The sequence below is a fragment of the Caballeronia sp. LZ035 genome (assembly GCF_031451175.1).
Classification (GTDB): domain Bacteria; phylum Pseudomonadota; class Gammaproteobacteria; order Burkholderiales; family Burkholderiaceae; genus Caballeronia.
Genome location: NZ_JARUXS010000002.1, coordinates 601,951 through 659,621 on the forward strand (window position 1 = coordinate 601,951; position 57,671 = coordinate 659,621).

Sequence of the window (57,671 nt, forward strand, 5' to 3'; positions counted from 1 at the left end):
GATCGGCACGATTGCCGGCTTCGACAAGATCCTGCAATTGTCGGGCGCCGACAGCGCGGAGGTCGCGTTCCTCGGTCACGGCACCACGATGGCGACCAACATGGTCGTCGAGGGCACGGGCGCGAAGACGGCACTCATCACCACGCAGGGCTTCCGCGACATCCTGGAACTCAGACGCGTATCGCGGCATGACCGGGCCGATTTATATGACCTGCTGTTCGACAATCCGCGTCCGCTGGTCGAGCGCCGCTGGCGGCTCGAAGTCGCCGAACGTCTGCGCCATGACGGACGCGTCGAGACGCCGCTCGATCAGGCGCAACTCGAGGCGCTCGCCGCGCAGATTCGCGAGTCGGATATCGAAGCCGTCGCGGTGTGCTTCCTGCATGCGCACGTGAATCCGCAACACGAACGCGAGGCCGTTGCTACGCTGCGCCGTCTGCTGCCGGACCATTTCATTTGCGCATCGCACGAAGTCAATCCGGAAGCGATGGAATATGAGCGCACCAGTTCAACGGTCATCAACGCGATGCTCGGACCCGTGTGCGGACGCTATATCGGGCGGCTCATCAGCGCGCTGGCGCAGCATGGCTTCGCGGGCAAGTTCCTGTTCATGCAGTCGAACGGCGGTCTCGCGAGCCCGGCGATGGTCGCGGACAAACCCATCGTCCTGCTCGAATCGGGTCCGGCGGGCGGCGTGTCCGCGGCCATCCGCAACTGCGAGAAAAGCGCCCTGAAAAACGCGATTCTCGGCGACATGGGCGGCACGACCTTCGATGTATCCTTGATCCGCGACTTCCGGCCGGAGTTGCGCAACAAGAGCCTGCTGCACACCTACACGGTGCGCTCGCCGAGCATCGACATCGATTCGGTGGGCGCGGGCGGCGGTTCGATCGTATGGATCGATGCAGGCGGGGGCGTGCGCATCGGGCCGGAAAGCGCGGGAGCGGATCCCGGCCCGGCCTGCTACGGCCGCGGCGGCACTCGTCCCACCGTGACGGATTGCAATCTGGTGCTCGGCTATATCGATCCCGACAGCTTCCTCGGCGGCGAATTCAAGCTCGATGCGCAGGCGGCGTGGACAGTTGTCGATGAGGTGATCGCGCGACCGCTCGGCGTGTCCGTTCCGGAAGCGGCGCAAGTGGTGCGCTCGGTCGCCAACGCGTTGATGGCGCAGGCCATCCGCATCATGACGGTGGAGCGCGGCTACGATCCGCGCGAGTTCTCGTACATCTGTTACGGCGGCGCGGGCCCGGTTCACGCGGTCGACCTCGCGCATGAAATGGGGATCCGGCGCGTGGTGATTCCACCGCTGCCGGGCCTCTTCAGTGCCTTCGGCATGACGGTCGCCGACCAGCAATACGACTATCAACGCCCGCTCGAACATGATCTCGCGATGATCGACGACGCCGCCCTGCACACCGCGCTCGACGAACTGACTGCGCAAGGCATGGAGGAACTGCGACGCCATGGCGTGGAGGCCCACGAAGTGTCAGTCGTACGCCTCGCCGATTGCCGCTATGCGGGCCAACCCGACGTCATCACCGTCGAAGTGCAGGGTGCGGCAGCGGGGATTCGCGAAGCGCTCGCGCGCGCCTTCGAGGACGCGCATCAGCGGCAATGGAACTTCATCAGCCAGGACAAGCCGGTGGTCATCGCCAACGTCCGGCTTCAGCTGGTCACGACGACGGGCTGGCGAGGCGGCGTCACGAACCGCGCTGACGGCGCACTGCCGCAGCCCACGGGCACGCGGGAAGTGTATGTCGATGGCGGCCTGCGCACCTTGCCGGTATTCGCGCGCACGGCGATCCCGGTCGGCGCGACGATCGAAGGGCCGGCGGTGATCGAAGAGCACAGCAGTTGTGCCGTGCTCAAGGCGTCGCATGTCGCCCGCGTCGATCCCGACCTCAACCTCGTCATCGAACTTCCCGAATCCAACGAAACCAACGCACTGGCAGCCTGAGTCCATGGACATCGTTACTTACGAAATCATCCGCAGCAGTCTCTTTGCGGTCGCGCGCGAAATGAAGATCGCGATGATGCGCACCGCCGGCAGTCCGCTCATGCACGCGAGCGGCGATTCGTCGGCGGCTATCTTCGACGCCGACATGCAACTGGTTGCCCAGGGCAACGACATACCGACGATGCTCGGCTCGGCCGTCATCTCCACACGCGTGTCGGTGGAAGCGGTGGGCCGCGAGAACCTGCGTCCCGGCGATGTCATCGTCAGCAATGACGCTTACGTGGGCGGCGGCAATCATCAGCCGGACGTGCAGTTCACGCGGCCCGTGTTCGCGGCCGGCAAGATCGTCGCCTTCGTGATGACGCGCGGCCACTGGACCGACATCGGCGGACAGTCGCCGGGCAGCTATACGGTCACGACGTGGGACGTATTCGCCGAGGGCATCCGCATCCCGCCGGTGTTTCTCTATCGGAACGACGAGCCGGTGCAGGACATCCTCAATCTGCTGACCCGCAACAGCCGCAATGCGCACGAGTTGCGGCTTGACATTCAGGCGCAATACGCGGGGACCTTCGTGGGCGATCGCCGGATCGGCGAGCTGGTGGCGAAGTATGGCGCCGACGCGTTGCGCGACGTGATGAGCCAGAGCCTCGATCATTCGGAGAAGCTGATACGCGCGGAGATCGCACGCATTCCCGACGGCATTTACGAAGCGCAAGAGTATCTCGATCCGATCGAGGCGCCAGGCTGGAAGCAGGAGCGCCCGCTGCTCAAGGTGAAGATCACCAAGACGGGCGATCAGATCACCTTCGACTACAGCGGCACCGGCGCGCAGGTTCGCGGCGGCATCAATTGCCCGCTGTCGGTGACGTGCAACAGCACGTGGTTCACCGTCAAGGCGCTGACGGATCCCGGCATTCCGATCAACCAGGGTTGCTATCGGCCGGTCACGATCATCGCGCCCGAGGGCAGCGTGCTGAACTGCCGCTATCCGGCCTCGGTGGTATCGGGCAACACGGAGACCTCGCCGCGCGTGATCGACCTGCTGCTGAAGGCGCTTGCGCCGGCGGTGCCGGAGCGCATCACCGGACAGAGCAACTGTGCATCGTGCGCGGGCATCTTCAGCGGCCGCGATACTGATGCGGCACGCATCGCCCGCACCGGCCAGGAGTTCGTGACCATGCACGACGTCCACGCAGGCGGCATGGGCGCGCGTGCCGGCAAGGACGGCGTGAGCGGCGTACGCGTCTACGTGGGCAACGCGGGCAGCCAGTCGATCGAGATGATCGAAGCGAGTTCGCCTCTGCTGGTCGAGGCATGGTCGCTCGTCACCGACAGCGGCGGCGCGGGCCGCCGGCGCGGCGGGCTGACGTCGCGGCGCGTGTATCGGGTCGAGTATGACGAAGCCACCTTTACCGTCTCCGGCGAACGCGGACGTTCGGCGCCGGAAGGCCATTTCGGCGGTCAGGCCGGCACACGGTTTCAATGCATCGTCGAGCGGGCCGACGGCAGCGAGCATCCGGTCGCGGCGAAGGGCGGGCAGACGGTCGTGTATCGCGGCGATCGCGTCACGGTGCAACCCGCGGGCAGCGGCGGCTACGGCGATCCGCGCGAACGCGAGCAAGCGCGTATCGACGCCGACATCGCCGATGACTACATCAGCGCGGAAGCGGCGGCGCGGCTCTACGGCCGGGAGGAGGCGCGCGCCCATGCACCGCACGAGGCGACGGTCGAACAGGCATGAGCGAAACCATGAAGCCCTCGTTGCCGCTCGCGGGCGTGTGCGCGATCGAGATCGGGCATAGTCTCGCCGCGCCGTATGCGGGCATGATCCTCGGTTCGCTGGGTGCGGACGTCATCAAGATCGAGAGTGCCGGGCACGGCGACTATGCGCGCGACTGGGGTCCGCCCTTCGTCGATGGCGCGGCGGCCCTGTTTCATGCGGTGAATCACGGCAAGCAGAGCATCGCGATGTCACTGTCGAATCCCGATGAAGCGCGGGCGTTGCGCGAGCTGATCCAGCGCCGCGCCGATGTCGTGCTGCAGAACCTGAAGGCCGGGGGCACGGAGAAATACGGTCTCGGCGGCGAGGACATGCTGCGCATGAAGCCGTCGCTGGTGTATTGCAACCTGGGCGCGTTCGGTACGACAGGACCATTGCGCGACAAGCCCGGTTATGACCCGCTTGTCCAGGCGCTGTCCGGCTTGATGAGCTTCCTCGGCCAGCCGGGCGAGCCGCTGTCGCGCATTCCGGTGTCGGTGAACGATATGGGCACCGGGCTGTGGGCGGCGATCGGCGTGCTTGCTGCCTTGTTCCGGCGGCAGGCCACGGGGGCGGGCGAGGTGGTGTCCGTGTCGCTGTACGAAACCGCCATCAGCTGGGCGGGGATCCAGATCGCCGACTATCTCGCCTCGGGCGTGCTGCCGGGGCGGTGGGGCTCCGGAACGGCGGCCATCGTGCCGCATCAGGCCTTCGCTTGCGCGGATGGCACTCTCATGGTCGCCGCAGGCAATGACCGGCTGTTCCGGCGCCTGTGCGACGTGCTTTCGGTCCCCGCGCTGGCCGACGACGAGCGCTTCATGACCAACGGTGCGCGCGTCGGCAACCGGGTCGAGCTGATCGATCTGCTGCACGTCGAGTTCGGCAGGCAGGGAACGGCGTATTGGCTCGATGCGCTCGACCAGGCCGGCATTCCGTGCGGACCCATCCAGACCATCGATCAGGTCGTCGAACACGAGCAGACCAAGGCGCTCGATCTGTTGCGCACCACCGACGACGGTGCGGCCACGGTGGTCGGCGTACCGATCTCCTTCGGCGGCGCGCGGCCTGCGCATACGGGCGTCACGCCGAAGCTTGGCGAACACAATCATCTGCTGGCGAGAGCGCCATTGGAGACATCTTGAAACTTGCATCGAAGGAAGTGGGCGCGCTCGACACGCTGACGCTCGAAGAAATCGACGAACAGATCCTCGTCGTCAAGCTGAATCGCCCGGACGTCTCGAATGCGATCAGCACGACGATGGGCGAGGAAATCATCCGGGTGTTCGGCGCACTGGAAGCCGCACCGGCGCTCTATCGCTGCGTGATCCTGACGGGCGCGGGCGAGCGGGCGTTCTGCGGCGGCGCGGACCTGAAACAGCGCGAGGGCATGTCGGATGAGCAATTCGGCGTGCAGCACTACCTCTTCGAGCGCATGAACCGCGCGATCACCTACTGCCCGCTGCCGATCATCTGCGCGGCGAACGGCGCGGCGGTCGCGGGCGGACTGGAACTGCTGCTCGCGTGCGACTTCGCCTATGCGGCCAGCCACGCGGTGTTCGGCTTCACCGAAGTCAAGCGCGGCATCATGCCGGGCGGCGGCGGCACGCAGCAACTGCCGCGCACCATCGGCACCCGGCGCGCGAAGGAGCTGATTCTGCGCGGCGCAAAGTTCACCGCGCAGGAAGCGCTCGCGTGGGGCGTGGTGAACCGGCTGAGCGAGCCGGGGCGCGTGCTTGCCGACGCCATCGACGCGGCGCGCGACATCTGCAGCAGCGCGCCGCTGTCGGTCGCGCAGGCAAAGAAGGCGATCGACCTCGGCATGCAAGGCGACTTGCGCACTGGCTTGTATCTGGAGATCGAGGCGTACAACCGGCTGATTCCGACCGAGGATCGCCTCGAAGGCATCAGCGCCTACAACGAGAAGCGCGTACCGCAATTCAAAGGCCGCTAGACGCCAGACCATAACTTCACCACGGCCCAGACACAACCCGGTCTCACCGGAGGAGACAGACATGACACCCGACATCGGCAGCTTCGACCGGCCATTGGCCGAAGCCACCTACGGCAAGATCACGCGCAGGCTCATCCCGTTCCTGTTCCTGTGCTACGTATTCGCATTTCTCGACCGCATCAACATCGGCATCGCGCAGCTCGACATGAAGCACGACGTGGGCTTCAGCGATCTCACGTACAGCATCGGCGCGGGGATCTTCTTCCTGGGCTATGTGCTGATGGAAGTCCCGAGCAATCTGCTGCTTGCGCGCATCGGCGTGAAGCGCACGTTCTCGCGCATCATGATCCTGTGGGGCCTGATTGCAGCGGCCACGGCGTTCGTTACGCTGCCTTCGCATCTCTACACGGTGCGCTTCTTCCTCGGGCTCGCGGAAGCGGGGCTGTATCCCGGCGTCATCTTCTACCTCACGCGCTGGTATCCGGTTGAACGGCGCGCCAAGGTCATCGCCATCTTCACCTGCGCGACGGGCATTGCGGGCCTGTTTGGCGGACCGCTGTCGGGCGCGCTGATGACCTACTTCAATGGTTCGTTCGGCCTGTATGGCTGGCAATGGATGTTCATCGTGCAAGGCCTGCCCGCGACCGTGCTCGGAGTGATCGCGTTCTTTTTTCTCGATGACGGCCCGCAGCAGGCGAAGTGGCTCACCGAGAGCGAAAAGGCTCTGGTGCTCGACGACATCCGCAAGAGTTCGAGCGTCTCGAGCAAGCACGCGGAGCACACGTTCGGCCGCGCGCTCAGGGACTTTCGCGTCTACGTGATGGGCTTCGTGTGGTTTACGCAGATTGCCGGCGTGTTCGCGATCGGCTTCTGGCTGCCGACGCTCATCAAGAGCGCGGGCGTGTCAGGCGCATTGCAGATCGGCTGCTATTCGGCGATCCCGTATTTCGTGAGCTGGATCGCGCTGATCACGTTGAACCGTCATTCGGACCGCACGATGGAACGGCGCTGGCACTGCGCCTTCGCGATGGTATGCGGCGCGGCCGGTCTGGTGGTGGCGGCGTTCACGACAGGCAACCTGGCGCTGTCGCTGGTGGCGCTGTCCGTCGCGACGGCGGGCATCCTCGCGCCGAATCCGCTGATCTGGGCGATTTCGACCGATTACATCCGCGGCAGCGGCGCGGCAGGCGGCGTTGCGATGATCAACTGCATCGGTTTGCTGGGAGGCTTCGTCAGCCCGATGATCATCGGCTCGATCAAGACCGTGACCCACAGCATGGCGGGCGGTCTCGGCGCGATCGCGGTGCTGATGGTGCTGGGCGCCATCGCCGCAGTCGTGCTCGCGCCGTCAACCTCGACCGTCGCGCCCGCCGCCGGGCGTGCGGAAGACGGCAGCGAGGTCGTCGCGGACGCGACCATCTGAACAGGAGGAAACATGAAGCAACGGGAAGTGAACATTCGCGAAGTGGGCTTGCGCGACGGCTTGCAGATGGTGAGCACGATTCTCAGCACCGAGCAGAAGCTCGGCTGGTGCGCACGTCTGGTGGAGGCGGGCGTGACCGATATCGAAGTGACGTCCTTTGTGCCCCCCAGAATCGTGCCGCAATTCGCCGACGCGGCGGAGGTCGCAACGGGCGCGCTTGCCATCGAGGGACTTCATGCCGCGGCGCTGGTGCCCAATCTCAAGGGCGCCCAGCGTGCATTCGAGGTGGGCATGCGCCGGGTGCATTACGTCTTGTCCGCGAGCAACGCGCACAACCTCAAGAACGTGCGGCGCAGTACGGACGAGTCCGTGGATGACTTCGTGCGCATCGCCGCGGCCCGCGACGAACTCGACCACGACGTCATGCTGGGTGCGGGCGTGGCGACCGCTTTCGGCTGCACGATCGCGGGCAAGGTCGAGGAAGGCATCGTGCTCGGACTGGTGGAAAGGCTGATCAAAGCGGGTGCGCAGGAGATCACCATCGCCGATACCGTGGGTTATGCCCATCCCGCGCAGGTGCGGGCGCTCATGCGCGACGTGCTCGCGCTTGCTGGAACGGTGCCGGTCGCATGCCACTTCCACGATACGCGCGGTCTGGGTCTGGCCAATGTCATGGCCGCCTTCGATGCAGGCGTGCGCGCCTTCGATGCCTCTCTCGGCGGGCTCGGCGGTTGTCCGTTCGCGCCGAATGCCACGGGCAACATCAACACCGAGGACACGGTGTTCATGCTCGAAGCACAAGGCATTGCCACGGGCATCGATATCGGCCGCTTGCTCGCCATCCGCGAGACGGTTGCGGGATGGATGCCGGGCGAGCCGTTTACGGGTGCCATCGCCCGGGCAGGATTGCCTGCGACCTTCGTGCAGTATGAGACTGTCGCCGCGTGACTTTGCTCGCGATTACTGTCTGTCGCGAGGCTCACGCCGCCGTTTCATCTCGCGACGCTGAAGAGGTGGACAAAGCAGGGCGGGTTGCACGTGGCGTAAAAGCAGGAGCCACGGGCGCTGCGCCGAGCGCGTTCACGGACGGTCTGAGCCCGTCCTGATCGCTTACTTCGCCACTGCGAGCCGTTCGAGCAGATCGGCCAGCAACTCGGGCGCGAGCACCATGGCATCGTGGCCGGTGTCGATGCTTTCCCATTGCCAGCCAGATCGCGAACGAGCCCGCTCGCGCACGTTCGCCAGTGTGTCATAGGACGGATTCGCGCAATGCACGTAGGTGCAGGGAAGTCCGTTGCCGAGCGGGTGATCGAGCCGCAACGGCGTGGTGTAGGTCGAGAGCGGATGCGGTGTCAGCCGCCGACGTACCCACGCGGCGCACGGATGATCGTCCGGAATGCCCGTGCCCTTCAGTCCGTTGACCGGCATGCCGAGCGACTGGCCGCTTGCTCTCACCGACTCCATGCGTTCTTCGACTACGCTCGCGGGCAATACGTCGAACGCCGCCTGTCCGTTCTCGACGAGCAGACTATCGAGGAAGATGAGCGAACGCAGCGCATGCGGCATGCGATCCGCGACACCGGACGCAACGAGTCCGCCGTAACTGTGCCCGACCAGCACGACGTCGCTCATTTCTTCCGCTTCGATGACATTGACGATGTCGTCGATATTGACGTCCAGGGAAGTTGCGGACGCAATCAAATGGCGACGCTCGCCGAGGCCGGTCAGGGTCGGCGCAATGGCGCGATGGCCGCGCGCGCTCAGATCATCCGCGACGGTTCTCCAGACCCAGCCGCCGTGCCACGCGCCGTGAATCAGGACGAAGTTGAATGTGCGCGAGGCACCGGACGAGTCGCTGGGTGTGCTGGTTTTCAAGTCGGAATCCTGATGGTCAATGTTCTGCCCGCTGCGATGAAAGATGTCGGACGCACGTCGAATCGTTGCAGAGATGAAGCCGGGATGCAACCCGATCTCAAGCGCTCTCGCCCGAACATGCGTACTGGTTATCACCGATATAACCGCTGCGTCTCACCTGATCTGTACTTTTCATTATCCTCGTTCATCGTTGTTTCTTAGACTGCCAGAGCGGCTGCAAACTGCGTGTGCGCGCCGCAAGGATGCAGAGATGCAGCATTGGTGATTCGAGCAACTGGCCTGTACAACATGGAGACAGCAAGTGAACCCGTCCGTTCTGGAATCCGATCCGGCGTCAGCCGGTTCTCTGCCGCTCGACAAGATAGCCAGCCCGTATGAGCGAGCGCTGTATCTGCGCGTCACGCTGCGCATCGTGCCCTTGCTTTTTGTGTGCTATGTCGTCGCCTTCCTCGACCGCATCAATGTCGGCTTTGCCAAGCTCCAGATGCAGGATGCGCTGGGCTTCAGCGACAGCGTGTACGGCCTGGGCGCGGGCATCTTCTTTCTCTCATACTGCCTGCTGGAAGTGCCGAGCGCGATGCTGTTGAGACGCATGGGCGCCAAGAAGACGATTGCCCGGATCATGATCTGCTGGGGCATTGTCGGCGCATGCTCCGCGTTCGTAACGAACGTCAGCCAGTTCTATATCGCGCGCCTGCTGCTCGGGGTCTTTGAAGCGGGATTTTTTCCGGGCGTGATCTTCTACTTGAGTTCGTGGTTCCCTGAGAAGAGACGGGGCGTGATCATCGCCTGCTTCATGGTGGGATTTCCCGTCGCGGGCCTCGTTGGCGGCCCGGTATCCGGATGGGCAATGACCCGTCTCGCACACGTGGCCAATCTCGCCGGCTGGCAATGGCTTTATATCGTGGAGGCGTTGCCTGCCGTGGTGCTGGGTCTGATTACCTTGCTCCTTCTGGACGACAACATCGATAAAGCCAGGTGGCTCACCGAAGCGGAGAAGGGCGTGCTTCGCCAGGGCTTCGCAGTCGAGACCGAGCGCAAACGCAAGGTAGGGCAACAGGGACATGCGAAGCTCCGTGACGCGCTTTCGGACCCCAAGGTCTATATGCTTGCGTTCATCGACTTCGCTTTTGTCTGCGGCACCTATTCGGTGACGTTCTGGCTGCCCACCGTGCTGAAGGACTCGGGCATCACGAATCTCTCCGTGCTTGGATGGCTATCCGTCATACCCTACGGCATGGGTGCGATCGGCATGATTACGATCAGCCGAAGCTCGGACCGGATGCTCGAGCGCCGCTGGCATGCCGCGACCGCCGGCTTCATCGGAGGGGCCGCCTTGCTGCTGGTATCGCATCCTGGCAATTCCCCCGTTCTGACCGTCGGGCTGTTGACCGTGGCTTGTGTCGGCATCTTTGCCACCAACGTGTTGATCTGGTCGCTCGCCGCGGACTATCTGCACGGATCGCCGGCTGCCGCAACGAGTATTGCGTTCGTGAATTGCATCGGCTTGCTAAGCGGCTTTTGTAGCCCATTCGTCATCGGCTGGCTCAAGACGACGACGGGCACGCTCAACAGCGGCCTCTACTTGATGACGGCCATACTTCTGGCGGGCATTCTCGTCATGCTGATCGGCTTCAGGCGGCATACCGCATCTCATGGGGCATCAGGCGCGAGCTGATGCGCATACTGTCAGCCTCGCTGACCGCGCGAAGGAAAGAGCAACCGCGATAGCTTCAACACGACCAGAAGGACACACCATGCATAACATTGCCATTCTCGACGACTTTCAGAACACCGCGCTTCGCTACGGAGAATGGAACAGCTTGCGCGAACATGCCGCCATCACTGTCTTCACGAACACGCTGAGCGACGAGGAACTGGTCGAACGTCTGCAGCCCTTCGATATCCTCTGTGTGATGCGCGAGCGCACGCGCCTCACGCGAGGCCTGCTGTCCAGGCTGCCGAATCTGAAGCTGTTGGCCAGCACGGGACCATGGAACGCCGCCATCGATATCGAAGCGGCGCACGAACTCGGCATCACGGTATGCGGGACGGCATCGTCACCCACGGCGGCCGCGGAACTCGCCTGGGCGCTCATTCTTGCCGCGACGCGGCATATTCCCAAGGAAGTCACATCGTTCAGGCAGGGCGGCTGGCAGGTCTCGGTCGGCGGCGATCTTCATGGCAAAACCATCGGACTGCTCGGGCTGGGTTATACCGGCGCCGCGACTGCACGAGTGGCTCAGGCTTTCGGGATGCGCACGATCGCCTGGAGCCAGAACATGACGCAAGAGTCGGCCGCCCGGCACGGTGCGCTCTTCGTTCCGAAGGAAGAACTGTTCGCCTCCAGCGATATCCTCTCTATCCACGTTCGGCTGTCGGACCGGACACGCAATCTCATCGGCGCCAGGGAATTGGCCATGATGCCCCGTCACGCGCTGCTCGTGAACACCGCGCGCGGACCGATCGTCAACGAACAGGCACTGATCAACGCATTGCGCGAGCGACAAATCGCGGGAGCCGCGCTCGACGTGTTCGATCAGGAGCCGTTGCCTGCCGCGCACCCGTTACGAGCGCTGGATAATGTCATCGCGACGTCGCACATCGGATACGTGACCGACGACTCTTATCGTATCTACTATGGCGAATCGGTCCAGAACATCCGCGCCTGGATCGAGGGTTCGCCCGTCCGCGTGCTGACGCCTGAGAAGCGGGAGATCAGTTATGTTTCGCAAAGCGCGGGATGAAGGGTTTGCTGGGTTGCGGGGCGCCTGGGGTGCGTGAGCAACTCGTGGTCACTTCGCGTTGGCGGTGGTTATAGGTCGATGAAACAGGGTACGGCGCAAGTCGGGAGAATAATGACCAACTGCGTTGACCGGCCAACACACGTCCCGCCGTCCCCTATCAAACACCGGGCAAACCGTGAGGGCGTCGATGCCGCGCCCGATTGACAGGCGCCGTCGAGCCACGCACGACCAGACGCGGTTCCGATGCGACGCGCATCCGGTTCGCGAGACTCGCGGGCTGCGCAATCAACTCGCGCAGCAGCGAGACGGCCAGGCTTGCCGCTTCGACGGTCGGCACGGCGACGGTCGTCAGCGGCGGCCGCCACTGTTGCGCCAGTTGAATATCGGTGATACCCACGACGGAAAGATTCTGCGGCACGGCGCGGCCGATATCGGCCGCGGCGTCGATGGCGCCGAGCGCCGGAAGATCGTTGGTCGCGAAAATCGCCGATATGCCGGGGTCGCGATCGAGCAGCGCGAGCGCCGCAGCGTACCCGCCCTGCACGGTGTCGGGCGCGTGCAGCACGTTCGCGGCGGCGACTTCGAGACCGGCGCGGCGCATGGCATCGGCGAAACCGTCGTAGCGCGATGCATGAATGCCCATCGGCTTGCTGCCGACGATTGCGCCGATTCGCTCATGTCCCAGTCCGATCAGATGCTCGCCGGCGAGCCTTCCCGCCAGCTCGAAGTCGACGGCGACGCACGGCAGCGCGGGCGGATCGGCGGGCCGCTCCCACATGCACAGTACGACGGGCGTGCCGCCGGCCTGCGTGCGATGCAAGTCGTCGAAATCGAGATTGGCGTTCATCACGAGCACGCCCTCCGACAGCGTTCCCGCGATCTGTTCGAGGTACGCGCGGCCCGTCAGCGGATCTTCGTTGGTATTGCAGATGATCACGAAGTGCCCGCTCTCGCGCGCGGCCCGTTCGACCGCCAACGCGAACTCCGGATAAAACGGATTGGCGATGCTGGAGACCATCAGCGCCAGGGTCGGCGCGCGTCCCTCCGCGAGCGCACGCGCCGCGAGGTGAGGGCGATAGTTCAGCGCGGCGACTGCTTCCAGGACGCGCCGGCGCGTTTCCTCGCCGACGCGCCCGCGGTTGCGCAGCACGTTCGACACCGTCGCGGCCGTGACGCCCGCGTGCTTCGCAACCTGGCTGAGCGTGGACATGATTCGGAAGGCGAGGTCAGTATGTGGGAGACATGTTCAGCATTTGCATCGTTCAGGAAGGCCATGCACTATGCGCAAAACACCAGAACGATTTGACGGAGACAAGCCTTACGTATGCTGCACTTGCAGCAATTTTTTCGTACGCAAGGTTAAGCGCTTAATCTCCGTGTCGACCTGATTAAATCACGGAGTTCATGCAATGGCGAGCGTTTCGTTGCAAGGCGTGCAGAAAGCGTACGGGAATAATCCGCCCGTGATCCGCGATGTCGATCTCGAGATCGGCGAAAGCGAGTTCTGCGTGTTCCTTGGTCCCTCGGGCTGCGGCAAGTCCACCTTGCTGCGCATGATCGCGGGTCTCGAAGACCTGAGCGATGGCGACCTGCTGATCGGCGGACGCGTGGTCAACGACATGCCCGCGGCCGAGCGCGGCGTGGCGATGGTGTTTCAGAGCTACGCGCTGTTCCCGCACATGAGCGTCTACGAGAACATGTCGTTCGGCCTGAAGCTGGCCAAAAAATCGAAAGCCGAAATCGACACGCGCGTGCGCGAGGCCGCGCGTGTGCTCCAGCTGGACGCGCTGCTCGAACGCAAGCCGCGCGAGCTGTCGGGCGGACAACGGCAACGCGTCGCAATCGGCCGCGCCATCGTGCGCGAACCCGGCGTATTTCTGTTCGACGAGCCGCTGTCCAATCTCGACGCCACCTTGCGCGGTCAGACGCGCATCGAGATCGCACGTCTGCACAAGCAGTTCGCCAGTGCGAGCGTGGTCTACGTGACGCACGATCAGACCGAAGCGATGACACTCGCCGACAAGATCGTGCTGCTGCACGCCGGCGCCGACACCGCACGCCACGGCAGCATCGCGCAGGTGGGCGCGCCGCTCGAGCTGTATCACCGGCCCGCGAGCCGTTTCGTCGCGGGCTTCATCGGCTCGCCGCGCATGAACTTCCTCGCTGCGACCGTAAGCGCGATCGACGTGCAAGGCGTCACGGCGACGCTCGTGCAGACGGGCGAAGCGCTGCGTGTCGCCGTCGACGGAACCGGCTTGCAAGAGAACGAGCCGGTGACGGTCGGCGTGCGGCCCGAGCATCTGGAACTGTCCGCAGGCGATGCGCGGGACGCGGGCGGCACGCTCACGCGCACGGTCTCGCTGACCGAGCATCTCGGCGAACACAGCTACGTGCATCTCGAACAGCCCGACCGTGGCGTGCTGATCGCCAAGGTGCCGGGCAATGTGCAGATCGAGCGCGGACAGCGCGTGAGCTTCGTGGCGCGCCCGGACGTCTGCCATCTTTTCACGCAGGATGATTTCTCCGTGAAACCGCTCGCCACCGTCGCCCACACCCTATAAGGAAAACTGATGCGTCTCGGAGTCTGCTATTACCCCGAACACTGGCCGGAAACGATGTGGGAGGATGACGCGCGCCGCATGAAGGCGCTCGGCATCGAACAGGTGCGCATCGCGGAGTTCGCGTGGAGCCGCATGGAGCCTTCGCCGGGCGAATACGACTGGGGCTGGCTGGATCGCGCGATCGACGTGCTCGGCGCGGCGGGATTGAAGGTCGTGATGTGCACGCCGACGGCAACGCCGCCCAAATGGCTGATCGACCGGCATCCGGACGTGCTGCCCGTCGGCGCCGATGGCCGTCCGCGCGCGTTCGGCTCGCGGCGTCATTACGATTTCTCGTCGCCGTCGTACTTCGAGGCGTCGCGCGCGATCTGCACGGCGGTGGCGAAGCGCTATGGCCAGCATCCGTCGGTCGCGTTCTGGCAGACGGACAACGAGTACGGATGCCACAACACCGTGGTCAGCTATTCGCCGGCGGCCGTGCAGCGCTTTCGTCAGTGGCTCAAGGCGCGCTACGGCACCGTCGATGCGCTCAATCGCGCCTGGGGCACCGTGTTCTGGAGCATGGAATATCGCAGCTTCGACGAGATCGATGCGCCCGTCGCCACCGTGACGGAAGCGCATCCGTCGCATCGCCTCGATTATCAGCGCTTCGCCTCCGATGAAGTCGCGCGCTATAACCGCATGCAGGTGGAGATCATCCGCGCGCATTCGCCGGGGCGGCCTGTCGCGCACAACTTCATGCAGCTTTTCACGGAGTTCGATCACTACGACGTCGCGGCCGATCTCGATATCGCCACGTGGGACAGCTATCCGCTCGGCGCGCTGGAAGAGCAGTGGTACGCACCGGAAGTGAAGGCGAAATATCTGCGCACCGGTCATCCAGACTTTGCATCGTTCAATCACGATGTGTATCGCGGCATGTCGAAGCTGCCGTTCTGGGTGATGGAGCAGCAACCCGGCCCGGTCAACTGGGCGCACTGGAATCCGTCGCCGCTGCCGGGCATGGTGCGCCTGTGGTCGTGGGAAGCGTTCGCGCACGGCGCGGGCTGCGTGTCGTACTTCAGATGGCGGCAGGCGCCGTTCGCGCAGGAGCAGATGCACGCGGGGCTGAACACGTCCGATAACCGGCTCGATGTGGGCGGCAGCGAAGCGCATCGCGTCGCGGAGGAAATCGCCCGCGTCGAAGCGCACGCCGATGCCAACGCGCCCGTGCACGGCAAGATCGCCCTCATCTGGGATTACACAGCCAAGTGGCTGTTCGCGATTCACCCCCAAGGCGCGGACTTTTTCTATCCGCGCTTTGCGTTCGAGTATTACTCGGCGCTGCGCTCGCTCGGCTTCGACGTGGACATCGTGTCCGCGCACGCACCGCTCGACGGCTACGCGATGATCGTCGTGCCGCCGCTGCCCATCGTCCCCGATGACTTCGCCGCGCGGCTGAAGGCATCGGGCGCGCATGTCGTGTTCGGGCCGCGCTGCGGATCGAAGACCGAGAGCGTGCAGATTCCGTCCAACCTGCCGCCGGGTTCGCTGTCATCGATACTACCGGTGCGCGTATGGCGCGTCGAATCGATGCGGCCGAACGTGACGGAAGCCGTGGAAGGCGGTTATGCGCGTCATTGGCGCGACTTGATCGAACCCGCGCAAGCGACGGTACACATGCGCTTCGCGGACGAACATCCCGCTTATGTCCAGGCGGACAAGGTGCACTACTTCACGAGCCTTTTCGACGAAGCGCTCACGCAAACGCTCTTCGCCCGCATTGCAAAAGAAGCGGGTCTGGCGCCGACGCCGCTTGCGGACGGCATCCGCGTGAGCCGCCGTGGCGGGCTGACTTACGTCTTCAATTATTCGAACGATCCTTACACCGTCGACGATATTGGCGGCGACCGTTTCATCATCGGTTCGCGTGAAGTGGAACCGCAAGGCGTGGCGATTTATCGAGCTTGACAAGCGAAGGCCGTACAAAAAGCACAACATCATCAGGAGACAGGACATGACAGCAGGCAGACTCAAGACACGCATGCGCATCGCCGCGACGGCGTTCGCGCTGGCGATGGGCGTGACGTCGTTCGCCACGGGCGCGGCGCAGGCCGCGACGATGACGATCAACATCGCGTTCAAGGGCGCGAGTCAGCGCGCGGTATGGCAGGAAGTCGTCGATGCCTTCAAGAAGGCGCATCCCGACGTCGACGTGAAGGTGTCGTTCATCGACGAGGAAGCCTACAAGGTGCAACTGCCCGGCTGGCTGTCGACGGTCGCGCCCGATATCGTCAACTGGCACAACGGTGAGCGCATGGCGTACTACGCGCGGCGCGGCCTGTTCGAAGACCTGAGCGGCGACTGGAAGAAGAACGGCTGGGACGCCATGTATGCATCGACCAAGGAATCGTCGAGCTACAACGGCAAGCAGTATGCCGCGCCCACGGTGTATTACTCGTGGGGTCTGTTCTACCGCAAGGATCTGTTTCAGAAGGCCGGCATCACGGAAGAGCCGAAGACCTGGGACCAGTTGATGGACGCGTGCAAGAAGCTGAAAGCAGCGGGCGTTACGCCGTTCGCCGTCGGCGGGCGCGATGCGTGGACGCTCGCCGGCTGGTTCGATTACCTCGATCTGCGTCTGAACGGCAACGCATTTCATCAGCAGCTGATGGCGGGCAACGTGCCCTACACCGATCCGCGCGTGAAGAAGGTTTATCTCGCGTGGAAGCAGTTGCTCGAAGATAAAGATTTCATCGACAACTCGCTGTCCTACGATCTCGATGCCGCGCAGCCCTTTCTGTTCCAGGGCAAGGCCGCGATGATGCTGATGGGCACGTTCATCACGGGCGGTTTCCCCGCGAACGTGAAGCCGGAGATGGGCTACTTCCAGTTCCCGATCATCGACCCGAAAGTGCCGACCGCCGAAGACGGCCCGGTGGAATCGCTGCACATTCCTGCGAAGGCCAAGAACAAGACCGACGCCCGCGCGTTCCTCGCCTTCGTGGAAACGCCGGAAATGGGCGCAAAACTCGCGCAAGGGCTGGGGTCGCTTTCGGCGAACAGCAAGTCGCCCGAGCCGGACGATCCCATTTCGAAGATCGGCTTCCAGATTCTGTCGAACACGAAGGGCGGCATCGCGCAGTTTTATGATCGCGACATGACCAAGGAAATGGCCGACGAAGGCATGAAGGGCATGCAGCAGTTCGTGTCCGATCCGTCGAAGCTCGACAGTGTTCTGGCCCAGCTCGAACAGACGCGCAAGCGCATCTACAAGAAGTAAGGTCGAAGGCAAGCCGGCGCGCGGCGGCGTGATGCCGCGCGCTGCCGCCGCCGCGAAGAAAGGAGAAGGAGAGCCGTCGTGCCGCATTCCGCCACACGTCAGGACGTCAACGCGCAGCCGCGCGAGCCGGGTGCGTCGCGTTCGCCGCCGCGTTCGCCGCATTCTCGAACGAAGCGGCGCGGACCCTCGCCGACGGCGCGCAGGCAACGCAAGGCAGCAATGCTGTTTCTCGCGCCCGCGTGCATCATGGTCGCCGTCTACGTCATATGGCCGATTCTTTCGTCGATCCGGCTCAGTTTCTACAACTGGGACGGCATGACGGAACCGGCCTTCGTCGGCCTGGACAATTTCATCGAACTGTTTCAGGCGCCGACCTTCTATACCGCGCTGAAGAACAACATCATCTGGCTCGCGCTGTTTCTCCTTGCGCCGCCGATGGGTCTGGCCGTCGCGCTCTATCTGAATCAGGCGGTGGCGGGCATACGCATCGTCAAGTCGCTGTTCTTTGCGCCGTTCGTGCTGTCGGGCGTGGTCGTGGGGCTGATCTTCTCGTGGTTCTACGATCCGACCTTCGGTCTGCTGGCGGTGATACTCGGACACGGCGTGCCGGTGCTCGGCGACCCGCGCTATGCGACGTTCGGCATCGTCTTCGCGGCGCTGTGGCCGCAAACGGCTTACTGCATGATCCTGTATCTGACCGGCCTGACGGCGCTCAACAGCGAGCAACTGGAAGCGGCGCGCATGGAAGGCGCGAAGGGCTGGACGATGCTCTGGCATGTCGTGTTGCCGCAATTGCGCCCCGTGACCTTCATGGCGATCGTCGTGACCGTGATCGGCGCGCTGCGCAGCTTCGATCTGATCTCGGTGATGACGGGCGGCGGTCCGTTCGAAAGCTCGACGGTGCTCGCGTATTACATGTACGACCAGGCCATCAAGTATTACCGGATCGGTTATTCGGCGTCGATTGCGGTGGTGCTGTTCGCGATCATGCTCGTGTATATCGTCTATCACTTGCGGCGCATGCTGCGCAACGAAATCTAAGGAGCGAGCATGTATCCGATGCCCGTGCAGAAGTGGAAGCCGCTCAACCGGCGTCTGTACAAACTCTCGCTTCCCATCGCGCTGCTGATCTGGCTATTGCCCATGATCGCCGTGCTGGTGACGTCGGTGCGTTCGAGCGAGGAACTCAGTCTCGGCAATTACTGGGGCTGGCCGCAGCACATCTCGCTCGTGGCCAACTATCGCGAGGCGCTCACCGCATCGCCGATGCTGCATTACTTCATGAACAGCGTGCTCATTACCGTGCCGGCGGTGCTCGGCGCGATCGCGCTCGCTGCGATGGCGGGCTTCGCGCTCGCGATCTATCGTTTTCCCGGCAACACAGCGCTGTTCGCCACGTTCGTCGCGGGCAATTTCGTGCCCATCCAGATTCTGATGATTCCGGTGCGCGATCTCTCGCTGAGCCTCGGATTGTTCAATACGGTGGGCGCGCTGATCCTGTTCCATCTATCGTTTCAGACGGGATTTTGCACGCTGTTTCTCCGCAATTTCATCAGCCAGTTGCCGTTCGAGTTGATCGAGGCGGCCCGCATTGAAGGCGCGAGCGAATGGACGGTGTTCACACGTATCGTGCTGCCGCTGATTCGTCCGGCGCTCGCGGCGCTGACGGTCCTCGTCTTCACTTTCGTCTGGAACGATTACTTCTGGGCGTTGTGTCTCACCCAAGGCGACGATGCCGCGCCGATCACGGTCGGTGTCGCGGCCTTGAAGGGACAGTGGACGACGGCGTGGAATCTCGTGTCGGCGGGTTCGATCCTGGCCGCGCTGCCGTCGGTGGCGATGTTCTTCGCGATGCAGAAGCATTTCGTCGCTGGGCTGACGTTCGGGGCGACGAAGGGGTGAGCGGGCGCAGCATCGTCAGCCTCATCCTCATCTGATTCGCTACGCTTCTCAATCGGAAGCGGTGCGACGTTCATGATGGCGGGGAATCAAGGGCATCGTCCCGATCGGGTCGGCACCTTTCCGTTCGTCTGCAGGCAGGAAGCGCAGGCGTTTGCCGACGCCCGCGATGCTTTCGTGCTAGCCGGCGACACGATCATGGGAAGCGACGTCTGGATCGGTTCCGAGGAGATGATCATGCCGGGCGTGCACATCGGTTATTGCGTGATGATCGGCAGCCAAGCGCTCGTCACGAAGCATGTCGAGCCTGACAGGATCGTCTGCGGTGACCAGGCGAAGCCGATTCGCAAACGCTTCGCAGACGATGAGAAGGCCATGCTGCTCGAGATGGCAGGGTGGGACTGCCCGCTCGAAGCGATCGTATCAGTGCGATGAAGCTGATTTGCTCGACGGAGTTCGCAGCACTGCATGCGCGCTGGCGCGCATTGTCGTTGCTCGGAGCGCGTTGCTGACGGCTGTGCTTCGGGCGGTGTACGCTGGCGCTGTCCGTTTTATTCGCCGAGTAGCGAGGGCAGACGTTGAGGTGCGTCTTTGGGCTTAGTGCTGCGAGCATTCAACGAGGATGAACGGACCTGGCCATCAACAGCCATTATCGGCCGTTCCCCACCTCTTTCGGTCCGCCATTCAGACGTCCACTACCCTCAGAAAAGCGCCATTCGCTAGCCGATGTGGGGACCCATTGGACGAGTCTTGCAGAACTCACCGATAAACTCGATCCGCCGAAAAGAGAAGGCGTTACAGCATCAAGACTTGTGCGACGTATTGTTTCAGCCAAGGTAAGGCAATCTTCCAACGCCGCTTCTCAAGCGATGACGCGCTCGCGCGGTCGTCTTCAGTCGTCCAGCGGCATACCTGCGATGAGGGCTACACCGTTGGCCACCTGCTTGCCCACGGCTTCAGCTACCTCTTGGATGCTTCGGTATCCCGTTGGCATCCAGTACAGCCAGGTATTCTCTTGCACGTTGAAGCTAGCGTCTCCAACGCTAACGATCCCCGATACCCACTCTGCACCGTCCAGAAAATTGAACACAATCCGTGCCGTGTCAGACTTGGACCGGACACCCGTGATGTGAATCGTAACTGGAACTCCATTCGGATCAATCTGAAGTCCGAGTTGAGCTGCGCGAACAGCGAAGGCAGACATCATTGCGCTGCGAATCCACGGGGTGACCAAGAAACCGTTCGCGTCGATCTTTGGGCTCTGGATGCCTTTGGCGATTTGAACTTTCGTCTGCAGATCGCCAGTGCGCTGCGCCTCGATATTTGGGACAGTGGTCATGCATCCGGACAAGAGGGTCGCTAAAGCAATCGCACTTATTGTTTTCGTTCTAAAGGTCATCGTAATAGCAGGCAATGATCGTTGACCCAATGGATAACGGCCTCGACGACAGAACCTTGAGCATCTTGTCCGAATCTCGGCTGCGGTGATCGCTCATTTGGAAATGCATCGACTTCGGCGAATAGCCGCTTCACTCAACGACCTGCCATTGAGTCTGGGGCGGCTGTAACGGCGGAAGTGCGTCAGTTCCGGGCAACCGCGTCGGCCAGTGACTGGCGAATTTGCGTTGTTCGGAGCGCTCTCGGCCTGGTTCCGGCCGCATCCCTAAGCGGCCACTCACGGATCGACGCCGAACAAAACAAAGCAGATGCCCTCCGCGATGCTGGGGGGCGGGTCACCGCACGCGGATCTGACAAACTCATTCACTCGGCACCGGGAAAACGTCGCCAACGTCGCCGCCGCGACAGGTGTCGCTTATCGTGGCTATGCGACAGACCATCCATCGATAGCGAGGGGATTGAGCGCGCAAGTGCAGTGCGGCGAGTTCGCCGGCTCGCCGTCCCGACTGTGCCCAGCATTCCTGCGCTGGCTCAGCTGACGCGCACGAACTCTCCTTCGGCGAAGAACCATGCCGACATCGTCCGTGCCAGTTCGAGCACGACCTCCGCGTCGGTCCGACCGGAGGACGCGCGCACGTGGAACGAATGATCCGCGTCGTCCACCACATGCAGCGTGGCGCGTGGGCTCAGCGTGTCGACGACAGACCTCAGCAGGTGAAGCTCGGCCAGCTTGTCGCGCGTGCCCTGCAGGAAGAGCATCGGCACCGTGACGTCCGCCAGGTGCTGTGCCCGCTCCACGCCGGGCGCGCCCGCCGGGTGCAGCGGGAACGCAACGAAAGCAAGGCCACGTACGCCGTCGAGCGGGGCGATGGCCTGGGCCTGGGACGTCATGCGGCCACCGAACGACCTGCCACCCGCGAAGAGCGGCAGCGCTGGCAGCCTCCGGCGTGCCTCTGCAACGGCTGCCTGCACGGCAGCATGTGCTACGGCCGGCGAGTCCACCCGTTTGGAGCCGCGCTCCATGTACGGAAACTGGTAGCGCAATGTGGCGACGTTGGCCGCCTGAAGCGCGTCGGCCAATGTCGACATGCCGGCGTGCTGCATGCCCGCCCCGGCGCCGTGCGCGAAGACATACACGGCTCGCGCGTCGTCCGGCACCTGGAGGAGCGCGGAGACACTAGTGCCGTCGGGCAGTGTCAGGGAAAGCGATTCTGGGTCGTCCATGGTTTCAGGTCGGGTCGTTGTGGCCTTGCGCCGATTCTGCATCAACGAGGCATCGGGAGCGTCGATGGCGGCCTCGGGCAAGGCATTGAGCAGGTAGGGTTTGCCGGCCGATCCAGGCAACGCGCGCCCTTCGTGAACGGCGCTGCGGTCGCGATGTGTCGGTAGACGGCCGCAAGCCCGACCTGTGAGCCGCAACGGATATGCGCTTTGAGACATCTGCGCAATAGCACGCGTGAGTCAGGCTTGAGCGGTGCAATGCAACGGCTTGGTCAGTAAGCCGTGAGTCAGCTCGCCGGGCAGTGGACGCGTCTTGTGCTTGAATCAAACTCTAGCCGCAGGAAACCGCACCCCGCAGATTGAGGGTATCTAAAAAAGCAGCAAGTCGACAAATCGTTGCTGCGAGCGTTGTATGTGCTCGCGCACCAGTTGCTCGGCTTCGCAGGCGTCATGGCGCCTCAGCGCGTCAATGACGGCATCATGCTCGTCCTGAACGTCGGCAGTCACGCTGGCGTGGTACATCAGCCGATATAAATGGATGTGCACGTGCAGTTTTGCCAGGACATCGCGCACGAGCATGTTTCCGGCAATGACGAGCAGGGTGTCGTGAAAGGCAGCGTCCGCCTTCGCGGAGCGGCCGTAGTGGCTTCGGGCGTCCAGGCTGGGAATTCGCGTTTCATCGGCTAGCGCGACCAGCGCCGCCAGTTGCTCGTCGTTGACGCGCTTGGCTGCCCGGGAGGCCGCTTGAGGTTCGAGAGTCAACCGCAGATCGTACAGATCGCGAAATTGCGCCTCGCTCAGTTGTGGCGCCGCACGGTATCCCAGCCGGTGCGCATGGACGACCAAGCCTTCTCCCTCCAGCCTGCCCATAGCCTCCTTGATCGGCGTCTGCGACACGCCCAGCTCGCGCGCGAGACTGTCGACCGACATTCGAGCACCCGGCGCAATGCGCAGCGAAATCAGCTGTTCGAGCAGGTTGTCGTAGACCTCCTGAGCCAACGGGAGCGGCCGCAGCAAAGGCACTGCGCCCTCAGGCTCGATATCGGCAGGAAATGAAAAACGGGGCGCCATCTTGGTCGTTTGTAGGCGGAGTGAGATCCGATTTCCGATTTTATCTTACCTGCAAGCTGTCCGAGCACTATTGCCTGGCTGCTGAGGATATGCGGTCACTTTCCGCCTTGACTTCCCGCTCACAGCCCGCCTAGAATCAAATATCCGATCGGATATCGGAAATCAGATTGTGAGTGAGTTTTAACATCAGGAGACAGAATGTCTGTTATCACGCGTATCGAAATCATGAACGTCGATCTGAAGGCCAAGGTGGCCCGGAGCGACGCCATTCAATCGTTCACCAAGCAGGAAACCCCCATTGTCCGGATTCATACGGACGATGGCCTGGACGGAACCGGCTATGCCTATACCATCGGCAACGGAGCGAGCGCGGTCCTGGCGTTGATCCGCGACTGCATGGCGCCGTGGCTGATCGGCCGCGACTCACAGCACATCGAGGAAAACTGGAAGAGCCTGTTTCTGCTGGTGCACGCCAACGCTGTCGGCCCGACGGCCAGTCTGGCGCTGGCCGCGCTGGATACGGCACTCTGGGATCTGCGCTGCAAGCGTGCGAGCCTGCCGTTGCATGTGATGGCAGGCGGCGCGCAGCAGAAGGTGCCCGTCTACAACACGGAAGGAGGCTGGCTCAATTTCACCCCGGACGAACTGGTCGCGCATGCCGCGCAGGCACGCGAGGCCGGCTTCCGCGGTTTCAAGGTCAAGGTCGGACGCCCGCATGTAGCCGAAGACGTGCAGCGTTTGCGCGTGGTGCGCGAAGCGCTGGGCCAGGACATGGAACTCATGGTCGACGCGAATCAGTGCTTCGATGTCCCTGAGGCGATCCGGCGCGCACGTCACTTCGAAGAACTGGACCTCGCGTGGTTTGAAGAGCCCATGCCCGCGGAAGATTTGAACGGTCACATCCGGTTATCGGCGTCCACGTCGATGCCGATCGCGATCGGAGAGTCGCTTTACCATCCGAGCCACTTCCGGGAATACCTGCAGCGCGACGCGTGCTCGATCGTGCAGGTGGACGTAGCGCGTATCGGTGGGATCACGCCATGGCTGAAGGTCGCGCACCTGGCCGAAACATTCAACGTTCCGGTCTGTCCTCACTACCTCATGGAGTTGCATGTCGCGCTGTGCGCCGCCGTGCCGAACGCGACGTGGGTCGAATACATTCCGCAACTCGACGACATCACGCATTCGCGTATCGAGATCGTGGAAGGCTATGCCACGCCATCGGCCACGCCGGGTAATGGCATCGACTGGAACTGGACAGCCATCGAGCGCATGCGTGACGCCCATGTCGTGATTGACGGTCGATAGAACCGCGAGGCTGTAGTTCCCCGCGGCGCGCGGCTCATCGGCGCGCCGACCGGACACCCATATCGGAGACAAAACATGACTGCTTCCGCGACGATCGACGCCGCGCCCCCGAGTGTGGCCGACCGGCTACGGCAAGCCACGTACCGCAAGGTATCGTGGCGCATCGTGCCGCTCCTGATGTTGTGCTACACCGCTTCTTACCTCGACCGCGTGAACATCGGGTTCGCGAAATTGCAGATGTCGAGCGATCTCGGCTTCAGCGACGCCGTATTCGGCCTGGGCGCCGGCATCTTCTTCATCGGCTATGTGCTGTTCGAAGTGCCGAGCAACTTGCTGCTGGCGCGCGTCGGCGCGAAGGTCTGGATCGCGCGGATCATGATTACGTGGGGGCTCATCTCGGGATGTTTCGTCTTCGTGCAGACGCCCACGTCCTTCTACATTCTGCGATTCCTGCTGGGAATGGCCGAAGCCGGCTTCTACCCGGGCGTCATTCTTTACCTGACCTACTGGTACCCGGCCAACCGGCGCGCCCGCATCATCGCCACCTTCACTGCGGCCATTGCGCTGGCGGGAGTGCTCGGCGGACCGCTTTCGGGCTGGCTGCTGGAAGGCCTTCACGGCGCGTGGGGTTGGGCCGGCTGGAAATGGCTATTCCTGGTGGAAGCGTTGCCCTCCGTCATCATGGGCGTGGTCGTGCTCGCCGCACTGGATGACCGCCCGGAAAAGGCCAAGTGGCTCAATGCCGACGAACGGCGACTGCTGCATCACGATATCGAGCAGGATCGCGAAGGCAAGATCGAACACGCGTCGGTCGGCACGCTTCTGACCGACCCGCGTATCTGGCGGCTCAGCGCAATCTACCTTTCCTACACGATGGGGCTGTATGGCCTGGCATTCTGGATGCCGACGCTCGTCCGGGCATCCGGCGTCACGTCCGCGTGGCAAGTGGGCCTGATCACTGCGTTGCCTTATGCGTGTGCCGTCGTGTCGATGCTCACGTTCGGCACAGTGGCGGACCGTTCAGGACGCACGCGCGGTTGTGTGGCACTGGCCCTGGCATTGGGTGCGGTCGGATTGGCCGGCTCGGTTCCGGCGGCGCATCAGGCCGTACCGCTGGTCATCCTGCTGTGCGTCGCAGCCTGCGGCATTCTCTCTGCGCCTCCCGTGTTCTGGAAGCTTCCCACCGGCATGCTGTCGGGTATGTCTGCTGCAGCGGGCATCGCGCTGATCAATGCGATCGGCAACATTGGCGGCTTTGTCAGCCCTTATCTGCTCGGCTGGCTCAGCAGCGTCACCCACAGCACTGCGGCGGGCATGTACTGCCTTGCGGCCGTCATGGCCCTCGGCGCGCTGTGCGCGCTCGGCACGAAAACACGCCAGACCCTCGGCAGGTAAAGAGCGTGACGAAGCGGGTCGCGCGCGCCGGCGGGCCGACCCATGCCGAAGCAAAGCTGTCGAACAAGACTCGGAATGCATGGCTTCTCTGCAAGCTATCCCGGCGCGGACGTCGCCAATCAATGACGCGGCGCGTTTGTGCGCGCCGCGTATCGCGTTGCCTCGCTTAGCCTGTCGTATCGAAGAAGGGCGCCAGCCTGTCGCGTGAACGCGCGATGTGCTTCTTCATTGCGGCGGCCGCCTTGTCTGGATTCCCGTTGACGAGCGCATCGACGATGGCCGCATGTTCCTTGATCGCTTCCTCGGTCACGTGCGAGTGGAAACGTAGCCGGAACAAATGCATGTGCGCGTGGAGGCGGCCCAGCGTATCCGCCGCGAGATCGTTGTCTCCGTGATCGGCAATCCACGAGTGGAAGTCGGCGTCGTGCCGCGCGAACTTGCCGTAGGCGACTTTCGCGTCATCGCTGAAAGGTGCCGCCATTCGGTCCGCTTGGGCCGTGAGTTCCTGACGCTGGACATCCGTCAGCCGGGTCGCGGCTCGTGCGGCCATGTACGGCTCGAGCAACGTCCTCAGATCGTAGATCTCTTCGAAACGTTGGCGGGTTGGCATCGCCGCCGCGCTATAGCCCACGTTGTGCGTCTTGACGACCAGCCCCTCGGATTCCAGCCGAATCAGGGCGGCGCGTATCGGTGTCTGCGACACGCTCAGGTCTCGCACCAGTGCGTCAACCGAGATCCGGCTGCCCGGCGCAATCTTGAGCGAAATGAGCTGGGACAACAGCGTGTCATACACGCGGTCTCCCAGCGAGGGAAGACGAGCCAGGTCGACGGACGTCTCAGTCAAAGGCAATGGGCTGGAACTCACGACGAAATCCCCAAAAAGATTCTTGACGCCATCATACCGCCCGATTAGCATAAATCAAATCGGATATCCGATCGGATCGGATTAAGTTGAGAGAAGGAGGAGACTTGAAAGCGCTTGAATTTGACGAAGCATCCGCTGCATGCATCCAGGCATTGGAACTTGCGGGCGTTCCCACGGAAAACGCCCGAATCCAGACGGATCTGTTTCTTGAGGCAGAGTTGCGAGGTCGTCCCTCGCACGGCGTTCAACGGCTTCCGCGGGTCGTTGAACGGATCCGTAACGGTGTTGCGGACCCTGCGGCAACGGGCAGGGGCACATGGCGGGGCGACAGTTTTCTGGATGTCGATGGACAGCGCGGCCTGGGGCCGGTCGTCGCGTTCGCCGCGCTGGCTCAGATCGCTGCGCGAGCGAAAACCACGGGCATTGCCGTGGCCGCCATTCGCAATTGCAACCACATCGGCATGCTTGCGCTGTATGCGGAACGCATCGCGCAGAAAGGGCAAATCCTCATCGCGCTGACCACGAGCGAAGCCCTCGTGCATCCGTGGGGCGGACGCCGTGCGATGGTCGGAACGAATCCGGTCGCCATCGGCGTCCCGGCGCAGCCACGGCCTTTCGTGCTCGATATGGCGACCAGCCTCGTGTCGATGGGTCAGATCCATGACCATGCGAACCGCCGCGCGCCACTCGTGCCTGGCTGGGCGCTGGACGCAAACGGTGACCCGACGACTGACGCCGCCGCCGCGCGCGACGGTGCGATCGCGCCGTTTGGCGGCCCCAAGGGCTATGCGCTCGGTCTGGCGCTCGAGGTGCTGGTCGCCAGTCTGACCGACTCGGCAATCGGGCGTGACGTGCGGGGCACGCTCGACGCCACACAGATCTGCAACAAGGGCGACGTGTTCATCGTGCTCGAACCCGCGGGCAGCGCCGCCGGCGTGAGTGTCAGTGCCTATCTCGACGCTATCCGCGCGTGTGAACCGGCAGATCCGGGCCGGCCAGTCGTCGTGCCTGGTGATCGCGCGCAGGTTGCCCGCGAACGAAGTCTTGCCGCTGGGCTGTCGATCCCGGATGGGGTATGGCAGGACATCGTCGAACTCGCGAACCCATCAACCACTATCAGCCAGGCTAACCATGAATAATTTCTTTGGCATTACCCGCTCGCCGAACAGCATCATTTTCGGGGAAGGTCAGCGTCGCGCGCTCGGCGGTGTCGCGGCACGTATCGGCCAACGCGCGTTGGTTTGCACCGACAGACGTCTTTCCGAATCGGACGTGATGCAGGAACTTGTCGGCGATCTGCGTGCGAAAGGACTCGCGGTACAGGTCTTCGACGGCACACAGGCGGAGTTGCCGTCCGACGGCATCGATGAGTGCGTGGCCGCATATCGCGATTTCGCTCCTGATGTCGTGATTGGAATTGGCGGCGGCAGCTGCCTCGACATGGCGAAACTGGTGGCATTGGCGCTTTCCCACGGCATGCCTCTGGATCGTTTCTATGGCGAGCTGAAAGTACCCGGCCCGACCTTGCCCGTCATTGCAGTTCCGACGACCGCAGGCACAGGCTCCGAGGTCACGCCCGTTGCAGTGCTGGCCGACAGCGCGCGGGATCTCAAGGTCGGCATCTCGTCGCCCTACCTGATTCCGCACACGGCCATCTGCGATCCTGAACTCACCATCACGTGCCCCCCAGGACTGACGGCGCTATCCGGCGCCGATGCGCTCACCCATGCGATCGAGGCCTACACCGCGGTGCGCAACGCGCCCGACGCGGCACTCTCGCAGCAGCGCGTATTCGTCGGCAAGAACCTGCTGAGCGATCAGCACGCACTCGCGGCAATCAAGGCGATTTTCAACTACTTGCCACGAGCGGTCGAGAACGGTGCCGACCGCGAAGCCCGCAGCATGGTGATGTTCGGCTCACTCGCCGCCGGCCTTGCATTCGGCACGGCCGGCACCGCTGCGGCTCATGCAATCCAGTACCCGGTCGGGGCGTTGACGCACACGGCGCACGGCCTGGGTGTCGCGACGCTGCTTCCGTATGTGATGCGATTCAACGCCGACGCTTGCGCGGCTGACTTCGCCCAGATCGCAGGCGCGATAGGCGGCTCCACGCAGGATCCTGCAGACGCAACCGAGTACGTCATCCGGCGTACGCGAGAACTCTTCGCGAGCATCGGCATTCCGCATACGTTGGCCGACCTCGGCGTGCCGGCCGATCGCCTGGCCTGGATCACTGAACAGTCGATGCTCGCCGCACGGCTGATCAACAACAGCCCGAAGCCGCTTACCGCGGCGGCAGTCGGGTCGTTGGTGGAAGCCGCCTACACCGGTCGCGACTCGTTCAACTACGCATAACCTCAATTCTGGAAAATATCATGGCCGAAGCGCAAAACATCAGCATGACCCATTTGTTCATTGGTGGCGAATGGCAACAAGCGTCGTCTGACAGTCTGATCGATGTCGTCAATCCGTCGACAGAAGAGATCATTGGTCGCGTGGCCAACGCCACCACGGCCGATGCGCAACGCGCCGTGGAGGCAGCGGCTGCGGCAGCGCCCGCGTGGGCAGCGACACCGCCGCGAAAGCGCAGTGAAATCCTCCGGCGATGCTACGAATTGATGGTACGTGACAGCGAAAAGATCGCCGAACTGATCTCGCTTGAAAACGGAAAATCGCTGAACGATGCCCGTGGCGAGACCGCCTATGCCGCGGAATTTTTCCGCTGGTTTGCCGAAGAGGCCGTGCGTATCAACGGCGACATCAGTCGCTCGCCGAGCGGGCTTGCGCGCACGATCGTCCAGTACGAGCCGATCGGCATTTCGCTGCTCGTCACGCCGTGGAATTTCCCCGCAGCGATGGCCACGCGCAAAATCGCTCCGGCGCTCGCGGCGGGGTGCACCTGCATTCTGAAGCCGGCGACGGACACGCCTCTGACGGCCTATTTCGTGGCTCGTCTGCTTGCGGAGGCCGGGGTTCCTGCCGGGGTGGTCAATGTCATCACTACCTCGACGGCTGGCAAAGTCAGCAATGCGATTCTCGATGATTCGCGAGTGCGCAAGCTGTCTTTTACCGGATCGACCGAAGTAGGGCGCGTGCTGCTGCGCAAGGCCGCTGACTCCGTGATCAACTGCTCGATGGAACTCGGTGGAAACGCGCCCTTCCTGGTGTTTGACGATGCAGACATCGAGCTTGCCATTGAAGGTGCGATGGTGGCCAAAATGCGCAACGGAGGTGAAGCATGCACGGCTGCCAACAGGTTCTATGTTCAGCGAGGCATTGCTCCTGAATTTTCAAGGCGACTCGCTGAGAGAATGGGCGCGTTGGTCGTCGATGATGGCGTGAATCCTGGCACTCAGTGCGGTCCGCTCGTCAACGCCGGCGCAGTGGACAAGGTTGCATCGCTCGTCGACGATGCCCGAAAAAAGGGTGCACGCATCCTGGTCGGCGGTGAACGTGTGAAGCGGAAGGGGCACTTCTATCAGCCCACGGTGCTGGTGGACGTATCGCCGGACGCCGACCTGCTGAAGGAGGAAATCTTCGGCCCGGTCGCGCCGATCGTCGTTTTCGATCACGAAGACGAGGCGATCGCACAGGCCAACGATACCGAATACGGGTTGATCGCATACATGTTCACGCGCGACCTCGCGCGAGGCCTGCGCATTTCCGAGCGTCTGGAAAGCGGGATGATCGGTCTGAATCGAGGGGTGGTCTCCGATCCGGCCGCGCCGTTCGGCGGCGTCAAGCAAAGCGGGCTCGGGCGCGAAGGCGCACATCATGGCATCCTTGAATTTCTTGAAGCCAAGTACATCTCCACAAACTGGTGATGAAAGTCAGGCCGGACTTCCGCTGTCGGGGATGTCCGACCTGGCCGTTCGCCATCGGGTGGGCGCTCATCCCGCACAGATGATTTGATTGGCCGCGTGGCGTAGGGTACGCGTGGTTTCATTGGTACGCTCGAGACGTTTATCCCTCGAGCATGAGTCACGACTGGCTCGCTTGCCAACGTCGTGGCGACAGCTCCAATGCTCACGCGACTGGAAAGCGTGTGGTGGCATGAAGGCGATCTTTACGCCAGCGACGTCAAAGGCGCGAATGCGCACCTGCGCGCGGCGACGGCGCGTTACGCCATCGCTTTCCATAACCCGCTACCTTGCATGTGCGCGTCAGGCTCACGCTGCCGTGGTCGACGACGGTCGAGGCGCTCGAGTCTTGTCACGCCGGCGTGGATGAAGTGTTGGCCCAGATTGCAGCGTTCACCCACGCGCGATTGCATGCGCGCCTGAGTTGAGAAATCGAAGCGTGCGAACGCACGGCCTCATGCTCCTTCAACCGTTGCAACCCCCTTCCGCGTGGAGAGCCAGGTTGACAGGCGGTCGAACCAGAGATGCACGACGGGCGTCGTGAAGAGCGTGAGCATCTGCGAGACGATCAATCCGCCTACGATGGAAATGCCCAGCGGCACGCGCAGTTCCGCGCCCGCGCCATGACCGAGCGCAAGCGGCAGCGCGCCGAACAGGGCGGCGAGGGTCGTCATCATGATGGGGCGAAACCGGAGCACGCAGGCCTGGCGAATGGCGTCGCGCGGTGACAGCCCGTGCTCTCGTTCCGCGACGAGCGCGAAGTCGATCATCATGATGGCGTTTTTCTTCACGATGCCGATCAGCAGAATGACACCGATCATTCCCATGATCGACAGGTCCTGCCCGCACAGCATCAGCGCGAGCAGGGCGCCGACACCCGCCGATGGCAGCGTCGATATGATGGTGAGCGGATGAATGGCGCTCTCGTACAGAATGCCGAGCACGAGATAGACCGCGATCAACGCGGCCGCAATCAGATACGGCTCCGACGCGAGCGATGCCTGAAACGCCTGCGCCGTGCCCTGGAAACTCGTCGTGATCGCATCGGGTTTGTGAATGGCCTTCTCGGCTCGATGGATCGCATTCACCGCGTTGCCGAGCGATTCGCCCGATGCGAGATTGAACGAGATCGTCACTGAGGGGAACAGGCCCTGATGATTGATCGAGATCGGCGAAACCGTGTTCTCGATGCGCGCCAGCGTGCTCAGCGGGACGAGCTGGCCGGTGAGGGTAGAGCGCACGTAGAGATGCGCGAGCGCATCCGTCGTCAATTGAAAACGCGGATCGACTTCTTCAATCACGTGATATTGATTCAACTGCGTGAACAGCGTGGCGACCTGACGCTGGCCAAAGGCGTCGTAAAGCGTGTCGTCGATGGCCTGCGCCGTGATGCCGAAACGCGATGCGGTGTTGCGGTCGATCACGAGCGTCGCGCTCGTCGCGGAAGCCTGCTGGTCCGAAGTCACATCGGTCAGTTCGGGCAGTGTGCCGAGTGTCTTCGTCAACACCTGTGCCCAGTGATTCAACTGGGCGATATCGGGGCTTTGCAGCGTGTATTGATACTGCGCCGCGCTGATGCGTCCGCCAACCTGTATATCCTGCCGGACCTGCATCGACAATGAAATTCCCGTCACGTTGGCGACCTGCGGCTTCAGACGCGCGAGCACCTCGCCCGCGCTAGCCGAGCGCGCGCCGAAGGGCTTCAGATTGATCATCATGCGGCCCTGGCTCACGGTCGGATTCGGCCCGATCCAGTAATACACGTTGTCCACGGCGGGATCGCTCTCGACGATCTTGCCGAGTTGCTGCATCTTCGCGGACATCGAGCGTGGCGAGACATCGGGTGCGGCCTGTGCGATCCCCATGATGAGACCGGAATCCGCCTGCGGAAAAAAGCCTTTGGGAATCGCGACGAACAGACATCCGGTTGCTACGATGGTCGCAACGGTCACGGCGAGTATGATCTTCTGATGCCGCAGCACGCGATCCAGTCCGCGCTCATACGCCCGCTCCATCGTGACGAAGCCTCGCTCCAGCCAGCGCTCGACGCCCGCAAGCCGCCCGCGATCGCTGCCGGGCGCGGTAATGAGCCAGCCGCACAGCATCGGCGTGATGGTCAGAGAGACGATCGCCGACATGACAATGGCCGCGCTCACTGTCACCGCGAACTCCCGGAACAGTCGACCGACAATGCCGCCCATCAGCAGAATCGGAATGAAGACGGCGATCAGGGAGATCGTCATCGAAATGATGGTGAAGCGCACTTCGCGTGCGCCAAGCAGCGCGGCGCGCATCTTCGGGACGCCTTCCTCGATATGCCGCATGACGTTCTCGATCACGACGATGGCGTCGTCCACCACGAAGCCCACCGCGATGGTGAGGCCCATCAGCGAAAGATTGTCGAGGCTATAGCCGAGCACATACATCACGCCGAACGTCGCGACCAGCGACAGCGGAATCGTCAGACTCGGAATGACCGTGGCCCATACGTTGCGCAGGAACGAGAAGATCACCATGACGACGAGCGCAATGGTCAGCATCAGCGTGAATTGCACGTCGCGCACGGACGCGTCGATGGTCTGCGTGCGGTCGCCCACGACATGCAGGATCGCCGCCGCAGGCAGCGACGCCTGCAAGGCGGGGATCTTCGCCTTGATCGTGGCGATGGTCTGCACCACGTTGTAGCCCGGTTGCTTGTGAACATCGAGAACAATGGCGCGGTCGTGCTGAAGCCACGCGGCCTGCAAGGTATCCTCGGGCGCGTCCACCACCGTGCCCAGGTCCTGCACGCGCACGGGTGCGCCGTTCTTGTACGCGACCACGAGATCGCGATACGCATCGGGCGTCGTGATCTGGTCCGTCGCGTTGAAGATGACGGAGCGGTCCGGCCCGTTGAGACTGCCTTTCGGCGCGTTGACGGTCTGCACGCCGACAATGGAGCGCACGTCTTCGAGCGTCAGGCCGCGCGCCGTGAGCTTGTCCGGATCGAGCCGGATGCGCACGGCAGGGCGCTGCTGCCCGTGGAAGTCGACGAGACCGACGCCCGGCATCTGCGAAATCTGCTGGGCGATCATGTTTTCCGCGTAGTCGTCGAGCTGCGTCAGCGTGAGCGATGACGAAGTGAGCGCAAGCGAGAGAATCGTGAAGTCGGCGGGATTCACTTTCTCGTAGGTGGGCGGGTTCGGCAGGTTCTTCGGCAACTGGCCGCCCGCCGCATTGATCGCCGTCTGCACATCTTGCGCCGCGCCGTTGATATCGAGCGACAGGTCGAACTGCACTGCGATACTCGTCGTGCCGAGCGAACTCGACGAGGTCATCTGCGTGATCCCCGCGATGTTCGTCAATTGCCGTTCGATGGGCGTCGCAACCGACGTCGCCATCGTTTCCGCGCTTGCGCCGGGCAGCTTGGCGACGATCTGGATCGTCGGGAAATCGACTTGCGGCAGCGGCGCGACCGGCAGCAGAAAGTACGCGACCGCACCCGCGAGCAATACGGCAATCGCAAGAAACGTGGTTGCAATACGCCGTTCGATGAAACGTTCGATCAAACTCACGAGCCACCTCCAGGCGCTTCCGCTGTCGCCGGCACGATGCTCGCCATCACGCGCGTGCCTGGATTCAGGCGGCTCTGGCCGTCGAACACGATCAGTTCCGTCGGACCGACGCCGCTCGTCACTTCGGTCATGCCGTCGACTACGGCGCCTGTCTTGACGGGCTTGAGCTGCACGGTTCCATCCGGCGACACGACGAACACCTGCGCGCCATTCTGCGTATTCACGATTGCCCGGCTCGGCAGCGCGATACGCGCGCGGTCCGTGCGCGTCAGCACGCTTGCATTGACCAGTTCACCGGGCCACAGCGTGCGGTCCTGGTTCGCGAACGACGCTTTCAGCCGGATCTGCCCGGTCGTTGGATCGACCGCGCTATCGATGAACACAAGCTTGCCGTCCGCGAGCGCCTCGCTGCCCGAACGCGTCGTCACGTGCACGGGCAAGGGCGCGCGCTTCTGATTCGCCAGCACCTCGGCGAGCACGTCTTGCGGCACGGAAAAGACAACCGTGATCGGTTCCATCTGCGTGACGGTGACGATGCCGGTCGTATCCGACGGATGCACGATTGCACCGATATCCGCGCTACGCATGCCGACGCGGCCATCGAAGGGCGCATGCAGCGTCGTGAAGCCGAGTTGCAACTGGTCGTTCTGCACTGCTGCTGCATCCGCCGCGACCATCGCCGCGTAGGACGCGACCTGCGCGCTGGCCGTGTCCACGCTTTGCGTCGTCGCCGCGCCGATGCCCACGAGCTTTTGATAACGCGCGAGATCGAGCCGCGCATTGTCGAGACTCGCCTGATCTTTGCGTTGCGCGGCTTGGGCCTGCTGCCATTGCGCGTGCAAAGGACCTTGATCCAGTTGCGCGAGCACCTGTCCCGCCTTCACGTCCTGTCCTTCCGTGAAAGCAATGCGTTGCAGCTGACCGTCGACGCGGACTTTGACATCGACCGTATTCAAGGCAAGCACGGAGCCAGTTGCGCTGACGCGGATGGGAAAGTCCTGCGTCACTGCATGACCCGCATTCACCGGCACGCTTGCGGCAACGGGCGTGACAGCATGCTTCGGCCAGAACCACCCGCCGATGAGCGCCGCCGTGACGATCGACGCGGCCAGCACGGCGTGAAAGCGCCGTTTGTCACGCGGAAGATTTCCGCGCGGAATATCGTCGATTTTCATATGCGATGGATTGAACGTTCAACGTGAAGGATTGCCGGATGCATCGGCGATTTCGATGCCGCCGCCAAACGCGCGGAACAGGCTCACCGATGCCTGCAGACGCGCAAGCCGCGCCTGCACCAGCGTGTCTTCGGCCTGATAGCGCGCGCGTTGCGCATCGAGCACGGTGAGGAAATCGACCGTGCCGGAGCGGTATTGCGCTTCGGCGAGCGTCGCGGCTTTCGCGGCGGCATCGGCGGCGGTCTGGTCGGAGGCTTCCGCGAGCGCTTGCTGGCGCGCGGTCGTCAGCGAGTCTTCGACGTCCTGAAGCGCGGCGATCACCGTCTGCTGGTAGTCCGCGACGCTTCTGGCCTCCGCGCCTTTCGCTGCGCGCAGCTGACCGCGCAACGCGCCGCCGTCGAAAACAGGCGCGGCGAGCGATGCCGCGAGACTCGCAAACGGACTCGCCAGAAAGTTCGACAGCGACTTGCTCTTCAGTCCGCCATCCGCCGTCAGCACGATGTTCGGCATGAACGCCGCGCGCGCCGCGCCGACATCGAAGTTGGCGGATTGCAGCCGTGCTTCCTTCGCTCGAATGTCGGGCCGCGTTTCGAGCAGGCGCGCGGGAAGATCGGGGCGCGGCTGCGGGATCGGAAGATCGGCGAGCGCGATGGGCCGCACGCTGAGTCGTTCAGGAGCGTTGCCAGTCAGCACAGCAAGCCCGTGCTGCGCGATTTCCAGCTGTTGCTGGAGCGCGGGAACGGCGGCTTCGAACGTGGCCAGCGCATTGCGTTGCTGCTGCACCTGAAGCTCGGTGGCCACGCCCGCTTCCTGTTGCGCGAGCAGAAGCTGCAAGACGCGGGCGGCGTCATCGGTGATGCTGTGGGCGAGCGTCAGACGCCGGTTCAGGCTTTGCACGCTGAAGTAGGTATCGACGACGCTTGCAGTCAGCGTGAGCGCCACCGTATCCCGATCGAATTCGGATGCACGCGCCAGCAGTCCCGCCGAATTCGCCGTCGCCGCATTGAAGCCCCAGAAGTCGATCTCATAGCTTGCTTCGGCAAAGAGGCTCTGGCTCCGCGCATTCGAGCCGGCATGTCCGCCCTGGTGCGCGCGATCGAACGTCCCGCCGATACCTAGCGAAGGATATTGCGCGGCGCCGGCCTTCTGCGCGGTGCCGCGCGCCTGCTCGACGGCTGCAATCGCCGATGCCAGCGAGAAGTTATGCGCAAGACTCTGCGCGACGAGTGCATCGAGCGCGGGATCGCGATAACTTCGCCACCATTCGCTACGAACAGGCGCGGTGGAATCCAGCGCGGACGGTGTCGTGCTGAAGGCGCCGGGCATGGGTGGGGCAGGTGACTGAAAAGCCGGCGTCGTCGAACATGCCGCCAGTGAAGCAGCCAGGGCGCACGCGCAGGCCCGTTTGAACCGAATATGAAGCGTCGATGGCACTGTGCTGAAACCCCGTTATCCAAGACCGTTTTCAGGTCAATTTAACGAGGGTTTCCTTAGCAGACGCTTAGCGAATAAGTAATAACCCCTATTCGTCGTCAGAGACGCGCTGGAATCGATGCGGGCGAAGGCCGAGGACTACGACGTGCGCAGTGCATCCACCACGACAGTGAGCGCTCTCGAAAATCCGCGGCGCGCTGGATAGAAAATGTGCAAACCCGGGAACGTCGGGAACCAGTCTTCGAGCACATACTTGAGCCGTCCCGCCGCGACGTGAGGCTGCGCGAGGTCTTCCGGAACAAACGCGAGCCCTGCACCGTCGAGCGCCGCGTTCAGCATCTGATAGGTGCCGTTGAAGGTAAGCTGCCCGTCCACGCGCACCTGGACTTCCTTCTTTCCTTTCTTCAGTTCCCACGCATACAGGCCGCCGCGCGTCGGTAGACGCAGTGTGATGCAGTTGTGGTGAACCAGATCCTTCGGTTGCTTCGGAGCCGGGTAGCGGCTGATGTAGCCCGGCGAACCGACAATGGCCAGTCGCATATCGGGGCCGATGCGGACGGCAATCATGTCCTTCGCCACCTGATCGCCCCAGCGGACACCGATATCGAAGCGGTCCGCGATGATGTCGGACAGGCCATAGTCCATCACGAACTCCACCTTGACGTCGGGATAGTCCGGCAGCATGCGAGCGATGCGCGGCCAGAGAATCGTGTCGATCGCATAGTCGGTGGCGGTGATGCGAATCGTCCCGGCGGGCTTGTCGCGTGTTTCGATCACCGCGGCGAGTTCGCTCTCGATCTCTTCGAGACGTGGCGCAATGGTTTCCAGAAGCCGCTCGCCGGCCGCCGTCGGCGCCACGCTGCGCGTCGTGCGACTGAGAAGCCGCAGGCCCAGACGCGCTTCCAGATCGCGTACGGTATGGCTGAGTGCGCTTTGCGTGACGCCAAGTCGGGCTGCCGCACGGGTGAAACTGCCATCCCGCGCAACGGCAACGAACGCCACGAGATCAGCCAGGTTTTCACGCAACATTGATGAGCCTTGTTCATAAGTCTTAGTGCATTCTAGTCTCTAGTCGGCCGCGCGGGTCGTCGTCAGAATGACACTGACGCATCGTTCGATGCTGCCAACAGGAGAAACAGGATGTCTGAAAAGCCCACGGCTGCGCGTCAATCGTTTGGCGATGTGGCGCCGAGGCTGGCCGAACTCAGCGATGAGGTGTTGTTTGGCGATATCTGGGAGCGTCCGCAACTCGGCAAGCGCGACCGCAGCCTCGTAACCTGCGCTGCGCTCATCGCGCTCGGCAAGACCGAGCAGATGAACTTTCATGTTCCGCGCGCTATCGAGAATGGCGTGACGCAGGAGGAACTCATCGAACTCACGACCCATCTGGCTTTTTACGCGGGCTGGCCGAACGCGATGTCGACCGTGTCGAAGCTCAAGGAGCTGTTCACGGCGACGAAAGCCTGACCACTGCGAGAACCGTATGGAAATCAAAAGACCCGGTTCGCAACCGTCGATCAAGGGACCGGCTGAATGGTTCACCGGCATCGTTCGCATCGACCCGCTGAACGCTCCACCACCGCCTTCGAGGACGTCATGCGCGAGCGTCACCTTCGAGCCAGGCGCGCGCTCGAACTGGCATACCCATCCTCTTGGCCAGACCTTGCTGGTGACGGCAGGCTGTGGCTGGACGCAATGTGAAGGCGGGCCCATCGTGGCGTTTCGTGCGGGCGACGTGATCTGGTGCCCACCGGGTCACAAGCATTGGCACGGTGCGTCGCCGACGACGTCGGTAACGCACATCGCCATTCAGGAGGCGCTCGACGGGAGGAACGTCGAGTGGCTCGAACCGGTGACGGACGAGCAATATCGCGTTGGACCGGCCGGGCAAGCCTGTTGATGCAGGGGAGCGACAAGGGCACGGCCGCCAGCCCCGCACTGCAAAGCCCGCGCCCCTCCCGCGACACGCTTACCCCTCAAGCTAGCCAAGCGACGTCTGCAGCAGTCCGCAGAGATCGGCGGCGATGGACGACATCGACACATGCCGATGCTTCACGATGCCGATAGAACGCTGCACTTCCGGACTCGCGATCGTGATCGCGCGAATGTTCGGCGCGAAGTGCGCCGACACCGCAAGCGACGGCACGATCGCGCAGCCGAGCCCTGCATCGACGAGCGCGACGACGCATGAGATGTGCTCGACTTCGTAGAACCAGCGCAGACTCATCGACTCGTGTCCGAGCAGCAGTTCGAGCAAGAGCCGGTTCCCGCTGTCACGCCCGCCAATGACGAAGCGCGCCTCACGCAGGTTCGGAAGCTCGCGCAGCGACACGCTCTCGCGCGACGCCCATTCGTGTTCGCGATGCACTGCCAGCACGTATCGATCGGCGAGCAACGGCTCGAAGGTGAGATCTTCGTCGTCGCCGGGATCGAGACTGATGCCGAATTCCGCGAGCCCCGCCCGTACCTGCCCGAGCACGAAGTCGTGATTGCCGTCGAAGATCTGCACGCCGATCTGTGGATACTTCAGCGCATAGTGCCGCAACACATCCGGCAGCACGCGACTGACGACCGTCGGTATGCTCGCCAGCCGCACCTTGCCGAAGCGCTTCTCGGCAATCTCCCGAATCGACGACAGCATCGTGCCCAATTGCGAGATTTGCTGACGCGCCATCGGCAGGAACTGGCGGCCGACGCCCGTCAACGCGACACTGCGCGTGGTCCGGTGAAACAGCTCCACGCCGAGCGCCTGCTCCAGCTTCTGAATGCGCCGGGACAAGCCGGGTTGCGTGAGGTGCAGCTTGTCGGCTGCTTTCTGAAAGCTGCCAAGCTCCGCCACCGCGACAAATGCTTCGAGTTCCGAGTTTTCGACTTTCATTACTGTTTCGCATGAATCCTTGAAAAACCGGCATTGGACGCTGCTAATTTGGTAGACGAGCATTGTGACCGAAACAAAAAGTCATCACCAAGCGGGCAGGGCTCATGCATTTTCAATTGATCATTCGAAACGGCGAAGTCATCGACGGCACGGGCAACGCGCGCTTCAGCGCCGATGTCGGCGTGAACGGCGAGCGCATCGATGCGATCGGCGATCTGTCGGCAGCGAGTGCGGACAGGTCCATCGACGCGACGGGAAAGATCGTCGCGCCGGGGTTCATCGACAGCCATACGCACGACGACGCCTTCGTGCTCACCCATCCGGACGTGACGCCCAAGGTCGTGCAGGGTGTGACCACGGTGATCGCCGGCAACTGCGGCATCAGTCTCGCACCCTTGCGCGCCGCTGCCGTTCCCCAGCCCCTCGATCTGCTCGGCGTGCCCGAGCGCTTCGCGTACGACAGCTTCGCCGACTATCTCGATGCACTCGACCGTGCACCCGCTGCCGTGAACGTGGCGGCGCTGATCGGACATTCGACCTTGCGCGTACGTCACATGGACGATCTCGCACGAGATGCCACGGCCGAGGAACGCGCACGCATGGCGGCCGATGTCGAAGCGGCAATGCAAGCCGGTGCGTTCGGCGTGTCGTCGGGAACGTTCTATCCGCCGGCCGCATCGGCAAGCACGCAGGAACTGATCGACGTCTGCGCACCGCTCGCGCATTACCCCGGCGTCTTCGCCACGCACCTGCGCGACGAAACCGCTGACATCGTTCCCTCGATGGAAGAAGCCTTCGCGATTGGCCAGGCGGTCGGCGCGAATCTCGTGCTTTCGCATCACAAGGTCGCGGGCAAGGAGAATCATGGACGGTCGGTCGAAACGCTCGCGCTGATCGATGCGCAAGGCGAGCGCCAGCCGCTCTGCCTCGACTGTCATCCGTATCCGGCGACCTCGACGATGCTGCGGGCGGACCGCATCCGTCAGTCCTCGCGCGTGATGCTCGCCTGGTCGACGAAGCGGCCGGAACTCGCGGGCAGGGACTTCGCCGATATCCTGCCGCTCTACGACGGTTCGATCGAGGCGGCCATCGACGACCTGAAGCCGGCCGGCGCCATCTATTTCGTCATGGATGAAGCGGACGTGCAGCGCATCTTCCGTCATGAAAAGACGATGGTCGGTTCCGACGGGCTGCCCAACGACAGCGCGCCGCATCCGCGTCTGTGGGGCACGTTCCCGCGCGTGCTCGGCCACTATTCGCGCGAACTGAAGCTGTTTCCGCTCGAAACGGCCGTGCGCAAGATGACGGGCCTCACGGCCGAGCAATTCGGCATCGAGGGACGCGGGCATGTCGCCGTAGGCAGCTACGCCGATCTCGTCGTATTCGATCCCGCCGAAGTCATCGACCGCGCCACGTTCGAAGCACCGAAGCTCGCGCCGAAAGGCATCGAGCATGTGATCGTGAACGGCGCGCCCGTCATCGCTCACGGTGAGCCGACCGGTGCGAGACCCGGCCGCGCGCTGCGCAAGAACCGCCGATAAACAAGAGACCGATATGGCCACTCCCCATCAGACAAGCTCACACGCCGCCGCGCCGCTCGCGCTGTCCGCCGACACCGTGTATCGCAAGGTGACGCTGCACGTCGTGCCGATCATCCTGTTGTGCTATTTCTTCGGCTATCTGGACCGCGTGAACGTCGGTTTCGCGAAGCTGCAGATGATGACCGACCTGAATCTCACGGAAGCCGCGTACGGTGTCGGTGCGGGGTTGTTTTTCGTCGGCTATCTGCTGCTTCAGGTGCCCGCGGGTTATCTCGTCAAGCGCGTCGGGGTGCGGGCGTGTCTCGGCGGCTCGCTGATCGCGTGGGGCATCGTCTCCATCGCGACGCTGGCGACGCGCAGCCAGACCACGTTCTATGCGCTGCGCTTCCTGCTCGGCCTGACGGAGGCCAGCTTCTTTCCGGCCGTCATCGCGTATTTCGGCTTGTGGTTTCCGTCGTACCGGTTAAGCAAGGTGATGTCCCTGCTGTTTCTCGCGATGCCGCTGGGCGTGATCGTCGGCGGTCCGCTGTCGGGCTGGATCATGGACGCGACGCACGGCGGCTGGGGCATGAACGGCTGGCAGTGGATGTTCCCGATCGAAGGCCTGCCTGCTGTCGTGCTCGGTTTCGTGCTGTTCGCGAGGGTCGTGAATCGCATCGAGCACGCAAGCTGGCTCTCGCCCGAGGAGCTCACGGTCGTGAAGAGCGAGCTCGCGCGGGAGTCGTCGGACAAGAAGCAGACGCTGCTTCCCGCGTTGAAAGAGCCGACGCTGTGGCTCCTGTGCGCGATCTCCTTTCTCTACAACGTCGGCAACTACGGTCTTGTGTTCTGGATGCCCACGATGATCAAGGCGCTCGGCCATCGCTCCAACTTCGAGATCGGCGTGGTCAGCGCGATTCCCTATCTCGTCGCGGCTGCCGCGATGGTCATCAACGCGCAGCATTCCGTGAAGACACGCGAGCGTCGCTGGCACACGGCGGTGCCGGTGTTCATCGGCGGCATCGCGCTGCTCGGCAGCGTGGCGGCTTCGGGTGCGCCGGTGGCGGCGGTCGCCTGTCTGACGGTCGCTGTCGCCGGCATCATGAGCACGCTGGCGATGTTCTGGAGTTTGCCCTCGCGCATTCTCGCGGGCACGGCGGCGGCCGGCGGCGCGGGTCTGGTCAACGTGGGCGCGGCCGTCGCCGGCTTCGTCGGGCCGTCGATCATGGGCTTTCTCAAGCAGATCACCGGCAGCACGACCACGGGCGTCGCGCTGCTCGCCATCACGCTGTTTCTCGCCGCCTTGCTGATCCTTGCCATTCCGGCGCGCTACATCAAGACGGCGCACTGAGTTGCGCACGGACTTCGCACTTTGCACCTTGCATTTCGCACTTGATCGAACCTGAAAGGCAGAACCATGACCACGGTATTTCATCGCGCGCCGCGCGCCAGGCTTCCCGTCGCCGTGCGCGGCGACGGCGTCGAAATCGTCGATTCGACCGGCAAACGCTATATCGATGCATGCGGCGGCGCGGCCGTTTCATGTCTCGGCCATAGCCATCCACGCGTGATCGAAGCCATTCAGCGTCAGGTGCAGCAGTTGCCCTACGCACACACGTCGTTCTTCACGACAGAACCCGCCGAAGCACTCGCCAACTTCCTCGTCGATGCCGCGCCGAAGCATCTCGGCCACGTGTATTTCGTCTCGGGCGGCTCCGAAGCGATGGAAGCCGCGCTCAAGCTCGCGCGCCAGTATTTCGTCGAAAAGGGCCAGCCGGCGCGCCGGCACTTCATTGCGCGGCGGCAGAGCTATCACGGCAACACGCTCGGTGCGCTTGCGATCGGCGGCAACGCATGGCGTCGCGAGCCGTTCCTGCCGATCCTGATCGAGGCGCATCACGTCACGCCCTGTTTTGCGTATCGCGAGCAACGCGCGGGCGAGTCGGACGATGTCTTTGCGCAACGCCTCGCCGATGAGCTCGAAGCGAAGATTCTCGAACTCGGACCGGAGTCGGTGGCCGCGTTCGTCGCGGAAACGGTCGTCGGCGCGACGGCGGGCGCGGTGCCTCCGGTGCGCGATTACTTCCGCAAGATCCGCGCGGTCTGCGACAAATACGGCGTGTTGCTGATCCTCGACGAAGTGATGTCGGGCATGGGCCGCACGGGCTATCTCTTCGCGTGCGAGGAGGACGATGTGTCGCCCGACATTCTCGCCATCGCGAAGGGGCTCGGTGCGGGCTATCAGGCAATCGGCGCGACGCTCGTGAGCGACGAGATATTCAACACGATCGTCGGCGGTTCGGGATTCTTCCAGCATGGACACACCTATATCGGTCATGCAACCGCCTGCGCGGCGGCGCTCGAAGTCCAGAAGGTCATCGCCGAAGACAGGCTCCTCGACAACGTGAAGGCGCGCGGCGAGCAACTGCGCGCAGGCTTGCGCGAGCGGCACGCACAGCATCCGTTCATTGGCGACGTGCGCGGGCGCGGCCTCTTCACCGGTGTTGAACTCGTGCAGGACCGCGAGCGCAAGACGCCTTTCGATCCGAAGCACAAGCTGCACAGCGTCATCAAGAGCGAGGCGATGAAACGCGGCCTGATGGTATATCCGATGGGCGGTACCGTCGATGGCCGGATGGGCGATCATGTCCTGCTCGCACCGCCGTTCATCACGACGAGCGAGCAGATCGAGACCATCGTCGAGCGTCTTTCGGATGCGCTCGACGGCGCGTTTTCCGCGATCCGTGCGAACGCGGCATGAACGACGCTTCGCTGAAAGCATGGGCTGCGACACTCGGCATCGTCGTGCCCGAAGCATTGCTGCGCGATGTCGCCGCGCTGCTGGACACGATGCACGCGAGCGCGCGGCAACTCGACATCGCGCTCGATCAAGCGGACCCCGGCGACGATGAACCGCGCGCTTGATATCGCCGCCAACGTGCGCGCGCAGCGACGCTCGGCGATCGACGTGATCCGCGACACGCTCGCGGCCATCTCACGCAATCATCCTGCGATCAACGCGTTCCATCACGTATTCCACGACGAAGCGCTTGCCCAGGCGAGGCGCATTGATGAGAGCATCGCAGGCGGCATCGATCCGGGTCCGCTCGCAGGCGTGCCCTTCGCCGCAAAGAGCCTGTTCGATGTCGAAGGCCACGCAACGATCGCAGGCTCACGCGCGCGGCTCGATACCCCTGCTGCGACGCGTGACGCCGAAGCGATCGCGCGTCTGAAACAGGCGGGCGCCGTACTGGTCGGCACCACGCATATGGACGAACTTGCGTGCGGCGCGACCGGCGAAAATCCCTTTTTCGGCAACGTGCGCAATCCGCGCGATATCGAGCGCATGACGGGAGGATCGTCGGGAGGATCGGCGGCGGCCGTCGCGGCGGGTTGCGTCCCGCTAGCGCTCGGCAGTGACACGAACGGCTCGATTCGCGCGCCCGCTGCTTTGTGCGGGGTGTGGGGCGTGAAGCCAACTTTCGGAAGACTGTCGCGATGCGGCGTGCTGTCCTATGCCGATTCGCTTGATTGCATCGGCGGCTTTGCGCGCAACGTCGATGACCTTGCTGCGCTGTATGCGGCGCTCGACGGCAGCGCGACGGATGAACGCCGCGAGGTTCCGAGGGTCGCCGTCCTGGGCGGGTATTTCCGGACTTACGCCTCGCGCGACGCGTGGGCCGCCGTCATCGAAAGCGCGTCGATCTTCGGGCCGCATGAGATCATCGATATGCCGGAAGCCGAGATGCAACGCGTGCGCGGCGCGGCGACGATCATCTCGAACGTCGAGGTTGCCGCGGCGCATGGCAAGCTTCTTGATGCGCCCGACGAAAACGTATCGTCACGCCTGCGCACGCGCCTGCTGGCCGGGACGTTGAGTATGGGCACCTGGCACGCGCAGGCGCTGCGCTATCAGCGGCGCTTTCGCACACGCATGTCACGGCTCTTCGACCGATTCGATATTCTGCTTGCACCGTGCACACCGTTCGCGGCGCCGCGCTTCACCGACGCGACTGTCGTGGTCGGCGATCACGCACTCGAGCCCGCGAAGCACCTCGGCATGTTGACGCAACCTGTATCCTTCGCGGGTCTTCCCGTCATCGTCGCGCCCGTGTTGCGCGAAGACGCCCTGCCGCTGGGCGTGCAGATCATCGGCGCCTCGTTTGACGAAGCCGCGTGCTTCGCGGCGGCGCGCCGCGTCGAGCGAGGGTTGAGCCACTTTTCAGGAACAGCGAGCCAAACATGAGCAAGAGACTTCCCGACTTCGACATCGCCACCGCATCAAGCGAGCAGAAAACCGTCTTGCAAAACATCCTGAGCAGTCCGCGCGGCAACCTCAACGGTCCATTCCTCGGTTGGATCTTCAGTCCGGAGCTTGCGCAGAACGCGCAGGCGCTCGGCGCGTTCTGCCGCTACAAAACGGGCCTGCCGCTGCGCCAGTCCGAGCTTGCCATTCTGATAACAGCGGCGCGCTGGCGCTCGCAGGCGGAATGGCACATCCACCTTCCGATCGCGCTCGATGCAGGCCTGCCCGCCGATCTCGCCGAAGCGCTGCGCACGAACCAGCCCCCGACTTTCGCCGATGCCGACGACAAGCTGATCTTCGACTTCGCGACCGAGCTCTATGAAACGAAGCGCGTGAGCGACGCAACCTATGACGCAGCGGTCGCGCGCTTCGGGCATGCGGTGGTGGTGAATCTGGTTGGCTTGCTGGGTTATTACGCGCTCGTCGCGATGACGCTCAACACCTTCGAAATGCGGGCCGAAGGGCAAACGGAGCTGCCCTTCGCCGAATGAGCCTCGATGGAAAACGTGTTACTCGACCGGTTGGTCGTTGAGTTCGGCGTAGAGCGGCGGCATCGTCTGGAGGGTGCGGCACATATCGAGCAGGACCGTGGACTTGGCAGAAGCGCCGCGTTAGCGTCGCGTCCGCAAAGAAAAAATGTCGCCAACGATGCCGCCGAGCGTATCGCGATCCATCATTGAGGGCGGGGCATCCGGATCGGCTGCCAGTCTTCAGCGGCACGGGCCAGATAGATGACCTTCTTTTCCAGGTTATCCCAGCAGCCATTGATCGAACTTGGCGCCGGTCGCCGCTCCGTTCGCGCCCCACCAGTCGAAATCCTGTAACACGCCACGGCTGTAGTTCTGCTCCGACGACGGCAAATCGGGCATGCGCGCCTTGTCGATGTATTGCAGTGCGTTCTTGTTGGTCGGTCCGTACGGGATCACGCCCGCAAACGTCGCCTGATTTTTGGCGTCGAGCGCGACCGCGATGAATTCCATCGCTTCCTTCTTGTTCTTCGATCCTTTCGGCACGACCCACGCATCGCCAACGAACAACGAATCGTTGAAGTGATAGTCGAGCGGCGCGCCGCTCTTGCGCAGATCGATCAATCGGCCGTTCCAGCCCATTTCCGCCGATACATCTCCGTTCGACAGAATCTGCGCGGACTGAGCGCCGCTGCCCCACCAGAAAATCTCCGAGCGGATTTTTTCCAGACTCTTCAGCGCGCGATCGACGTCAAGAGGATAGAGCTTGTTCTTCGGCACGCCGTCCGCGAGCAACGCAATTTCGAGCGTCTGGTACGCCTGTTTCCAGAAGCCCCGCTGGCCGCCAAAGCGCTTCAGATTGAATACGTCGGCCCAGTTCTCGGGTGCCTGTGCCTTCGTCACGCGCTGGGTATTCCACGCGACCACACAGCCGACCACGTCCGAAATCACATAATTCGGCTTTGCCGCGTTGGCGAGCAGCGGCGCTTTGTCGATGATCGAATAGTCGAGCGGTTCGAGCAGCCCCTGCTGGGCGAACGTGGCGGCGACCGCGCCGTCGAGCTGCGCGACGTCCCATTCGACGGCGTTCGCATCTATCATCGCCTTGAGCTTCGCGTACGTGTTCGCCGTGCTGACAATCTCGATACCGGTCTTGGCAATCCACGGTTTGTAGTACGCCGGTTTGTACGCCGCCTCGAGCGCGCCGCCGCTCGTCGCCACGACGAGCTTCGACGGCTTTGCGCGCGCAATCGACCAGTTGCCGCCCAACGCGACCGCCGCCGCTGTGGTCGCCCCCTGCATCAGCAATTTGCGCCGGGAAACACTGATTTTCGTATTCATGATCGCTCCCACTCAACGGTCGTTTCTCGTTTGACGGCTGGTCTCATCTCGGTACGAACACGACTTCCTTGCTGTCCCACGCGCATCGGATCTTCTCTCCAAGCGGCAGGTTGGCAATCGATCGGTCATTCGGTTTGCGCGCCGTCAACACGCAGTTGTCCGTCACGCGCAACCGGTAACGGAGCGATCCGCCCGAATTGACGATGTCGTCGACAGTCGCGTCGTGCACGTTGGCGAGTGTGGCGCTCGAGGGCGGATTGATGACGATGCTTTCCGGCCGAATGTAAGCGATCGTGGAGTCATCCTGCGGCGAGCGCGCGGCGACCAGGCGAACGCCTTGCCGCGTTTCGGCGATCACGTCCGCGCCGTTATTTTCAATACTTTCCCGCTTCGACGTGATCTCGAACAGGTTCGCCTCGCCGAGAAATCCCGCGACGAATGAATTGCCGGGATAGTTGTACAGATGATGGGGCGACCCGCATTGCTCGATGCGGCCATTGCGCAGGATCGCAAGGCGGTCGGCCATCGCAGCGGCCTCGTACTGATCGTGCGTCACGTAGATGATGGTCGCGCCTACCTTGCGATGAAACTCGCGGATCTCCTGCTGCAAGTCCTCGCGCAGATTCTTGTCGAGCGCGCCGAGCGGTTCGTCCATCAGCAGCAGCGGCGGATCATAGACGGCCGCGCGCGCGAGCGCGACGCGCTGCTGCTGGCCGCCCGACAGTTGCGCGGGCAAGCGGTCGGCCATATGCGAAAGCTGCACCATGTCCAGCACGCGCGCCACCGCCTGCTTGATCTCTTTCTGACGTACGCGGCGCATTTCCAGCGGAAACGCGATGTTGCGATACACCGTCAGATAAGGAAACAACGAATAGTTCTGGAACACCATGCCGAGATTGCGGCGATGCGGCGGCACCCCGGTGATGTCGTCGCCGTTGACCACCACTTCGCCGGAGCTCGGCGGAATGAATCCGGCGATCGTGCCGAGCAGCGTCGACTTGCCCGAGCCGCTGGGGCCAAGCAGCGCGAAAAACTCTCCCTGCTCGACCACCAGATCGAGTGGTTCCAGGACACACGCGTTGTCGTATTTCTTGCAGATCGAGCGCAGCTCGACTCGGGCTCCGTTCATGATTTGCGTGCGCCTCCGCTGACTTCGGTGGATTCCACGGCTCCCTGGCGGATAAACACCGCAAGCAGGATGAGCACGATCGAGAACGCGAGAATGAACGTCGATGCCGCCGCCACGACCGGCGTCAGCGTGTAGAAAAGGTGCTCCCAGATCAACCGCGGGAGCGTTTCGGTTTCGGGGCCGGTCAGAAAGAGCGACAGCATCAGTTCGTCGAAGGACGTGGCGAACGCGAATAGCCCGCCTACGCCGATGCCGTGCCGGATCATCGGAAAGGTGACGCGCCAGAAGGTGCGCCAGCGGTTCGCGCCGAGCGTCATGGCGGCCATCTCCAGCGTCTCGGGATAGTCGCGCAAGGACGCGGTCACGGTCAGCACGACGAAAGGCGCAGACACCACCACGTGACCGATCACCACCGCAAGATACGTGTTGGCGAGGCCGAAATCGACAATGGTTGGATACAGGCCGATCGCGATGATGATGTGAGGCAGCATCATCGGCGCGATGAAACCGATGCCGAGCACTTCGATCGCGCGCGACCGGCTGCGCACCATCCCGAGTGCGACCAGCGTGCCGAGCACGACGGAGATCAGCGCGACCGGCACACCGATCTTCAGCGTGTTCCATGCGGCAATCGCCCAGCGCGATTCCTGACCGAGTTCGTGATACCAGCGCAGGCTCAGGTTCTGCGGCGGAAACGACAGATAAAGCGTGGAGGCGAAAGAGCCGACCGTGATGACGATGATCGGCGCCAGAATGAACGCGAAGATGGCGATCGAATACGCGAGCAACGCGCCGCGCGAGAGGCCCGAACCCAGCGCTTCATAGCGGTCGGCGGGCGTCATTGAAACAACCTCGCCGGCGAGATCCGCGTCAGACGGTGGTACGTGAAATACACGGCGATCGTCGCGAACATCAGGACCGTCGCCAGCGCCGAAGCAAGCGGCCAGTTGAAATACGTGGAGGCCTGATCGGCGATCAGCACCGCAGCCATTGTGCCCTTGCTGCCGCCGAGCAGCGCGGGCGTAACGTAAAAGCCGAGCGCGGTGATGAACACCAGCGTCACGCCGGCGGTCACGCCCGAAGCGGTGAGCGGCACATACACGCGCAAGAAGAGCCGCAGCGGCGGCGCACCGAGGACGCGGCCCATTTGCAGCAGGTTGAGATCGACGTTGCGCATCGCGGCAAGAATAGGCAGCACCATGAACGGCAGCAGCACGTACACCATGCCCACTTCGACCGCGATCACGGTTTGCAGGATGCGCACCGGCGCATCGACGATGCCGGTTTTCAGCAGCACTTGATTGACCATGCCATCGCGCTGGAACAGCACCATCCAGGCGTAACTGCGGATCACCACGCTGGTCCACAGCGGCAGCATGATCAACCCCGTCGCCAGCTTGACGACAAAGCCGCGCTGCCGCGAGATGAAGAACGCGAGCGGATAGGCGAGCAGGAGGCAGATCGCCGTGACGCTGGCGGCGATTGCAAAGGTCTGCGCCAGCACTGACAGAAACGGCGCCTGATGCACGATCGTGCGGTAGTTCGACAGGCCGACGGACGGTTCGAGAAAGCTGCGGGCGATGACGCGCAGCACCGGCCACACGAAGAACACGAGGAAGAACGCGGCGGGAAGCGCGAGCATCAGGACGTACAGCCGCATGGTCGTCCAGCGACGCGCCGAGCGCGACCGGGTGCCGGTCCATTGTGGTGCGGTAACGCAAGTGTCTGGAGGCCTCGACATCGCAATCCCGTCCTCTGACTCAGATTCCGACGATGGTCTGGCCGCCGCTCAGGTTGATGACCTGTCCGGTCACGAAACGCGAATGCGGCGATGCGAAATACAGCACGGCATGCGCAATTTCTTCAGGTTCTGCCCAGCGACCCATCGGCACGGCTTTCATGCGTTCCTGCACCGCCGCAAGGCCGTCTTTTTCGATCGCCATCGGACTGGTGACGCCGCCTGGCGCGATGGCATTGACCGTGACGCCGTGTGGTGCGAATTCCTTCGCCCACGCCTTGGTGAAACCGAGCATGGCGGCTTTTGCGGCGCAATAAGTCGAGCCGAAATGATGTCCGACTTGCCCCCAGATGGACGAGATGTTGATGATCGAGCCGTGCTTTCTCGCGACCATGCCCGGCGCGACCGCGCGCGTGACAAAGAAAGCGCCCTTGACGTGAATGTCGAACATCCGGTCGTACATCGATTCGTCGATTTCGGCGATACCGGCGCGATCCGCGCTGATACCGGCGTTGTTGACGAGAATATCGATCTTGCCGAACCGCGCTTCCGCGTCTTTCACCATGGCGGTCATCGCCGTGATGTCGGCGATGTCGACGACCGCCGCCATGGTGCTGACCCCGAGCGGTTCGAGCAGGGCGACGGTCTCCTGCACGCGCTCTTCGAACACGTCGTGGACGATCACCTGCGCGCCCTGGGCGGCGAGCAGTTGTGCGTGCGCACGCCCCATGCCGCGTCCAGCCCCCGTGATGAGTGCGACCTGATCTTTGAGCAGACCCGACACGGCACAAGTCATATCCGTCTCCTGAGGCGTAAAATGATGTTGATGCAATTGAATCAGGTTGTCAATATTGCAATAATTGTTTTAAATTTTCGACGTCAGGCTTAGCGTCGCCTCACGACCGGCATTTTCTAACCATCGGGTGCATCGTTGTCTACCACCACTCCCGCAGTGCTCGCGCGCATCGAGAGCGAGTTTGAATCGTTGAGCCCACGCCTGAAGGAAGCTGCGCGTTTCGTGCTCAGCAAGCCCAAGGAAATCGCGCTCTATTCAATGCGCACCGCCGCCGAGCGTGCCAACGTGCATCCCACGTCGATGCTGCGCCTCGCGCGTGAAATGGGCTTCGACGGCTACGACGCGTTCCGCGACGAGTTCCGCGACTGGCTAAACCGCTCCAAAGGCGACACGTGGTCCGGCCGCGCGCACACCGTGCAGAGCATCGCGAAGAGTTCCCCGAAATACGCGCTGTTCGAGAGCGTGTTTCGTCAGGAAGTTGCCAATCTTCAGTCGATGCTCGACGAGACGCTGTACAAGCAGCTCAACATTGCCACCGAGCGGATCCGCGCCGCGCGCAAGGTGTACGTCCTGGGGCAGCGCAGCCTGTATCCGGTCGCGTTCTACACGGCTTACGTCTGCAAGATGTTCATGCCGAACGTGATCCTGATGAACGGTCTGGGCGGCACCTTCGCGGACGAGTTGCGCAATATCGGCCGTGGCGACGTGTTGATTGCGCTGAGCTATCAGCCGTACACGGTCAGTTCCATCAAGGGCGTCGAATTTGCAATCAGCTGCGGCGCGAAAGTTATCGCCATCACGGACAGCGTGGTGTCGCCAATCGCGAAGAAAAACCAGACCAACCTGATCGTGCCGAACGAGTCGCCGACTCTTTTTCAAACCATCCTGCCGGGACTCGCGACCGCGCAGGCGCTCACCGCGCTGCTGCTCGCCGACGCGTCCGACGAAACGATGGCGGAGATCCGGCGCAGCGAAAACCAGCTCGACGCGTTCGGCGTTTACTCGCGCTAGACAACGCACTTCACCTTGCATGGCGCGCGGCGGCATCGAAGACCACCGCGAGCGACCTGTCGAGCTTGTCGACCAGTTCGGCGATATGCGTTTCGCTTACGATGAACGGCGGCGCGATCAGCACGTGATCGCCGCGTCGGCCGTCCATCGTGCCGGTGCCCGGATAACACATCAGTCCATGTTGCAGCGCGATCTCCTTCAACATCGGCGCGACGCGGCAAGCGGGATCGAACGGCGTCTTGCTTGCGCGATCGGAGACGAATTCGAGGCCGTAGAAGAGGCCGCGTCCGCGAATGTCGCCGACGTGGGGGTGAGCGCCGAAGCGCTCGTGCAGCGCCTGCCTGAGTTGCTGGCCGCGCATGCGCACGTTGTCGAGGAGCCGGTCTTCGCGAATCGTCTTCTGCACTGCGAGCGCGGCAGCGCAGGCGGTCAGATGGCCGGTGTACGTGTGACCGTGTCGAAAGAACCCGCTCTGGCCCAGTACGGTCTGAAACACGCGGTCTGAAACCAGCATTGCGCCGATCGGCTGATAGCCTGCGCCGAGGCCTTTGGCGATCACGAGAATGTCAGGCGCAATGTCTTCCTGCTCGCACGCGTGCAGCGTGCCGGTGCGACCCATGCCAGACATGACTTCGTCGAGGATCAGCAGAATGCCGTGCCGGTCGCAGATCTCGCGCACGCGCCGGAAATAACCCTCGACAGGCTCCACCGCGCCGAGCGTCGCCCCCGATACCGTTTCGGCGATGAAGCACATCACGCGATCCGCCCCGACCCGCTGGATTTGCGTCTCGAGTTCGGCGGCCAGGCGCTCGCCGTATTGCGCCGCACTCTCGCCCGCTTCGGCGCCGCGATACGCATAGCACGGCGACACGTGGATCGATGGACGCAGGATTGCTTCAAATGGTTCACGGCGCGCCGGATTGTGGCCCGCGCTGAGCGCACCGAGCGTGTTGCCGTGATAGCTCTGCCGCCGCGAAATGATCTGATCGCGGCCGAGTTCGCCACGCTCCCAGTGGTACTGGCGCGCGAGTTTGATCGCCGCCTCGATCGACTCCGAACCGCCCGACAGAAAGTACGCGTGCGACAGATCGCCGGGCGCGCTGTCGATCAGCAAATGTGCGAGTTCTTCGAGCGGTGCGCCGGTGAAGAAGGCCGTGTGCACGAACGCGAGGCGCGCTGCCTGCTGCTGGATTGCGTGGATCGGCGCGGGATGGCTGTGACCGAGACAGCTGACCGCAGCGCCACCCGAGGCGTCGAGATAACGCTTGCCGGCGTCGTCGATCACATAAACGCCATCGCCCGCGACCGCGACGCGCATCGTCGATTTCGGCGCGCGATGGAACACGGCCGTGTCCGCCGACGATCCGTCTGTTGCGGGGCTGGCGCTGCGCGTCGGATGCATCTGCATGATGAGTTTGGCCTCGTCGTTTGAGCGGCAAACATCGGACGGAAATTCAACAGAGATCAACTGTGCCTGCGAATTCACTATAGCAGCCAATCTGAAAAAATGAAGCAAATGAATCACACATTGAAAGTCTGAAATCATTGGTTTATAGTCGTTTCAGAGGTCGGAAGTGCAACCGTGGCGACCTCCCTGGAACGTTAGCGATGGCAACGGCGAAGGAGATTGCATGTCTGTCGAATTCGACAATCAGGTAGCGGTGGTCACGGGCGCGGCGCAGGGTTTGGGCCGCGCGGTCGCAACGCTTTTGTGCGAGCGCGGCAGTGCCGTGGTGCTGGTCGATCGTGAAGAAGCGAAGCTGCGCGAAACGTCCGACGCGCTCGCTCGGAGTGGCCACCGCGCCACCTGCGTCGTCACCGACGTCACCGACGAAGCGGCGCTGGTGCGCTTGCGCGATACGGTCGACGCGCAGTTCGGCCGGCTCGACGTTCTGGTCAACAACGCAGGCGGCTGGCGCTACGGATCGCTTGCCGACATCACGCGCGCGGACTGGGACTGGACCTTTGATCTCAACGTCAGCGGCGTGTTTCTCGCCACGCGCACGCTGATGAATCTGATGATCCGCAATCGTTACGGACGCGTCGTCAACATTGCATCCACCGACGCGTATCGGCCGAAGCCGACACTGCCGCACTACGCGGCCGCCAAGAGCGCAATTGTCAGTCTCACGCGCACGATGGGCGTCGAACTCGCGCCTCACGGCGTGATCGTCAACGCGGTGAGTCCGGGGATGATCGCGACGGAAACAGCGAAAGCCAAAGGCTGGATCGAGGAGCGCGTCAAGGCGATTCCCGTCGGCCATCCGGCGGAGCCGGAAGACATCGCCGAAGTAGTGCTGTTCCTGGCGTCGCGGCGCAACCGTTATGTGGTCGGAGAAAGCGTACTTGCAAACGGCGGCGCGCTGATGCGTTGAAAGCGGCCACCAGACAGGTTGAAACGCGGTGCGTCGTGTTGATCGTGTGTTTCATTTGCCCGCATCGCACTGGCGGGTTTCGTCGATGACAAAGCCGACTACGGAGTCTCTAGCATGCACTTCGGACTATTCTGCTTGAACACGCAGCGCGACAAGGACAAGACGCCCGCCCGTATCTACGGCGAAACGCTCGATCAGGTCAAGGTCGCCGACGAGACCGGCTTCGAGATCGCGTGGTTTGCCGAGCATCACTTTTCCAACTACTGCCTGTGTCCGTCGCCGATGACGATGACGACCTACATGGCGGGCCAGACGAAGCGCATCAAGCTCGGGCCGGCGGTGATCGTCGCGCCGCTCTACGAGCGCATCCGTTTGCTCGAAGATATCGGCGTCGCCGATCAGTTGAGCGGTGGACGTCTCGTACTGGGCTTCGGCACCGGTTATCAGGAATACGAGTTCCACAAGTTCGGCGTCGATCTGTCGACCTCACGCGCACATCTGTTCGAAACACTTGATCTGCTCGACACATATCTGGCGGGCGGCGAGATCGAGTTCGACGGCAAGTACACGCGCCTGCCGCCAACGCATTTCTCCGTGCGTACCGTACAAGCGCGTCCGCCCATCTACGTTGCGGGCATGGGCGGCGATATCGAGTTGCAACGCCGGTCGGTGCAGCGCGGCTATGTGCCGTTCTTCACGACCGGCTGGAATTCGCTCGACGAGATCGCCGCGACGCGCGCGAAAGTCGTGCAGACCTTTGTGGAAGCGGGCGGCACAGAAAGCGCAATGTCGTTTGCGACGCAGCGCTACGTGTGCATCACCAGCGATAAGTCGGTCGCGCGCAAGGCCGCCGATGGCGCGCGCTACATTCGCCGCATCGCGACGGCGATGCGCGGCAAGTACGGCGAACTGGACGGCTCGTTCCTGAAGGAAACGCCCGCACAAGGCGAGCCGCCGCTCGATGAAATCGAACAGCGACTGCTGATCGGCGATGCCGATACGGTTGCAGAACGCCTGCGCGACGAGATCGCGACGCTCAAGCTGACGCACATGAGCTGCTTCATGGCGATCCCGGGCGTCGAGCAGAACGACGTGCTGCGTTCGATTCGTGATTTCGGCGAACAGGTCATTCCACGTCTGCAGAGTCAGTCATGAGCCGCGACATGCAGATCGATCTCGCGCCAGAGAGCAACACGGCACATACCGTCAAACAGATTGATCCATGGGAATACACCACGCCGCGGCGACCCCGGATCCTCGGCATTGGCGGCACGATGCGGCCGTGCTCGACCACCGAGCGCATCGTGCGGCTCGCGCTTGAAGTCGCCGAGTCTGCGGGTGCGCAGACCATGCTTTTCGGTGGTAGCGATCTCGACTTTCCTCACTATGTCGGACCGCATGTCGAATCACGCGATCCGCGTGTCATTCGTTTCATCGATGCCGTGCGTCATTGCGACGGTTTGATCGTGGGATCGCCCGCATATCACGGCTCGATCTCGGGTCTGCTGAAAAATGCGCTCGATTACACCGAAGAATTGCGCAACGATTCACGGGTCTATCTCGACGGCCTGCCAATGGGCTGCATCTGTTGCGCGGGCGGTTGGCAGGCCGCGGTGCAGACGCTCACGACGTTGCGCTCGATTGCGCACGCATTGCGCGCCTGGCCATCGCCGATCGGAGTGGTCGTCAATACGTCTTTGCCGGTGTTCACGGCAGATCAACGGTTGAGCGACAAATCCATCGAACACCAAGTGCAACTGATGGCGCAACAGGTGACCATGTTCGCGCGCAGGAATGTGGTTCGGGCGTGAGCTGAGGCAGAGGGAAGGGGAAGCCCGACGTTTCGTGGAATGAGCGAAATGAAGACCCGATGAATTGACTCCCGGAGCGCGAGGGGCCGGCACCGGACGAGCAGCCGGACACAGCGAAGGTCGGAATCGATCTGACCGATCTGCTCGACAGAGTGATCGGACAACGATCAATTCATCAGGCGCCGTCCCGGGCATGTTCAACCGGCGTCGTCGACCTTGCCGTGGTCGCCGTAACGCCCAAGCTGTTTGCGCAATGCCTCGATCTGATCCAGCAGATCCAGCGCGAGTGCGACGCCCGGCGCGTTCAGCTCCAGATCGGTCTTCAGACGTTGCGCGGTGATGGCGCGGCGCAGGCATGTGCCGCTGAAGCGCCACTCTTCCACGCGCGCACCCTGCGGCTCGAATGCGCCTTCTTCGACCCATTGGGCGAAATCTTCGTGCGACGCACCGGTGATGCGGCACAGTTCGATTGTCGTGAACTCGACGCGTTCCTCGACGATCTCGCCGTGCAGATGAGAAGGATCGTTTCCATTCATGATGGTCACCTGTAAAAATGCGCGCGCGGCTCGAAATCGAGCGCCTGACGCATCGCGGCGTAGGCGGCCTTTTTGGCGTCGGTATCCGCGGGAGGCAGGACGATGCCCAGCATCACGTAGAAATCGCCGGGAGGATTGCCAGGAATGCCCCGTCCTTTGAGCCTGAGACGCCGGCCGGCCGATGATCCTGCGGGAACGGTCACGGTGACGTCTCCCGAGGGCGTCGGCACAACGACTTCCGCACCGAGCGCGGCTTCCCAGGGCGCCAGGGGAAGATCGGTGGTCACATCTCGTCCGTCGATGCGATACCGCTTGGGCGTCTCGACAGAGATCTCCAGATACAGGTCGCCTCGCGGCGCTTGGCCTACGCCAAGACCGCCCTGACTCGCGAGCCGCAGACGCTGCCCGTCGAGAATGCCTTTCGGTATCGCTACGTCGAGTGTGCGCGTTTGATACGTGACGCGCCCTTGATCGTCAACCACGGGCGTCTGCAGGGACAAAGTCCGTTGAGCGCCGTTGTAGATGTCCTCGAGGCTCACGGCGACCTTGGCATGAAGATCTTCACCGGGCCACTCGGGCGCGTAGGAGCGTGCCGACTGGCGCGCGTGCCGCCCGAACAGATCGCCGAAGAAGTCTTCCGCATCCTGTGTGCCGCCATCGCTGCCGTATGCGCCGCTCGCCTCCGCGCGAGGGCGGATGTCCTCGCCGTCCTTGAAGCCGGTGCCCAGCGCGTCGAACGCCGCTCGCTGCTTGGGATCCTTGAGAACCTGATAGGCCTCGCCGATCTCCTTGAAACGCGTCTCGGCGTCGGCCTCTTTGTTGAGGTCCGGATGAAACTTGCGCGCAAGCTTGCGATAAGCGGTCTTGATCTCCGCTTCCGTAGCGCTTCGCGGAACGCCCATGAGGGCGTAATAGTCCCTGTATTTCATCGTTTCCCTTATCGTCCAGTCAATCGACTTCGGGGTGATGGCCTATCGGCTAGGCATGACAATCGACGGCCTACTATACAAGGAAGCAACGAAACATGTTTCCCGCCAAGGTC

At 63.0% G+C, this 57,671-nt stretch carries 50 protein-coding genes and 1 pseudogene (1 of these 51 running past the window's edge); 32 read left to right on the forward strand and 19 right to left on the reverse strand.

Annotation, left to right across the window (positions count from 1 at the left end):
- The 6 genes from QCE88_RS18295 to QCE88_RS18320 form a co-directional block, all read left to right on the forward strand.
- A protein-coding gene (locus tag QCE88_RS18295) for a hydantoinase/oxoprolinase family protein (RefSeq protein WP_309904675.1) crosses the window boundary here: on the forward strand, positions 1–1,960 show its 3' portion. 113 nt of this gene lie to the left of the window's left edge; only the last 1,960 of its 2,073 coding nucleotides appear in the window; its start codon lies beyond the left edge, outside the window; the stop codon is at positions 1,958–1,960.
- A 4-nt stretch (positions 1,961–1,964) separates the two neighbouring features.
- Positions 1,965–3,704, forward strand: coding sequence for a hydantoinase B/oxoprolinase family protein (locus tag QCE88_RS18300; protein ID WP_309904677.1), 1,740 nt, complete (start codon positions 1,965–1,967; stop codon positions 3,702–3,704).
- The gene (locus tag QCE88_RS18305) at positions 3,701–4,864 is read left to right on the forward strand and encodes a CoA transferase (RefSeq protein ID WP_309904678.1); all 1,164 of its coding nucleotides are present in this window, start codon (positions 3,701–3,703) and stop codon (positions 4,862–4,864) included. Before QCE88_RS18300 ends, QCE88_RS18305 begins: the two co-directional genes overlap by 4 nt.
- Positions 4,861–5,673 (forward strand): enoyl-CoA hydratase-related protein, encoded by an 813-nt coding sequence (locus QCE88_RS18310; RefSeq protein WP_309904681.1) that lies wholly within the window; start codon positions 4,861–4,863, stop codon positions 5,671–5,673. Before QCE88_RS18305 ends, QCE88_RS18310 begins: the two co-directional genes overlap by 4 nt.
- Before the next feature lie 61 nt (positions 5,674–5,734).
- Positions 5,735–7,096: an MFS transporter gene (locus tag QCE88_RS18315; RefSeq protein ID WP_309904683.1), complete on the forward strand. Its 1,362-nt coding sequence runs from the start codon at positions 5,735–5,737 to the stop codon at positions 7,094–7,096.
- A gap of 12 nt (positions 7,097–7,108) precedes the next feature.
- Positions 7,109–8,044, forward strand: a complete 936-nt coding sequence (locus QCE88_RS18320; protein ID WP_309904685.1) for a hydroxymethylglutaryl-CoA lyase — start codon at positions 7,109–7,111, stop codon at positions 8,042–8,044.
- A gap of 162 nt (positions 8,045–8,206) precedes the next feature.
- Here QCE88_RS18320 and QCE88_RS18325 read toward each other — a convergent pair whose 3' ends face one another.
- Entirely contained in the window at positions 8,207–8,971 is a 765-nt protein-coding gene (locus QCE88_RS18325) for an alpha/beta hydrolase (protein ID WP_309904687.1), read from the reverse strand.
- 301 nt (positions 8,972–9,272) lie between these two features.
- On the opposite strand from QCE88_RS18325, the gene QCE88_RS18330 reads away from it, so the two are divergent.
- Both QCE88_RS18330 and QCE88_RS18335 read left to right on the forward strand, forming a co-directional pair.
- On the forward strand, positions 9,273–10,649 hold the full coding sequence (locus tag QCE88_RS18330) for an MFS transporter (protein ID WP_309904689.1): 1,377 nt from the start codon (positions 9,273–9,275) through the stop codon (positions 10,647–10,649).
- Between the two features lie 79 nt (positions 10,650–10,728).
- Entirely contained in the window at positions 10,729–11,718 is a 990-nt protein-coding gene (locus QCE88_RS18335) for a D-2-hydroxyacid dehydrogenase family protein (RefSeq protein WP_309906498.1), read from the forward strand.
- A gap of 157 nt (positions 11,719–11,875) precedes the next feature.
- Here the strand turns inward: QCE88_RS18335 and QCE88_RS18340 are convergent, their stop codons facing one another.
- Positions 11,876–12,928 (reverse strand): LacI family DNA-binding transcriptional regulator, encoded by a 1,053-nt coding sequence (locus QCE88_RS18340; RefSeq protein WP_309904691.1) that lies wholly within the window; start codon positions 12,926–12,928, stop codon positions 11,876–11,878.
- A 199-nt stretch (positions 12,929–13,127) separates the two neighbouring features.
- Between QCE88_RS18340 and QCE88_RS18345 the strand changes: the two genes are divergently transcribed.
- The 6 genes and pseudogenes from QCE88_RS18345 to QCE88_RS18370 form a co-directional block, all read left to right on the forward strand.
- Positions 13,128–14,279 (forward strand): sn-glycerol-3-phosphate ABC transporter ATP-binding protein UgpC, encoded by a 1,152-nt coding sequence (locus tag QCE88_RS18345; RefSeq protein WP_309904693.1) that lies wholly within the window; start codon positions 13,128–13,130, stop codon positions 14,277–14,279.
- Positions 14,280–14,288: 9 nt separating this feature from the next.
- On the forward strand, positions 14,289–16,229 hold the full coding sequence (locus tag QCE88_RS18350) for a beta-galactosidase (RefSeq protein WP_309904695.1): 1,941 nt from the start codon (positions 14,289–14,291) through the stop codon (positions 16,227–16,229).
- 46 nt (positions 16,230–16,275) lie between these two features.
- Positions 16,276–17,541, forward strand: coding sequence for an extracellular solute-binding protein (locus QCE88_RS18355; protein ID WP_309904697.1), 1,266 nt, complete (start codon positions 16,276–16,278; stop codon positions 17,539–17,541).
- Positions 17,542–17,619: 78 nt separating this feature from the next.
- The gene (locus QCE88_RS18360) at positions 17,620–18,582 is read left to right on the forward strand and encodes a sugar ABC transporter permease (protein ID WP_309904699.1); all 963 of its coding nucleotides are present in this window, start codon (positions 17,620–17,622) and stop codon (positions 18,580–18,582) included.
- 9 nt (positions 18,583–18,591) lie between these two features.
- Complete coding sequence (locus tag QCE88_RS18365; RefSeq protein ID WP_309813051.1) at positions 18,592–19,443, forward strand: carbohydrate ABC transporter permease; 852 nt, start codon at positions 18,592–18,594, stop codon at positions 19,441–19,443.
- A 48-nt stretch (positions 19,444–19,491) separates the two neighbouring features.
- A pseudogene (locus tag QCE88_RS18370) lies at positions 19,492–19,952 on the forward strand (type B chloramphenicol O-acetyltransferase); the annotation flags it as partial.
- A 380-nt stretch (positions 19,953–20,332) separates the two neighbouring features.
- On the opposite strand, the gene QCE88_RS18375 reads toward QCE88_RS18370, so the two are convergent.
- From QCE88_RS18375 to QCE88_RS18385, 3 genes are all read right to left on the reverse strand, one after another.
- On the reverse strand, positions 20,333–20,779 hold the full coding sequence (locus QCE88_RS18375; RefSeq protein ID WP_309904703.1) for a hypothetical protein: 447 nt from the start codon (positions 20,777–20,779) through the stop codon (positions 20,333–20,335).
- Positions 20,780–21,369: 590 nt separating this feature from the next.
- The gene (locus QCE88_RS18380) at positions 21,370–22,062 is read right to left on the reverse strand and encodes an alpha/beta family hydrolase (RefSeq protein WP_309906500.1); all 693 of its coding nucleotides are present in this window, start codon (positions 22,060–22,062) and stop codon (positions 21,370–21,372) included.
- 366 nt (positions 22,063–22,428) lie between these two features.
- A complete protein-coding gene (locus tag QCE88_RS18385) occupies positions 22,429–23,130 on the reverse strand; it encodes a GntR family transcriptional regulator (protein WP_309904705.1) in 702 nt (233 codons plus the stop codon).
- Positions 23,131–23,328: 198 nt separating this feature from the next.
- Between QCE88_RS18385 and QCE88_RS18390 the strand changes: the two genes are divergently transcribed.
- Both QCE88_RS18390 and QCE88_RS18395 read left to right on the forward strand, forming a co-directional pair.
- Positions 23,329–24,438, forward strand: a complete 1,110-nt coding sequence (locus tag QCE88_RS18390; RefSeq protein ID WP_309904707.1) for a mandelate racemase/muconate lactonizing enzyme family protein — start codon at positions 23,329–23,331, stop codon at positions 24,436–24,438.
- Between the two features lie 75 nt (positions 24,439–24,513).
- On the forward strand, positions 24,514–25,833 hold the full coding sequence (locus QCE88_RS18395) for an MFS transporter (RefSeq protein WP_309904709.1): 1,320 nt from the start codon (positions 24,514–24,516) through the stop codon (positions 25,831–25,833).
- Between the two features lie 166 nt (positions 25,834–25,999).
- On the opposite strand, the gene QCE88_RS18400 is transcribed toward QCE88_RS18395, so the two are convergent.
- On the reverse strand, positions 26,000–26,626 hold the full coding sequence (locus tag QCE88_RS18400; RefSeq protein ID WP_309904711.1) for a GntR family transcriptional regulator: 627 nt from the start codon (positions 26,624–26,626) through the stop codon (positions 26,000–26,002).
- A 176-nt stretch (positions 26,627–26,802) separates the two neighbouring features.
- On the opposite strand from QCE88_RS18400, the gene QCE88_RS18405 reads away from it, so the two are divergent.
- Genes QCE88_RS18405 through QCE88_RS18415 form a run of 3 tightly spaced genes read left to right on the forward strand, consistent with a single transcriptional unit; the run spans position 26,803 to position 30,522 of the window.
- Positions 26,803–27,837, forward strand: coding sequence for an Ldh family oxidoreductase (locus QCE88_RS18405; RefSeq protein WP_309904714.1), 1,035 nt, complete (start codon positions 26,803–26,805; stop codon positions 27,835–27,837).
- The gene (locus QCE88_RS18410) at positions 27,767–29,053 is read left to right on the forward strand and encodes an iron-containing alcohol dehydrogenase (protein ID WP_309904716.1); all 1,287 of its coding nucleotides are present in this window, start codon (positions 27,767–27,769) and stop codon (positions 29,051–29,053) included. The genes QCE88_RS18405 and QCE88_RS18410 overlap by 71 nt, the downstream gene beginning before the upstream one ends.
- A gap of 20 nt (positions 29,054–29,073) precedes the next feature.
- Positions 29,074–30,522, forward strand: a complete 1,449-nt coding sequence (locus QCE88_RS18415) for an NAD-dependent succinate-semialdehyde dehydrogenase (RefSeq protein WP_309904718.1) — start codon at positions 29,074–29,076, stop codon at positions 30,520–30,522.
- 491 nt (positions 30,523–31,013) lie between these two features.
- On the opposite strand, the gene QCE88_RS18420 is transcribed toward QCE88_RS18415, so the two are convergent.
- The 4 genes from QCE88_RS18420 to QCE88_RS18435 all read right to left on the reverse strand — a co-directional run bounded on the left by QCE88_RS18420 (position 31,014) and on the right by QCE88_RS18435 (position 37,750).
- Positions 31,014–34,112, reverse strand: a complete 3,099-nt coding sequence (locus QCE88_RS18420) for an efflux RND transporter permease subunit (RefSeq protein WP_309904720.1) — start codon at positions 34,110–34,112, stop codon at positions 31,014–31,016.
- Entirely contained in the window at positions 34,109–35,287 is a 1,179-nt protein-coding gene (locus QCE88_RS18425; protein WP_309904722.1) for an efflux RND transporter periplasmic adaptor subunit, read from the reverse strand. Before QCE88_RS18425 ends, QCE88_RS18420 begins: the two co-directional genes overlap by 4 nt.
- Positions 35,288–35,305: 18 nt before the next feature.
- The gene (locus tag QCE88_RS18430; RefSeq protein ID WP_309904724.1) at positions 35,306–36,721 is read right to left on the reverse strand and encodes an efflux transporter outer membrane subunit; all 1,416 of its coding nucleotides are present in this window, start codon (positions 36,719–36,721) and stop codon (positions 35,306–35,308) included.
- Positions 36,722–36,859: 138 nt separating this feature from the next.
- A complete protein-coding gene (locus QCE88_RS18435; protein WP_309904726.1) occupies positions 36,860–37,750 on the reverse strand; it encodes a LysR family transcriptional regulator in 891 nt (296 codons plus the stop codon).
- A gap of 111 nt (positions 37,751–37,861) precedes the next feature.
- Here QCE88_RS18435 and QCE88_RS18440 point away from each other — a divergent pair, with 111 nt between their 5' ends.
- Entirely contained in the window at positions 37,862–38,188 is a 327-nt protein-coding gene (locus QCE88_RS18440; RefSeq protein ID WP_309904728.1) for a carboxymuconolactone decarboxylase family protein, read from the forward strand.
- A 16-nt stretch (positions 38,189–38,204) separates the two neighbouring features.
- A complete protein-coding gene (locus QCE88_RS18445; RefSeq protein WP_309904731.1) occupies positions 38,205–38,621 on the forward strand; it encodes a cupin domain-containing protein in 417 nt (138 codons plus the stop codon).
- 81 nt (positions 38,622–38,702) lie between these two features.
- Here QCE88_RS18445 and QCE88_RS18450 read toward each other — a convergent pair whose 3' ends face one another.
- Entirely contained in the window at positions 38,703–39,599 is an 897-nt protein-coding gene (locus QCE88_RS18450) for a LysR family transcriptional regulator (protein WP_309904733.1), read from the reverse strand.
- A 104-nt stretch (positions 39,600–39,703) separates the two neighbouring features.
- On the opposite strand from QCE88_RS18450, the gene QCE88_RS18455 reads away from it, so the two are divergent.
- From QCE88_RS18455 to QCE88_RS18485, 7 genes are all read left to right on the forward strand, one after another.
- Positions 39,704–41,140 (forward strand): D-aminoacylase, encoded by a 1,437-nt coding sequence (locus QCE88_RS18455; protein WP_309904735.1) that lies wholly within the window; start codon positions 39,704–39,706, stop codon positions 41,138–41,140.
- Between the two features lie 13 nt (positions 41,141–41,153).
- On the forward strand, positions 41,154–42,470 hold the full coding sequence (locus tag QCE88_RS18460) for an MFS transporter (RefSeq protein WP_309904737.1): 1,317 nt from the start codon (positions 41,154–41,156) through the stop codon (positions 42,468–42,470).
- Positions 42,471–42,536: 66 nt separating this feature from the next.
- Entirely contained in the window at positions 42,537–43,880 is a 1,344-nt protein-coding gene (locus QCE88_RS18465) for an aspartate aminotransferase family protein (RefSeq protein ID WP_309904739.1), read from the forward strand.
- Positions 43,877–44,044, forward strand: coding sequence for a hypothetical protein (locus QCE88_RS18470; protein ID WP_309904741.1), 168 nt, complete (start codon positions 43,877–43,879; stop codon positions 44,042–44,044). Before QCE88_RS18465 ends, QCE88_RS18470 begins: the two co-directional genes overlap by 4 nt.
- A complete protein-coding gene (locus tag QCE88_RS18475; protein WP_309904743.1) occupies positions 44,028–45,365 on the forward strand; it encodes an AtzE family amidohydrolase in 1,338 nt (445 codons plus the stop codon). The genes QCE88_RS18470 and QCE88_RS18475 overlap by 17 nt, the downstream gene beginning before the upstream one ends.
- Complete coding sequence (locus tag QCE88_RS18480; protein WP_309904745.1) at positions 45,362–45,916, forward strand: carboxymuconolactone decarboxylase family protein; 555 nt, start codon at positions 45,362–45,364, stop codon at positions 45,914–45,916. The genes QCE88_RS18475 and QCE88_RS18480 overlap by 4 nt, the downstream gene beginning before the upstream one ends.
- A gap of 6 nt (positions 45,917–45,922) precedes the next feature.
- Positions 45,923–46,105 (forward strand): hypothetical protein, encoded by a 183-nt coding sequence (locus QCE88_RS18485; RefSeq protein ID WP_309904747.1) that lies wholly within the window; start codon positions 45,923–45,925, stop codon positions 46,103–46,105.
- 69 nt (positions 46,106–46,174) lie between these two features.
- Here the strand turns inward: QCE88_RS18485 and QCE88_RS18490 are convergent, their stop codons facing one another.
- From QCE88_RS18490 to QCE88_RS18510, 5 genes are read right to left on the reverse strand one after another with little or no spacing between them, the layout of a single operon-like run.
- Positions 46,175–47,233, reverse strand: coding sequence for an ABC transporter substrate-binding protein (locus QCE88_RS18490; RefSeq protein WP_309904749.1), 1,059 nt, complete (start codon positions 47,231–47,233; stop codon positions 46,175–46,177).
- Between the two features lie 43 nt (positions 47,234–47,276).
- Complete coding sequence (locus QCE88_RS18495; RefSeq protein WP_309904751.1) at positions 47,277–48,362, reverse strand: ABC transporter ATP-binding protein; 1,086 nt, start codon at positions 48,360–48,362, stop codon at positions 47,277–47,279.
- The gene (locus QCE88_RS18500; RefSeq protein ID WP_309904753.1) at positions 48,359–49,204 is read right to left on the reverse strand and encodes an ABC transporter permease; all 846 of its coding nucleotides are present in this window, start codon (positions 49,202–49,204) and stop codon (positions 48,359–48,361) included. The genes QCE88_RS18495 and QCE88_RS18500 overlap by 4 nt, the downstream gene beginning before the upstream one ends.
- A complete protein-coding gene (locus QCE88_RS18505) occupies positions 49,201–50,103 on the reverse strand; it encodes an ABC transporter permease (RefSeq protein WP_309904755.1) in 903 nt (300 codons plus the stop codon). The genes QCE88_RS18500 and QCE88_RS18505 overlap by 4 nt, the downstream gene beginning before the upstream one ends.
- A gap of 19 nt (positions 50,104–50,122) precedes the next feature.
- Positions 50,123–50,896, reverse strand: coding sequence for a 3-oxoacyl-ACP reductase FabG (locus QCE88_RS18510; RefSeq protein WP_309904757.1), 774 nt, complete (start codon positions 50,894–50,896; stop codon positions 50,123–50,125).
- Between the two features lie 135 nt (positions 50,897–51,031).
- Between QCE88_RS18510 and QCE88_RS18515 the strand changes: the two genes are divergently transcribed.
- Positions 51,032–51,907 carry a MurR/RpiR family transcriptional regulator gene (locus QCE88_RS18515; protein WP_309904759.1) on the forward strand — a complete coding sequence of 292 codons (876 nt, stop codon included), beginning with the start codon at positions 51,032–51,034 and terminating at the stop codon, positions 51,905–51,907.
- A gap of 10 nt (positions 51,908–51,917) precedes the next feature.
- On the opposite strand, the gene QCE88_RS18520 is transcribed toward QCE88_RS18515, so the two are convergent.
- On the reverse strand, positions 51,918–53,315 hold the full coding sequence (locus QCE88_RS18520; RefSeq protein ID WP_309904761.1) for an aspartate aminotransferase family protein: 1,398 nt from the start codon (positions 53,313–53,315) through the stop codon (positions 51,918–51,920).
- A gap of 223 nt (positions 53,316–53,538) precedes the next feature.
- Between QCE88_RS18520 and QCE88_RS18525 the strand changes: the two genes are divergently transcribed.
- The 3 genes from QCE88_RS18525 (at position 53,539) to QCE88_RS18535 (ending at position 56,093) form a co-directional block, all read left to right on the forward strand.
- Complete coding sequence (locus QCE88_RS18525; RefSeq protein ID WP_309904763.1) at positions 53,539–54,282, forward strand: SDR family NAD(P)-dependent oxidoreductase; 744 nt, start codon at positions 53,539–53,541, stop codon at positions 54,280–54,282.
- A gap of 114 nt (positions 54,283–54,396) precedes the next feature.
- A complete protein-coding gene (locus QCE88_RS18530; RefSeq protein ID WP_309904764.1) occupies positions 54,397–55,437 on the forward strand; it encodes an LLM class flavin-dependent oxidoreductase in 1,041 nt (346 codons plus the stop codon).
- Positions 55,434–56,093 carry an NADPH-dependent FMN reductase gene (locus tag QCE88_RS18535; RefSeq protein ID WP_309904766.1) on the forward strand — a complete coding sequence of 220 codons (660 nt, stop codon included), beginning with the start codon at positions 55,434–55,436 and terminating at the stop codon, positions 56,091–56,093. Before QCE88_RS18530 ends, QCE88_RS18535 begins: the two co-directional genes overlap by 4 nt.
- A gap of 197 nt (positions 56,094–56,290) precedes the next feature.
- Here QCE88_RS18535 and QCE88_RS18540 read toward each other — a convergent pair whose 3' ends face one another.
- Both QCE88_RS18540 and QCE88_RS18545 read right to left on the reverse strand, forming a co-directional pair.
- Positions 56,291–56,629, reverse strand: a complete 339-nt coding sequence (locus tag QCE88_RS18540) for a chaperone modulator CbpM (RefSeq protein ID WP_309904768.1) — start codon at positions 56,627–56,629, stop codon at positions 56,291–56,293.
- Positions 56,630–56,634: 5 nt separating this feature from the next.
- Positions 56,635–57,558, reverse strand: coding sequence for a DnaJ C-terminal domain-containing protein (locus QCE88_RS18545; protein ID WP_309904770.1), 924 nt, complete (start codon positions 57,556–57,558; stop codon positions 56,635–56,637).
- Between the last annotated feature and the right edge of the window lie 113 nt (positions 57,559–57,671).

What these genes read in the sequence shown, in the direction of transcription:
- QCE88_RS18535 (WP_309904766.1), top strand. Translation starts at nt 55,434, where the DNA reads ATGAGCCGCGACATGCAGATCGATCTCGCGCCAGAGAGCAACACGGCA.
- QCE88_RS18315 (WP_309904683.1), top strand. Translation starts at nt 5,735, where the DNA reads ATGACACCCGACATCGGCAGCTTCGACCGGCCATTGGCCGAAGCCACC.
- QCE88_RS18510 (WP_309904757.1), bottom strand. Translation starts at nt 50,896, where the DNA reads ATGACTTGTGCCGTGTCGGGTCTGCTCAAAGATCAGGTCGCACTCATC.
- QCE88_RS18495 (WP_309904751.1), bottom strand. Translation starts at nt 48,362, where the DNA reads ATGAACGGAGCCCGAGTCGAGCTGCGCTCGATCTGCAAGAAATACGAC.
- QCE88_RS18470 (WP_309904741.1), top strand. Translation starts at nt 43,877, where the DNA reads ATGAACGACGCTTCGCTGAAAGCATGGGCTGCGACACTCGGCATCGTC.
- QCE88_RS18475 (WP_309904743.1), top strand. Translation starts at nt 44,028, where the DNA reads ATGAACCGCGCGCTTGATATCGCCGCCAACGTGCGCGCGCAGCGACGC.
- QCE88_RS18320 (WP_309904685.1), top strand. Translation starts at nt 7,109, where the DNA reads ATGAAGCAACGGGAAGTGAACATTCGCGAAGTGGGCTTGCGCGACGGC.
- QCE88_RS18450 (WP_309904733.1), bottom strand. Translation starts at nt 39,599, where the DNA reads ATGAAAGTCGAAAACTCGGAACTCGAAGCATTTGTCGCGGTGGCGGAG.
- QCE88_RS18485 (WP_309904747.1), top strand. Translation starts at nt 45,923, where the DNA reads ATGGAAAACGTGTTACTCGACCGGTTGGTCGTTGAGTTCGGCGTAGAG.
- QCE88_RS18490 (WP_309904749.1), bottom strand. Translation starts at nt 47,233, where the DNA reads ATGAATACGAAAATCAGTGTTTCCCGGCGCAAATTGCTGATGCAGGGG.
- QCE88_RS18525 (WP_309904763.1), top strand. Translation starts at nt 53,539, where the DNA reads ATGTCTGTCGAATTCGACAATCAGGTAGCGGTGGTCACGGGCGCGGCG.
- QCE88_RS18445 (WP_309904731.1), top strand. Translation starts at nt 38,205, where the DNA reads ATGGAAATCAAAAGACCCGGTTCGCAACCGTCGATCAAGGGACCGGCT.
- QCE88_RS18305 (WP_309904678.1), top strand. Translation starts at nt 3,701, where the DNA reads ATGAGCGAAACCATGAAGCCCTCGTTGCCGCTCGCGGGCGTGTGCGCG.
- QCE88_RS18545 (WP_309904770.1), bottom strand. Translation starts at nt 57,558, where the DNA reads ATGAAATACAGGGACTATTACGCCCTCATGGGCGTTCCGCGAAGCGCT.
- QCE88_RS18530 (WP_309904764.1), top strand. Translation starts at nt 54,397, where the DNA reads ATGCACTTCGGACTATTCTGCTTGAACACGCAGCGCGACAAGGACAAG.
- QCE88_RS18335 (WP_309906498.1), top strand. Translation starts at nt 10,729, where the DNA reads ATGCATAACATTGCCATTCTCGACGACTTTCAGAACACCGCGCTTCGC.
- QCE88_RS18440 (WP_309904728.1), top strand. Translation starts at nt 37,862, where the DNA reads ATGTCTGAAAAGCCCACGGCTGCGCGTCAATCGTTTGGCGATGTGGCG.
- QCE88_RS18540 (WP_309904768.1), bottom strand. Translation starts at nt 56,629, where the DNA reads ATGAATGGAAACGATCCTTCTCATCTGCACGGCGAGATCGTCGAGGAA.
- QCE88_RS18410 (WP_309904716.1), top strand. Translation starts at nt 27,767, where the DNA reads ATGGGGTATGGCAGGACATCGTCGAACTCGCGAACCCATCAACCACTA.
- QCE88_RS18500 (WP_309904753.1), bottom strand. Translation starts at nt 49,204, where the DNA reads ATGACGCCCGCCGACCGCTATGAAGCGCTGGGTTCGGGCCTCTCGCGC.
- QCE88_RS18435 (WP_309904726.1), bottom strand. Translation starts at nt 37,750, where the DNA reads ATGTTGCGTGAAAACCTGGCTGATCTCGTGGCGTTCGTTGCCGTTGCG.
- QCE88_RS18505 (WP_309904755.1), bottom strand. Translation starts at nt 50,103, where the DNA reads ATGTCGAGGCCTCCAGACACTTGCGTTACCGCACCACAATGGACCGGC.
- QCE88_RS18480 (WP_309904745.1), top strand. Translation starts at nt 45,362, where the DNA reads ATGAGCAAGAGACTTCCCGACTTCGACATCGCCACCGCATCAAGCGAG.
- QCE88_RS18520 (WP_309904761.1), bottom strand. Translation starts at nt 53,315, where the DNA reads ATGCAGATGCATCCGACGCGCAGCGCCAGCCCCGCAACAGACGGATCG.
- QCE88_RS18425 (WP_309904722.1), bottom strand. Translation starts at nt 35,287, where the DNA reads ATGAAAATCGACGATATTCCGCGCGGAAATCTTCCGCGTGACAAACGG.
- QCE88_RS18385 (WP_309904705.1), bottom strand. Translation starts at nt 23,130, where the DNA reads ATGGCGCCCCGTTTTTCATTTCCTGCCGATATCGAGCCTGAGGGCGCA.
- QCE88_RS18390 (WP_309904707.1), top strand. Translation starts at nt 23,329, where the DNA reads ATGTCTGTTATCACGCGTATCGAAATCATGAACGTCGATCTGAAGGCC.
- QCE88_RS18365 (WP_309813051.1), top strand. Translation starts at nt 18,592, where the DNA reads ATGTATCCGATGCCCGTGCAGAAGTGGAAGCCGCTCAACCGGCGTCTG.
- QCE88_RS18340 (WP_309904691.1), bottom strand. Translation starts at nt 12,928, where the DNA reads ATGTCCACGCTCAGCCAGGTTGCGAAGCACGCGGGCGTCACGGCCGCG.
- QCE88_RS18415 (WP_309904718.1), top strand. Translation starts at nt 29,074, where the DNA reads ATGGCCGAAGCGCAAAACATCAGCATGACCCATTTGTTCATTGGTGGC.
- QCE88_RS18460 (WP_309904737.1), top strand. Translation starts at nt 41,154, where the DNA reads ATGGCCACTCCCCATCAGACAAGCTCACACGCCGCCGCGCCGCTCGCG.
- QCE88_RS18350 (WP_309904695.1), top strand. Translation starts at nt 14,289, where the DNA reads ATGCGTCTCGGAGTCTGCTATTACCCCGAACACTGGCCGGAAACGATG.
- QCE88_RS18300 (WP_309904677.1), top strand. Translation starts at nt 1,965, where the DNA reads ATGGACATCGTTACTTACGAAATCATCCGCAGCAGTCTCTTTGCGGTC.
- QCE88_RS18375 (WP_309904703.1), bottom strand. Translation starts at nt 20,779, where the DNA reads ATGACCACTGTCCCAAATATCGAGGCGCAGCGCACTGGCGATCTGCAG.
- QCE88_RS18380 (WP_309906500.1), bottom strand. Translation starts at nt 22,062, where the DNA reads ATGGACGACCCAGAATCGCTTTCCCTGACACTGCCCGACGGCACTAGT.
- QCE88_RS18355 (WP_309904697.1), top strand. Translation starts at nt 16,276, where the DNA reads ATGACAGCAGGCAGACTCAAGACACGCATGCGCATCGCCGCGACGGCG.
- QCE88_RS18395 (WP_309904709.1), top strand. Translation starts at nt 24,514, where the DNA reads ATGACTGCTTCCGCGACGATCGACGCCGCGCCCCCGAGTGTGGCCGAC.
- QCE88_RS18455 (WP_309904735.1), top strand. Translation starts at nt 39,704, where the DNA reads ATGCATTTTCAATTGATCATTCGAAACGGCGAAGTCATCGACGGCACG.
- QCE88_RS18345 (WP_309904693.1), top strand. Translation starts at nt 13,128, where the DNA reads ATGGCGAGCGTTTCGTTGCAAGGCGTGCAGAAAGCGTACGGGAATAAT.
- QCE88_RS18465 (WP_309904739.1), top strand. Translation starts at nt 42,537, where the DNA reads ATGACCACGGTATTTCATCGCGCGCCGCGCGCCAGGCTTCCCGTCGCC.